This is a genomic window from Pseudomonas sp. NFR09 (assembly GCF_900111535.1).
Taxonomy (GTDB): domain Bacteria; phylum Pseudomonadota; class Gammaproteobacteria; order Pseudomonadales; family Pseudomonadaceae; genus Aquipseudomonas; species Aquipseudomonas extremorientalis.
The window spans coordinates 57,672-114,855 of sequence record NZ_FOIH01000018.1 but is presented as its reverse complement, the minus strand read 5'-3'; the positions used below and the strand labels follow the sequence as shown (position 1 = coordinate 114,855).

The window sequence follows — 57,184 nt, the reverse complement described above, 5'->3', positions numbered from 1 at the left end:
TGGCGCGTGATCGACGGCCAGGTCGAAGGCCTGGACCTCAAGGGCCTGATCGCCGATCACACCCAGGCCGCGCGGCAGCTGATCGCTGGCTGATTACAACCCCAACAGCGACAGCATGATAAAGGTCGCAAACAGCACGAAATGGGTCATCCCTTCGATGGCGTTGGTTTCGCCATCGTTGAGGTTGATCGCGCTGACGATCAGCGTGATAAACACCATCACGGTCTGCACCGGCGTCATCGCCATCTGGAACGGCTGCCCGGTGTAGAGCGCCATCGCCTCCATCACCGGCACCGTCAGGATCACCGTCGACAGCGAAGCACCCAGCGCGATATTCACCACCGACTGCATGCGGTTCGCCAACGCCGCCCGCAACGCGGTCAGAATCTCCGGTGCTGCCGAAATGGCCGCGACCACGATCGCCGTGATCACCGGCGGCGCGCCTGTGCCTTCCAGGCCCAGGTCCAAGGTCTTGGACATCACCTCGGCCAGTGCACCGATCACAATCACCCCAAACACCAGCGTGCCAATGGAAAACGCCAGGTTGACTGGCGGCGCTTCCTGTTCTTCCGGCAGTTTCTTGCGGCGCTTTTCCGGGTAGCTGTAGCTGAAGAAGTAACTGTGCGGCCCAACCTGCATGCGCAGGAACAGGGTGTACAACACCACCATCGCGCCAATGGTGAAGGCCGAATAGATTTTCCAGTCGGCTTCGGGGATAAATTCCGGCACCACCATCGACACACCCATGGCGGTGAGGATCATCACGCTGTAGGTGCGTGCCGAGTCATCGTTGTAGGACTGTTCACCATGCTTGATGCCGCCCATCAGCGCGGCCAGGCCGAGGATCCCGTTGATGTCGAGCATCACCGCAGAATAGATGGTGTCGCGCACCAGGGTGGGCGATGGCTCATTGCTCATCATGATCGCCAGGATCACCACTTCCACCAGCACGGCGGCGAGGGTGAGGATCATGGTGCCGTAGGGATCGCCGACTTTTTCCGCGAGCTGCTCGGCGTGATGGGCCACGCGCATCGACGCCACCACGATAAAGCCGATCAGCACCACACCGGCCAGCAGCGCCGTGATTTGGCCACTATGGAGCATCCAGTGCTCCAGCGGATAGGCAGCGATGGCGGCAATCAGCGCCAGCAGCATGAATTTTTCTTGCTTGAGGGATGTGAGCATTCCGGGCCTTTTAGTACGGCAAATCAGTCATTGATGGGGTACAGACTGCGCCAAGCCGCTAACGTTTCGTTACACCTTAGTTCACAACGCCCTTGCGTGAATGCAACGAAAGCAATCCTGCTGGTCAGGTTTTGCCGATTATTTCAGCCATGGCCTGTAGAATGCCTTCATTGCACCTGATGAGAATTTAGAAAATGTACGATTGGCTCAACGCCCTGCCCAAGGCTGAACTGCACCTGCATCTGGAAGGCTCGCTGGAGCCGGAGTTGCTGTTCGCCCTGGCCGAGCGCAACAAGATTGCGCTGCCGTGGAACGACGTCGAAACCCTGCGCAAGGCCTACGCCTTCAACAACCTGCAGGAATTCCTCGACCTGTATTACAAGGGCGCCGACGTGCTGCGCACTTCCCAGGATTTCTACGACCTGACCTGGGCCTATCTGCTGCGCTGCAAAGCGCAGAACGTGATCCACACTGAACCCTTCTTCGACCCGCAAACCCACACCGACCGTGGCATACCGTTCGAAGTGGTACTCAACGGCATCGCTGCGGCGCTGAAAGATGGCGAGCAGCAACTGGGGATCACCAGCGGCTTGATCCTCAGCTTCCTGCGCCACCTGAGCGAAGCCGAAGCCGAAAAAACCCTCGACCAGGCCCTGCCGTTCCGCGACGCGTTCGTAGCCGTGGGCCTGGACAGCTCTGAAATGGGTCACCCGCCAAGCAAATTCCAGCGTGTGTTCGACCGTGCCCGCCACGAAGGCTTCCTCACCGTCGCCCACGCCGGTGAAGAAGGCCCGCCGGAGTACATCTGGGAAGCCATCGACCTGCTGAAAATCCAGCGTATCGACCATGGCGTACGCGCCATCGAAGACGAGCGCCTGATGCAGCGCATCATCGACGAGCAGATCCCACTGACCGTGTGCCCGCTGTCCAACACCAAGCTGTGCGTGTTCGACGACATGGCCCAGCACAACATCCTCGACATGCTCGAGCGTGGGGTGAAGGTGACCGTGAACTCGGATGACCCGGCGTACTTCGGCGGTTATGTCACCGAGAACTTCCACGCGTTGTACAGTTCACTGGGCATGACCCAGGACCAGGCCAGACGCCTGGCGCAAAACAGCCTGGATGCGCGACTGGTCAAACCGTAATACCCGTGGGAGCCGGCTTGCCGGCTCCTGCACAGTCAATGCCTGGACCATCACTCAGGCACGGCCAACCGGCTGATCGCCCTGCGCCCGATGGCACTGACCTGCAAGGCCTGGGACTCATTGCTCACGCAGATCCAGTTCGACTGCAAAAACAATTGCAACAACCCCGCCCCCAACGCACCGCCCAGGTGCGGCTGCTGCTGGCTCCAGTCAAAGCAGTTACACACCAGCGGCGACGCCAATGCCTGGGTAAAAATCCCCAGTTTTGCCAAGTGCTGGGCGCCCTTCACCGTGACATCGGGACGCTGTTCGTAGCGCTCGATCCAGCCTGCGTCCAGCAGATGTTGATACAACTGCGCCCCCAACTCGCCACCAAGGTGCCCATGGCACAAACGGGCATGACGTAACGACGGCGGAGCAATCAGGGTCGGCGGCAAAGCATCCGGCGCGCTGCGCGCAGCGCAGGCCATGGTGGTCCTGGCCAGGGCATCGATGGCTGCACTGACATCCGGCGCCGCCACGCGAAACAGGCGCTTGCCACGCCTGGCTTCCACACGCAGCAAACCGCCTGCGGTCAGTCGCGCCAGGTGCGCATGGGCGGAGGTCGTGGACAAACCGGCGAACGTCGCCAACTCTATCGGTGACTTGGCTGAACCGTCCATCAAGGCCCACAGCATGGCGGTGCGCTTGGGCTCGGCGAGCAAGCTGGCGATCTGACTGATGCAAGGTGCTGCTTCCATCTTTTCACTCCCTGTTGGCTTATTTTTCTACTGATGTGGGAGCCAGAGTATAGGGGCGCAAACCACCGGTTCCACGGCGTCTGACAGCGCGGATAGGGACAGGACCTGAGTGAAATTTCCTGCTCTGATGGAAGGCGCTACGTCGCGCTCAATCGCTCCGGCCATTGAGCGGTCAACGTCGCACAGCGAGATACGAGCATTTCCCGCAACAGGTTGATGGGCTTGCTCAGTTGCGCACGATGGGCACACAGCAGATTGAGCGGCGTGCGCTCACCACGCAGCTCCGGCAGGATCAGGCGCAAGCGGCCCGCGAGCACATCGGTGCTGACATCCAGCCAGGATTTGTAGGCAATCCCCACACCCGCCACCGCCCAACGACGGACCACGTCGGCATCGTCACTGAAGCGGTCCCCCGTGACGGTCAAGCTCACTTCACGTTTGCCGTCGTGGAACGTCCAGTGGTCATGAACCCGGCTTCCGAGCATATAGAGCAGGCAATTGTGCTGGGCCAATTGCTCCAGGTGCCGAGGCTGACCATAACGGGCGAGGTAGCTGGGGGAGGCACACAGCACGCGAACATTCTCCGGCGCAACCGGCAGCGCGATAAGGCTCGAATCCTCGGGCTCACCATAGCGCAGGGCAATATCCACCGGCTGGCGAAACAGGTCGGCAATCCGATCACCCAACAGCAGACGCACGGTAAGTTGCGGATACTCACGCTGAAATTCATCCAGCCACGGCAGCAACTGGTTACGCCCGAAATCCGACGGGGCGGACAGCTGCAGCACGCCGCTGACATGGTCCTGGCCGCTGGCCAATAAACGGCGCCCCTCGTCCAGTGAACTCAACGCAGCACGGGCATACTCCAGGAAGCCCTCGCCTTCGGCCGTCAGGCGCAAGCTGCGGGTGGAACGCGCCAGCAAGCGCGCGTCCAGTTGCTGTTCGATACGCTTGAGCGCGGCGCTGGCTACGGCGGGCGACAGGTCCATCACCCGTGCCGCTGCGGACAGGCTGCCGAGGTCCGCCGCCCGTACAAACAACTGCAAATCATCAAAGCGCAGCATGTGTTCCCGCCCATTATCAAAATTTCATTGAAACAGACTGCTGTTTTAGCCGCTTTTATCTGCGCGGGAAATAGCCAATCATCTGTGCATCCCGTTCATCACGTGTCTGGAGTTGACTATGTCCACCGCCTTTAACGTCATTGCCACGCTGATCGCCAAACCCGGCCAACAAGCCACCCTGGAACCCTTGCTGCGCGGCCTGCTGGAACCCACGCGCCTGGAGGCCGGTTGCGAACAATACGACCTGCACCAAGACCTGCAACACCCCGAGACCTTCTACATGCTCGAACGCTGGAGCGACGAAGCGGCGCTCGCCGACCACGACCAGAGCGCGCATATCCAGAGCTTTCGCACCCAGGCCGCTGATGTAATCGAACACTTCGAACTCAAGCGCCTGAAATTTCTCGCCTGATCATCGCCCTTTTTCTGGAGCCATCATGAAAGCCATTGCCTACTACGCCTCACTGCCGATCAACGATCCAAACGCCTTGCAAGACATCGAGCTGCCAGCGCCCGTCGCCGGCCCGCGTGACCTGCTGGTGGAAGTCAAAGCCATCTCGGTCAACCCGGTGGACACCAAGGTGCGCCAGAACGTCGCCCCGGAAAACGGCGCCGCCAAGGTGCTGGGCTGGGACGTCGCCGGTGTGGTCAAGGCCGTCGGCAGCGACGTGACGCTGTTCAAGACCGGTGACAAGGTGTTCTACGCCGGTTCCCTGGTGCGCCCAGGCGGCAACAGCGAACTGCACACCGTGGACGAGCGCATCGTCGGCCATATGCCGAAAAGCCTGGGCTTTGCCGAAGCCGCCGCGCTGCCACTGACGGCGATCACCGCCTGGGAGCTGCTGTTCGAACGCCTGCAAGTGCGTGAGGGTAAACAGGATGAAGGCCAGAGCCTGCTGATCGTCGGTGCCGCCGGTGGTGTGGGCTCGATCCTGACCCAATTGGCCAGCCAGCTCACCGCCTTGAAAGTGATCGGCACCGCTTCGCGCCCGGAAACCCAGGCGTGGGCCAGGGACCTCGGCGCCGAGCTGGTGATCGACCACAGCCAACCCTTGAGCGAAGCGCTGAAAAGCGCCGGCCACCCGCACGTGACCCACGTCGCCAGCCTGACCCAGACCGATCATCACCTGGACCAGCTGGTCGAGGCTCTGCAACCCCAGGGCAAGCTGGCGCTGATCGACGATCCCAAGGCGCTGGACGTCAGCACGCTCAAGCGCAAAAGCCTGTCGTTGCACTGGGAGTTCATGTACACCCGCTCGATGTTCGAGACACCGGACATGATCGAGCAGCACAACCTGCTCAACCGCGTGGCCGAACTGATCGACGCCGGCACCCTGAAAACCACGGTGGGCGAACACTTCGGCGTGATCAATGCGGCCAACCTGCGCCGTGCCCATGCGCTGCTGGAAAGCGGCAAGGCCAAGGGCAAGATCGTGCTGGAAGGGTTCTGAAAAAACGGCTTTCAGCGTCGTCCATTATTCATGTGAGTAATGGACGACACCGCTAGTCAGAGAGTTGATCCTTGTCATATTTGTGAGCGTATTCGGGTTTATATTGGCCGCCTTTGCCACGATTCTTTTACGTGAGGAAGTCAGCAATGAAGATCCTGATAAAAGCGTTAGCAAAATCCGCAGGCAATAAATGGCAGGTGCGTCTCGACCAGGACGCCTTCACCTTCCGCACCGAGGCCGAGGCCCGCGCCTTTGCCGACACCCTGCAAGCCCGTATCCAGGCCCCCCACCGTTTCCCCATCAGCCAGCAACGTTCTGCCGCTGGCTGACCCGCTCTTCAGACCTGCGCCTGCAAGGCCCGTTTGCGTTGCAGGCGCTGGGTCGACATCGCAATCGTCACCGCCAGTACACCGCACAAGCTGATGACCATGGCCATCGGCATCGCCGTGCCGTCGTGCAACACGCCGACCAACGAAGCAGCGCCGGCGGCCACGCCAAACTGAATGCAGCCGAGCAACGCCGAAGCGCTACCGGCCCGTGCACCCTGCCCGCTCATGGCGCAGGCCGAAGTGTTAGGCAGAATGCAGCCCAGGCTGGCAATGCAGATAAACAGCGGCACCAGCAATGGCCACAATGCATCGGTGCGCAATGCCGCGATACCCAGCAACGTCAACGCCGCCAACAGGTAGACCCACACACTGCGCGACAGCAGGAACGCCGGGCCGCGCTTGGACAGCAGCCGCGCATTGACCTGCGCCACGAGGATAAAACCCGCCGCGTTGGAGCCGAACAGCCAGCCGTAATGCTCGGCCGGCACGCCATAGAGTTGGATAAACACGAACGGTGAACCGGCGATGTAGGCAAACATCCCGGCAATCGAAATGCCACCGGTGAGGGCATACCCGAGGTAGACGCGGTCCGACAACAAGGCCGCATAGCGACGCAACGAGCCGGACAACGGCTGGCGCGGCTGATGGGCCGGAAAGGTTTCCGGCAACCCGACGGCGACCGCGATGGCCGCCATTACGCTGAATATCGACAGCGCCAGGAAAATCGACTGCCAGCCCCACAGCCCCACCATCAACCCACCGGCCAGCGGCGCGAGGATCGGCGCCAGGCCAGTGACCAGCATCAGTTGGGAAAAGACTTTGGCCGACCCCACCGCGTCGCATTTGTCGCTGACCACGGCACGGGAAATCACCATGCCCGCGCAGCCGCCCAGGGCCTGCACGAAACGCGCGCCAATCAACCATTCCAGTGAAGGCGCAAAGGCGCAGGCGAAGGAGGCCAAGGTGAACAAGGTGACGCCGCTGAGCAGCGGACCGCGCCGACCAAAGCGGTCAGCCAATGGACCGTAGATCAACTGGCCGATGGCCAGGCCGCCGAAATACACCGCCAGGGTCAGCTGGATGTGTTTTTCATCGGTGGCAAAGGCCTTGGCCATGGCCGGGAAGCCCGGCAGGTAAAAATCGATCGCCAGCGGCGCGAAGGCGCTCAAGGCACCCAGGATCAGAATTATGCGGAGGTTCATCGGGCACCCAAGTGAGTCGACAGCCCGATAGTCTAGCCGCGCTTGGGTGCGTTGAACACGATAGCTCGCTAACTATTGGTCCGCGTCAGGCGAGCTTGGCGCTATAGCCCTCGTCTTTGATTGCCTCGATCACTTGCTCGGCAGACAAGCGGCTCTCGACGCCCACCTCTTTTGCAGCCAGGTCGACCTTCACGCTGGCCGCCGGGTCCTGGTTCTGCACCGCCTGGGTCACCGCTCGAACGCAATGGCCGCAGGTCATTCCTTCAACGCTGAATACTTGCATGACATGACTCCTTTGATGAGGTTGGACCCAGTCTCGACCTTGCCACGATGGCAAGGTCAAGTTCCGGAAGTTTCTGCCGGGCTGGTATTTGGCCGCTTCAAAGGCCAAGCTTCACTCATCTTCGATTCACACCACGGAGCATTCGCCATGCGCTGGTCGTTTTTTGCCCTTGCCGGCCTGATGAGCCTGTCGGCCGCCGCGCCCCAAGCATTCGCCGCAGAAGACTATGCGGTGCTGATCATTTCCCGGGAACGCCTGGAGGTGCCGACCAACTGCGAAATCGGTCTGTACCTGAATGACCAGTTGGCGGGTCGGCTGTTCCAGGAGCAGGCCACCTCGTTCAACCTGCCGGCGGGCAACCTGTCACTGCGCCTGAAGTTGCTGCCGGGCCAGTCCCCGGGTTGCCTGCCGGGCCTGCTGGCACCGCCTGCGCAGAACATCACGCTCAAGGTCGGTGATGTGCGCAAGTTGCGCATTGCCCAGGGCCCGGACGGCATGTACCTCAAGCCCGCCGCATTGGAATACTGAAGGCGCTTGACCTTCCCCACAGGTCAAGGTTGATGCTAGGGGCAACTTCTCCTGGAGGACTGCCCCATGAATGGATCCACCACCTTTGACCTGCCCATCGGCGGCATGACCTGCGCCAGCTGTGCCGGCCGGGTCGAGCGCGCGCTGAGCAAGGTGCCGGGGGTGCAAAGCGTCAGCGTCAACCTGGCCAATGAACGCGCCCATGTCGAAGTGCTCGGTGTGATGGACCCCGGCGTGCTGATTGCCGCCGTCGACAAAGCCGGCTACACCGCCAGCCTGCCCCAAAGCGAAACCACCACCGATGCCGATCAGGCCCGGCGCCTGCACCGCGAGCGTTGGTCGTTGCTGCTGGCGATCCTGCTGGCACTGCCGTTGGTATTGCCGATGCTGGTGGAGCCCTTCGGCCTGCACTGGATGCTGCCGGCCTGGGCGCAGTTCGCCCTGGCCACGCCGGTCCAATTCATCTTCGGCGCACGCTTTTATATTGCTGCCTGGAAAGCCGTGCGGGCCGGTGCCGGCAATATGGACCTGCTGGTCGCCATCGGCACCAGCGCCGGTTACGGCCTGAGTATCTACGAGTGGCTCACCGCTCACCCAGGCATGACGCCGCACCTGTACTTCGAAGCGTCGGCCGTGGTGATCGCCCTGGTGCTACTGGGTAAATACCTGGAGAGCCGCGCCAAACGCCAGACCGCCAGCGCCATCCGCGCCCTGGAAGCCCTGCGCCCGGAGCGAGCGATTCGGGTACTGGATGGCCGCGAAGAAGACGTCGCCATCAGCATCCTCAAGCTCAATGACCTGGTGCTGGTGAAACCCGGCGAACGCTTCCCGGTGGACGGTGAAGTGGTCGAGGGTCAGAGCCACGCCGACGAAGCGTTGATCAGCGGCGAAAGCCTGCCGGTGCCAAAGCAACCTGGCGACAAAGTCACCGGTGGCGCCATCAACGGCGAAGGCCGCCTGCTGGTACGCACCCTGGCCCTCGGCGCCGAAAGCGTGCTGGCGCGGATCATCCGTCTGGTGGAAGACGCCCAGGCCGCCAAGGCACCGATCCAGAAGCTGGTGGATAAAGTCAGCCAAGTGTTTGTCCCGGCCGTGCTGGTGCTGGCGTTGATCACCCTGTTGGGCTGGTGGCTGTACGGTGCTTCCCTGGAGACCGCGATCATCAATGCCGTGGCTGTGCTGGTGATCGCCTGCCCCTGTGCCTTGGGCCTGGCCACACCCACCGCAATCATGGCCGGCACCGGCGTTGCCGCCCGCCACGGCATCCTGATCAAGGACGCCGAGGCCCTGGAGCGAGCCCATGAAGTGAGCGCCGTGGTCTTCGACAAGACCGGCACCCTCACCTCAGGCGCCCCGAAAATCGCCCACCTGGTCGCCATGGATGGCAACGAAGCGCGGCTGCTGCAACACGCCGGCGCACTGCAACGCGGCAGTGAACACCCTTTGGCCAAAGCCGTATTGGATGCGTGCAAGGAACAAGGGTTGGCAGTTGCCGATGTGACGGCCAGCCAATCCCTGACCGGACGCGGCATCGCCGCAACCCTGGACGGCCAGTCGCTGGCCCTGGGCAATCGCCGCCTGCTCGAAGAAAACGGCTTGAACGCGGGGGGCCTGGCGGACTCGGCCAAGGCCTGGGAAGCCGAAGGCCGCACGTTGTCCTGGCTGATCGAGCAAGGCGCCCAACCGCGGGTGCTGGGGCTGTTCGCTTTTGGCGATACGCTCAAGCCCGGCGCGCTGGAAGCAGTACGGCAACTCAAGGCCCGGCACATCAGCAGCCATTTGCTCACCGGTGATAATCACGGCAGCGCGCGCGTGGTCGCCGAGGCTTTGGGTATCGACGATGTACACGCCGAAGTGCTGCCCGCCGATAAAGCCGCAACTGTCACTGAGCTGAAGACAACCGGCGTGGTGGCCATGGTGGGCGACGGCATCAACGACGCCCCGGCCCTGGCCGCCGCCGATATCGGCATTGCCATGGGCGGTGGCACCGACGTGGCCATGCACGCGGCCGGTATCACCCTGATGCGCGGCGACCCGGGCCTGGTGCCGGCAGCCCTGGAGATCAGCCGCAAGACCTACGCCAAGATCCGTCAGAACCTGTTCTGGGCCTTTGTGTATAACCTGATCGGCATTCCATTGGCCGCATTCGGCCTGCTCAACCCGGTATTGGCCGGCGCGGCAATGGCCTTGTCGAGTGTCAGCGTGGTCAGCAATGCCTTACTGTTGAAGACCTGGAAACCCAAGGACCTGGAGGATCGACGCCCATGAACATCGGCCAAGCCGCACGCCAGACCGGGCTCAGCGCCAAGATGATTCGCTACTACGAATCCATCGGCCTGCTGAAGCCAGCCCACCGCACCGACAGTGGCTATCGCGTATACGGCGCAGATGACCTGCACACCCTGGCGTTTATCAAACGCTCGCGCGACCTGGGATTTTCTCTGGAGGAAGTCGGCAGGCTACTGACCCTGTGGCAGGACCGGCAACGGGCCAGCGCCGATGTAAAAGCCTTGGCGCGCCAGCATATCGAGGCATTGAACCAGAAGATTCTTGAGCTGGGGCAACTGCGCGATACCTTGCAGGACCTGGTGGAGCACTGTCAGGGCGATCATCGGCCGGATTGTCCGATTCTCAAGGAGTTGGCGTCCGGAAGCTGCTGCGCCTGACCGAATGTGCACAAATCCAATGTGGGAGGGGGCTTGCCCCCGATTGCAGTGGATCAGCTACAGATAAGCCGGCTGATCCACCGCTATCGGGGGCAAGCCCCCTCCCACATTGTGATTTCCAGTTATCTGGAAATCACTGCATCCACGGCGGCGGCGGCGGTTCGTCCGGCACCTTGCTCGGCGGCGCATCGTCCGCCGCGCGAATCGCCTGGCGGCGCTCTTCATCCAACCGCGCCGCTTCGATCTCGCGGATCACACCGCCGACGTCTGCCAGTTCTTCCGGCTCGTCGAACTCACCGGTCAACACGCTGGCAGGGTGCAACGTGCCGGCTTCGTACAGCGCCCACATTTCCTTGGCGTACTTGGTCTTCTTCAACTCCGGGGCAAAGCGCCCGAAATAGGAAGCCATGTTGCCCACGTCCCGCTCCAGCATGCTGAACGCGTGGTTGTTGCCCGCCGCATCCACCGCCTGGGGCAGGTCGATGATCACAGGGCCGGTGGGCGTGAGCAGTACGTTGAACTCGGACAGGTCACCGTGCACCAGGCCGGTACACAGCATCAGCACGATCTGGGAAATCAGGAAGGCGTGGTATTCGCGCGCCTGGTCCGGTTCCAGCACCACGTCGTTCAGACGCGGCGCCGCATCGCCGTACTCGTCGGCCACCAGTTCCATCAGCAGCACGCCTTCAAGGAAGTCGAACGGCTGGGGCACGCGGACGCCCGCACCGGCCAGGCGGAACAATGCAGCCACTTCGGCGTTCTGCCAGGCATCCTCGGTTTCTTTCTTGCCGAACTTGGAGCCCTTGGCCATGGCCCGGGCCTGCCGGCTGTTACGGACCTTACGGCCTTCCTGGTATTCGGACGCTTGACGAAAACTTCGTTTGTTCGCCTCCTTGTAAACCTTGGCGCAACGCAATTCGTTGCCGCAGCGCACCACATAAACAGCTGCTTCTTTACCACTCATGAGTGGGCGCAGCACTTCGTCGACCAGACCGTCTTCGATCAGGGGTTCAATGCGTTTAGGAGTCTTCATCAGCTTTTATTGTGGGTCCTGTATTACCAAACACGCGTATGGCACTCGTTATACGGCAATCAGCTCGCCGGTGGGAGAGGCTAGCGACCGTTGATCACTTAAGAATGCATCCAATATGCCAGTTTCAGCGCTCGATGATCGCCGTAACACCCTGACCGCCCGCAGCGCAGATCGAAATCAGCCCACGCCCCTTGCCCGCCGCGTCCAGCAACTTGGCCAGATTGGCAACGATACGCCCACCGGTGGCGGCAAACGGATGGCCGGCGGCCAGGGAACTGCCTTTAACGTTCAAGCGGCTACGGTCGATGGAACCCAAGGGGGCGTCAAGTCCCAGGCGCGTCTTGCAGTAGTCCGCATCCTCCCAAGCCTTGAGCGTGCACAACACTTGGGCAGCGAAGGCTTCGTGGATCTCGTAGTAATCGAAGTCCTGCAGCGTCAGACCGTTCCTCGCCAGCAAGCGTGGTACCGCATACACCGGCGCCATCAGCAGGCCTTCGGCACCGTTGACGAAGTCCACCGCCGCCGCTTCGCCATCGCGCAGGTACGCGAGGATCGGCAGGCCGCGCTCCCTGGCCCACGCTTCACTGCCCAAGAGCACCAGCGATGCGCCATCGGTGAGCGGCGTGGAGTTGCCGGCAGTGAGCGTGCCCTTTGCGCTGCGTTCGAAGGCGGGTTTAAGGGCGGCGAGTTTTTTCAGGGTCAGGTCGGGACGCAGGTTGTTGTCGCGGGTCAGGCCCAGGAACGGCGTGAGCAGATCGTTGTGCCAGCCCTCGGCATAGGCGGCGGCCATTTTCTGGTGGCTTTCCAGGGCCAACTGGTCCTGCTCGGCGCGGGGGATCTGCCAGGTCTGCGCCATCAATTCGCAGTGCTGGCCCATGGACAAACCGGTACGCGGTTCGCCGTTGCGCGGCAGTTCCGGCTTGAGGTGATGGGGACGAAGTTGTAACAGGACTTTTAATTTATCCGCCATGGACTTACTGCGGTTGGCTTGCAGCAAAAGCCTGCGCAGTCCTTCGTTCACCCCGATCGGTGCGTCGGAGGTGGTGTCGACCCCACCGGCAATTCCGCATTCGATCTGGCCCAGGGCGATCTTGTTGGCCACCAGCAACGCCGCTTCCAGGCCGGTGCCGCAGGCCTGTTGAATGTCATAGGCCGGGGTTTGCGGGGACAGGCGCGAGCCAAGCACACATTCGCGGGTCAAGTTGAAATCCCTCGAGTGCTTGAGCACCGCGCCGGCAGCCACTTCACCCAGGCGCAGGCCGTGCAGGTTGTAGCGTTCGATCAGGCCTTCGAGGGCCGCGGTCAGCATTGCCTGGTTGCTCGCCGTGGCATAGGGGCCATTGGAACGGGCGAAGGGAATGCGGTTACCGCCAATGATCGCTACACGGCGCAATTGAGTCATGGAAAGCTCCCTCTGTCTGTTATGGGCTGGATTACTGAGCCTAGTCGAACGACTGCTACCCTGGGATGGTCAACCCTTTGAACCCCAGCCTTCGGAGAGCGTTCCATGTCTGACCGTTATATCGACTTCGCCAACTCTAGCCTCGGCCATCGTCTGGTCGCCGCCATTGGCCTGCCGTCGCCGGTACGCCTGGAACGCTGGCAGGCCGGGCGCCTGCGCCCGGTGGAAGGCGCATTGCTGCTGGGCGGCGGTGCACTGGTCAGCAAGGTGCAGGCGTTCGCCAACAAGCTCACCGACGCGATCTACACCTACGGCGCTGAGACGTCGACGTGGATCCCCGGCCACGGCCCCAAGCTCAAGGCCGTGGTGTTCGACGCCAGCGACTTGCAACACACCGACCAGCTCAAGCAACTGCGCGAGTTCTTCCAGCCGCTGCTGAAAAACCTGGATAACAGTGCGCACCTGGTGATCCTCGGCCGTGCGCCGGAAAACCTCAGCGATCCGTTCGCTGCCAGTGCCCAACGCGCCCTGGAAGGCTTCAGTCGCTCGCTGGCCAAGGAGTTGCGCAACGGTGGCGTGTTGCAATTGCTGTATGTCGGCGACGGTGCCGAAGACCAGTTGGAAGGCGCCCTGCGCTTCTTCCTCTCGCCGAAAAGCGCCTATATCTCCGGCCAGGTGATCCGCCTGGAGGCTTGCACTACACCGGTCGAAGATTGGACACGGCCGCTGGCCGGGCGCAAGGCGCTGGTCACCGGCGCCGCCCGGGGCATCGGGGCATCCATCGCCGAGACCCTGGCCCGCGATGGTGCCGAGGTGATCCTGCTCGACGTGCCCCAGGCCAAGGCCGACCTCGACGCCCTGGCCGCACGCCTGGGTGCACGCACCGTAGCGCTGGATATCTGCGCCGAAGACGCCGGCAACCAATTGATCGAACACTTGCCCGAAGGCCTCGACATCCTGGTGCATAACGCGGGTATCACCCGTGACAAAACCCTGGCAAACATGACCCCGGAATACTGGGACGCGGTGCTGGCGGTCAACCTCAATGCACCGCAGGTACTGACCCAGGCGCTGCTCGACAGCGGCACCCTGCACGACAACGCCCGTGTAGTGCTGCTGGCTTCGATCAGCGGCATCGCCGGCAACCGTGGGCAAACCAACTATGCGGCGAGCAAGGCCGGCTTGATCGGCCTCGCACAGGCCTGGGCGCCGCTGCTCAAGGAGCGTGGCATCAGTATCAACGCCGTGGCGCCGGGGTTTATCGAAACCCAGATGACCGCGCATATCCCGTTCGCCTTGCGTGAGGCCGGGCGACGCATGAGTTCGCTGGGCCAGGGCGGCCTGCCGCAGGACGTCGCCGAAGCGGTGGCCTGGCTGGGCCAACCGGGTTCCGGTGCGGTCAGCGGGCAAGCGCTGCGGGTGTGTGGGCAAAGTCTGCTGGGGGCGTAACCATGCAATGGAAGACGTTAGACAGTGCACCGTCTCTGCCGCCGCTGTATTGGCGTGCGGCCCTCAAGCGCAAGGTCACCGGCCGCACGCTGCCAGAGCACGGGTTGCGCTGCCGGGTCAGCATCGACCCCAAGCGGGTAGCGGCCTATCGCAAGGTCTGCGGCTTTGCCGACAGTCCGATCCTGCCGGCGACGTATCCGCATATCCTTGCGTTCGGTTTGCAGATGCAGTTGCTCACCGATAAGAGTTTTCCGTTCCCGCTGCTGGGGCTGATTCACCTGAGTAACCGCATCCGCATTCATCGCCCCCTGGGGGGTGTGAGCGACCTGTCTGTGGCTGTACACGCGCAGAACCTCAAGCCCCACGCCAAGGGCGCAACCTTCGACCTGATCACCACGGTTGAAGACTCCCTCGGCCTGCTGTGGGAAGCTGAAAGCCGCATGTTGTGCCGGGGCGTGAAGCTGGAAGGCGCGGCAGAAGATATCGCCCAATTGCCCCCCGACCAGGTCAGCGAGCTGACCCGCTGGAAAGCCCCCGCCGATATCGGCCGTCGTTATGCGCGAGTCTCCGGTGATTACAACCCGATCCACCTCAGCGCCCTGACCGCCAAGCTGTTCGGCTTCCCCCAGGCCATCGCCCATGGGTTATGGAACAAGGCACACACCGTTGCCGCGCTCGGCGAACACTTGCCCGCCGCCAATATCGAGATCGACGTCGAGTTCAGGAAACCCGTGCGCCTGCCCGGTGAAGTGACAATATTGTCCAGCGCCGCCGGTTCCAGCGGAGAGTTGCGGTTGAAAGGCGCGGGCGATATTGAACATATGGTAGGTAAGTGGCGACCGATCGCCTGAAACAAACAGATTAATTGTATATATACACCCTAAGTAATAGCGGACTTTATGAAGTCCTCTTTTTTATTTAACCAATTGATTTATAACCTATATATATCTTGATACATCCACCCTTTACACCCTTGGTATTAGTTGCTTAACCGGTACATCGCTGCTGTATATAAATCGTTAATACCAAGTAGAGCATTGAGAGAACGCACCGCCGGGGCTGTTATAGCCGCACGGACAAACGCATCGCTATCCCCAGAAGTAGCGAGCGCTTGAAGACAACCAAGGTTGTACAGGTGCAAGGAACTCAATCATGAAAACTCAAGTCGTGTTTTGGAAAGCAAGTACCGCGCTGGCCCTGGCAGTAGCACTGGCACTCGGCGGCTGCAGCAGCGGTGGTGGTGGGCACAAATCCAGCGTTGCAGCATCCTCTCCGGATGCAGGTGCAGGAACCGGGGGTGGCACGGGTGGCGGTGATGGCAGTGGCACAGGCGGCACGGGTGGTGGCACAGGCGGTGGCACGGGTGGCGGCACAGGCGGTGGTACGGGTGGCGGCACAGGCTCGACCAGCACACCTCTGGTCACCGGCCAGATTGCCGGTACCCTGGGTGGCACCGTGGGTAACGTAGGCGCTGCCGTCGGCGATCTGGGCGACACTTTGACCAGCGTCCCCATCGTCGGCACCACCGCAGGAGGCCTGGTCACCGCAACCGGCAATGCGGTCACCAGTATTGGAACCGGCGTCACTGCAGGCCTGGGCTCCCTGGGCACAAACAGCAATTCCTTAGGCATCACCGTGGCGGGTGTAGGTAATGGCGTCGCCGACTTGGGCGACGGCCTTTCGACCACTGGCAGATCGTTGTCCACTACGCTGGGCGGTGTTCCAGTCGTCGGCGGACTGACCGGCGGTGTAGGGGGCGCAGCAGGAGGCCTGGTCGACCAGGTTGGCCAGGCCGTCACCATGCTCGGCGATACCTTGAGTACCGCCAGCACCACCGGCCCGCTGGGCTCGATCACCGGCACTGTCGGCGCAAGAGTGCTGGTACCCGTGGTGTCGTTGGTGGAAAACACCACCGGCAACCTCGGCAACGCAACCGGTCTGGGAAACCCGGTAAACGGCCTGGTGGATAAGGTCGGTGCCGCAGTCACCGGCCTGGGTGGCCAGGTGGCCAGCGCAGGCGGTACCGGTAACTCCGTCACTGACATCGTGGGTGGCGCATTGACCGGCGTCGGTGGCGTGCTCGACAAATCAGGGGGTTATGTCGCTCCAGCGGGTGGAGCTTCCGCACCTGGCTTGCCTGAGTTGGTAGGTGGCCTGGTGGCAAATGTCGGTAACGGGCTGAATGCTGGCAACACCAACGGCGCGGTCAGCGCAGCAGGTGTCACCGGTGGCGCGCTGGGCGGCACCGTCGCCTCCCTCGGCACGGTCATCGGTGGTACCGGCGTGGCCAACACGGGGGCAACGGCACCCGTCGCAGGCCTGGCAACCAATGTCGGCGCAGCCCTCAATCCGGTGACCTCAGGCGTGGCCAGCCTCACGCAAAACATCGGCACAACCACAGGCGTCGGTGCTCCGGTCAACGGCCTGGTGACCAACGTGGGCGCCGCAGTCACCAACGTCGGGACCACGCTGACCGGTGCAAATGCCAACCCGATCACTAACGCGCTGGGCAATACCGTCAGTGCCGTAGGCGGCACGGTAGGCTCGGTCGGGGGCCTGGTCACTGGCGGTACCGGCAGCAGTGGCGGCCTGCTCGGTGGCTTGAGCGTCGGCGCCTCCGCCAATGGCAGTGCAGGCGCTACCACCAACACCGGTGTAGGCGGTTTGCTCACAGGCCTCACCGGTCAATAGAAATGCACCTGGCCGATTAGACGGCCTCACCTACAGCGCCTACGCTTGGTTGAGACGAGAGACCCCCAATAAGTCTCTCGTCTTTTTTATGCGGCTTGGCACCATGTTCCTCCCGAACCGAGTCCCAGAACCCGGTGGGCCCGAAACGCTGCTGCAGTTGACCATGGAGTGTCCTATGCGCGTGTTGACGCCGTTGTTATTGCTTTCTCTCAGCGCCTACGCCCAGGCCGAGACCCTTCCCAGCTTCCTCAACAGCAACGACACCATCCGCAACTTGCCAGTGCCCAACCTCCCTGCCGATGCTTATCGACCGGTCACGCCGCAAACCCAGGTGCCTGAAGCACCGCCTACCCAGGGCCAGCCGCTGATGATGGACACCAAGGTGACGATTCGCAAACTGCAGATCGAGGGCGGCACGGTCTACCCTCTCGCCGAGAGCGCCAAAGCCTACGAACCGTTAATCGGCCATGAGACCAACCTGGCGCAGTTGATCGAAGCTACCCGCGGTATCACACGTCGGTACCAACAGGACGGCTATCTGCTGTCCTATGCGTTCCTGCCCCAGCAGAACTTTGAAAACGGCCTGGTGCGCGTGGTGCTGGTGGAGGGCTATATCAAGGATTACCAGCAAAGTGGCGACATCGGCTCGGTCTCGACCTACGTCGACAAGTTGGCCGACAAGCTTCTGGTCGAACGCCCCCTGACCCGCAAGACCTTCGAGCGCTACACCACGCTCATGGGCCGCATCCCGGGCGTCACGTTGCAAGCCCAAGTGCCACCACCCGGTACCACTGACGGTGGCACGAGCATGCACATCACCGCAAGCCGCAAACCCTTCACCAGCAGCATGAGCATGACCGACGACAGCCGTGGTGGCCTGCAGGCCCTGCTTACCGGTGCCAGCAACGCGCAGACCAGCATGGGCGAGCAGCTCAACATCAGCGGTCTGCTCCCACCTGGCAAGGATAAAGAGCATTACTACCGCGTGGGCTACAGCCAGTTCGTGAATGCCGAGGGGACGCAACTGGCGCTCGGCGCTGAGCGCTATCGCGCCGATCCCAACACCAGCCTGCAACTGGGCGGCGGCTTCGCGCTCAAGCCGCACCAGGCCATCGATCGCTATTCCGTCGGCCTCAGCCATCCGTTGATTGCCTCACCCAACGAGTCGCTGACCCTGGGCACGCGCCTGTACGCAGTCGACCAGACCACGCGCTACCAACTGGTGGGCTACCCCCAGCGCTTCGACATCGAAACCAACCTGCGCGCCCTGGCCTTTGAAGGTGACTGGCGCAAGGCCGACACGCGCCAGTTACGCATTCTCAGTGCCGGCCTGTACCAGGGGATAGACGGCATGGGTGCCAAGACCCGTAGTGATTTCGAAGGACTCAAGCCGGACCTGGATTTCTTCCGCCTGCGCCTGTCCGGCGTCCAGAGCGACAAGTTCTTCGATAACTGGCAGGGCGTGCTGTCGGGAGCGTTTTACTGGAGTGATGACACCCTGCCCGACAGCGAGCGTGCCACCTTCGGCGGGCAGAACTTCGGGCGTGGCTACCCCGATGACCAAGGTTCCGGCGACAAGGGCTGGGGGTTGGCGTATGAGGTCAACTACAGCTACAACCGCGCCGGTGAGTGGGTGCGGATCCTGCAGCCCTATATCGTGTTCGACCGCGCCAAGTCCTGGTTCAACAACCTGCCGGTCAGGGCCAGCGATATGTCATCTGCGGCGATGGGCCTGCGCTTTGGTGACAACAAGTACTACAACATTGCATTGGAAGCCGCCAAACCCATGTCAGATATTGCGCTGGACAGCTTCAACCGCAGGCCGCGCTACTCACTGAGCTTCAGCTACCAACTGTAATCCCCTATAGAGGCCAGGCTCTAAGGTTTCGCTTTGGGCAGGGGGAAGAGGTTGTTCAACGTATCGATCAACCGCACCAGGTAGATCGGCTTGCGAAACAGGTCCAGCACCTGCAGGCGCAGCATGTCGCTCACATCATCCATTTCGGCATGACCCGACATCACAATCACCGGCAAGTGCGAGCGTGAGGTGTGTTCGCGCAGGCGCTTGATCAAGGAAATGCCACTTTCCTCAGGCATGCGCAGGTCGGTGATGACCAGGGCGATGTCGGGGTGAAGTGTCAATTCTTGCAGGGCGAAGGTGACGGAATTGGCGGTGAAACACACAAACCCTTCGTTTTCGAGGGATTCGGCGAGTTCGATCAGGGCGTCCTCTTCGTCATCCACCAAAAGAATTTGTTGGCGGGAAGTCGAAGAGGCGCTCATGGCTGTACCTGGACAGGAAGAACGTTGATAAGGCGTTTCCACATGGAAAAAGACGCTATCAAGTGGTCATCTTAGTGGCGACGCTGTCGAAGATCGATTTGATCTTAGTTCCCAGCCCAGAACCGGCACCGACGATCACCAATGCAACCATGGCCACAATGATCGCGTACTCAATCCCGGACGCACCGTCTTTGCGTTGAAAAAAAAGTTGGGTTTGGACATACAGCTTCAACATCATGTCAAGGAACATTGGACTTCTCCCTAAAACGCCACTGAAAGCCGGAAAGGCTCTACCACCAGATGATCGCGGCGTGCCATTAGAGCATTGTCAACAAACCCTGGCCTCACAACTGTAAGAACGGATTAATCACAAAGTATTAGTCGCAACGTTGACGCCACAACACCGCAGTTTAAAAGGCCAACTTTCTGCTTCAGATAATTTTTCCCCGCGGTAATGGCATTTCGTCCTAGCTGAGCTACCTTCAAATAGCCAAATCGTTAGATGTTCATCACAGCCAGGTTGCGGATTAACCCGTTTGGATTAACAGGGTGTGCAGTGCAACGGGAAAGGGAGAGCCGTCATGAACAGTCGCATCAGCATGGTCCTGGCCGGCTTGTTGCTGATCGGGGCATTGATTGCCGGGTACTGGGGGCTGGTGTTGAGTCGCGCACCTGAGCCCGTCGCAGCGCCTGCCGCACCTGTCGTTTCCGTTGAAAAAACCCTCGCCGCCGCTGAAGACCAAACCCGCCAGCCGGTGGTCGTCCTGCGGCATGAAGTGCCTGCTTTTACGCCACTGACCGCCGCGGACCTGTCCGTCGAGAAACTGCGCACCGCGCCCGCCGGCAGCCTGACCCAACTCGACCAGGCCATCGGGCGCATACCTCTGAGAACCCTCGGCGCCGGTACCTGGCTCAACGAGGACAGTTTCAACGCCGGCGGCCCCCTCTCGCGCATGATCCGACCCAACGAGCGCGCGCTGGCCGTGGCCGTGGACGAGGTGGTCGGCGCCGCAGGCCAATTGAGCCCCGGCGATTACGTGGATGTGTTGCTGTTCCTGCGCCAGGATGCCGGCAACGCCGAACAGTCGGCCCAGATCGTCCTTCCGGCGATGCGCCTGCTCAGCGTCGGCGACCAATTGGGCCTGGCCAACGATGGCCAACCGGCAGTGCCACCCCCGGCTACCGCCGAAGAACGCGCCCAGGCCCTACAACGTCGACTCACCGCACGCACCGTGGTGCTGGCCGTGCCGGAGCCTTTATTAAGCCGCATGATGCTCGCGGCACAAGCCGGGACCTTGCGCCTGGCCGTGCGCAGTGCCGAGGAACAACTGCTCAGCCGCTATTGGGCCGGTGAAGACGACACCGCGCAGAAGCTGGAAAGCGCTAACCGCGACCTTTACCAGTTCACTCAACTGGCGTTGACCGGCCCGCCCAAACCCGTCGTGCCGGCTGGCGGTGGGCCTGGTGTACGGCGTGGCATTGAAGTGATTCGCGGTGCCCAGGCGGCACCACAAACCCCGTGATCGAGCAAGGATGCCTTGAATGAGCCATCGCTACGCACCCATGTTCACGCAACTGGCCTGCGCCCTGATGCTGGCGAGCCTGCCGATCGGCATGGCCCTGGCAGCGCCGGGCAACTGCAGTGCCCTGGGCCAGCTGCCCGCCGTGGTCGAGGTGGGAGAAGGCCTGCAACAGGAACTGCAATCGCCCGTGGCAATTACGCGCCTGGCCATCGGCGATCCGAAAATCGCCGACGTGCGGGTCAACGGTGACCGTAACTTCCTGCTCACCGGTGTCAGCAGCGGCGCCACCAGCCTGCTGGTGTGGACCGCCTGCGCCAGCGCGCCGCGCCAGAGCATGGTGTTCGTCAAGGGCAAGGCCACCTCGGCGCTGACCAGCGTGTCGCTGTCGCCCTCGCAAGACCCGTTGCTGCCCAGCCAGGTGCAGACCGACATCCGCTTTGTGGAAGTCAGCCGTACCAAGCTCAAGGAAGCCAGTACGAAGTTTCTCGGCGTGGGTACCAACTTTTTCCTCGGTAGCCCCAGCCTTCTTTCGCCCTCTGAGGGGGTATTCAAGCTGCCGGTGAGCACGGACAGTTTCAACGTCGGATTTGGCGGCGGCCGGGTCAAGGCCATGATCAACGCCCTGGAGCGCAGCGGCTTTGCCTACACCCTGGCCCGCCCAAGCCTGGTGGCCATGAGCGGGCAGAGCGCATCCTTCCTCGCCGGCGGTGAAGTGCCCGTCCCGGTGCCCAGCTCCGGTAGCGATACCATCTCCATCGAATACAAAGAGTTCGGTATTCGCCTGACCCTGACCCCCACCGTGATCGACCGCAACCGCATCACTCTCAAGGTGGCACCGGAAGTCAGCGAACTGGACTACAGCAACGCCGTGCAGATTCAAGGCATCCAGGTGCCGGCCCTGACTGTACGCCGTACCGATACCAGCGTGTCCCTGGCCGATGGCGAAAGCTTCGTGATCAGCGGCCTGATCAGCACCAACAACCGCTCGACCATCGATAAATTTCCAGGGCTGGGCGATATCCCCATCCTCGGCGCATTTTTCCGCGATTCCACGATCAGCCGCGAAGAAAAAGAGCTGCTGATGATCGTCACGCCGCACCTGGTTCAACCGTTGGCCGCCAACGCCCAACTGCCCTCCTTGCCCGGCGAAAAACTGCGCAACTACGACCCGAACTGGTACCGGCTGTTCTTCCTGGAAAACGGCAACTTCGACCGTCGCAGTGGACTTTCCCAATGAGCGATAGCCTGAGCCAGACCTTCCTCGCCATCACCCGCAACACCACTGACCTTGAGTGGCTGCAGGGGGCCCTCGCACCGCTTGGCCAAGTGGTGAGTGCCGGCACCGGCAGCCTCGACGAACTGTTGGCGCTGGTCGATGTGACCTTCGCCAACCTGGTGTTCATCGGCCTTGACCGCGAAAACCTGGTGGCCCAGAGCGCACTGATCGAAGGGGCGCTGGAGGCCAAGCCCATGCTCGCCGTGGTTGCCCTCGGCGATGGCATGGACAACCAGCTTGTGCTGAATGCCATGCGTGCCGGCGCCCGCGATTTCGTGGCCTACGGCTCACGCTCCAGCGAAGTGGCCGGCCTGGTGCGGCGCCTGAGCAAGCGCCTGCCGACCGTGACCCCCAACGCACAACTGGGCGGCCTGACCGTGCTGTTCGGCACCCAGAGCAACGCCGACGGCGCGATGCTGGCCACCCACCTGGCGCTGGTGGTGCAAAAGAGCGGGCAGCAGACCCTGCTGCTCGACCTCGGCCTGCCACGCAGCGACAGCCTGGCGTTGCTGGGCCTGGAGAGCACGTTCAATTTCGGCGATGCGCTGCGGCATTTGCGCCGCCTCGACACCACCTTGATCAACAGCGCCTTCACCACCGCCCTGGATGGCCTGCGCATCCTGGCGTACGCCACCGGTGACGAACCGCTCAAACTCACCAGCGCCGCCGAGCTGTACATGTTGCTCAGCGCCTTGCGCCAACACTTCCAGCACATCGTCGTGAACATTACCGGACAGCCGGACAGCGAAGCCCTGCGCACCTTTGTCAGCCACTGCGACAAACTGCTGTGGTGCACCGACCAGAACGTGCTGGACTGCCGTCGCAACCTGGCGGTGATCAATCGCTGGCGTGAAAAAGGCATGAAGCTTGAGCATGCCAAACTGGTAGTGGACCGCTACATCAAGGCCTGCGCCCCAGACACCGAAGCCCTGGAAAAGAGCTTCGGCCTCGAATGCGTCGCCGTGCTGCCCCTGAGTGCCGAACTGCGCCTGAATGTGAAAAACCAGGGCCAGACGCTGTTCGCCCTGGCGCCGCGCGAACCCTTGACCCAGGCCGTGCGCGCCTTGGGCGAGCGCCTGGCAAAACGCTCCGAGGGTTTGGCAAAACCTTCGATGCGCTGGTTTGAACGCATCCTGGGGTCAGGACGATGAACGGAGAAAAGCTGTTTGGCGGCCCGGCCCGCGCTGCCGGTGGCAACACCGATCACGATGGCCTGAAACTGGTGCTGCATCGCTACATCATCGACGCCATCGAGGAGTCGGGCAAGAACCTGCTCGAAGGCACGCGCCAGTCCCTGGCGCAATTCGTCACCGACAAAGTCTCCGAGTACATCACGCGCATGCGCCTGGCGATTTCGCGCTACGAGACGGAGCGCCTGGCCGAAGAGATCGTTGACGAACTCACTGGTTTCGGCCCGCTGGAGGTGTTGCTGCGCGATCCATCGGTGACCGAAATCCTGGTCAACGGGCCACATCGAGTATTTATCGAACGTGATGGTTTGCTGCACCAGAGCGACCTGCGCTTCATCGACGACCACCACGTGGAGCGCGTGATGCAACGCATCCTCGCACCGCTGGGCCGGCGCCTGGATGAGTCTTCGCCCATGGTGGATGCGCGCCTGCCCGATGGCAGCCGGGTCAATGCGATCATCCCGCCGATCGCCCTGGACGGACCGTGCCTGTCGATTCGAAAATTCCGCAAGGACATGCTCAAGAGCAGCGACCTGGTCGCCATGCAGACCATCGACCAGAGCATTTTCGAGTTCTTCCAGGAGGCCGTGGGCAAGCGCTGCAATATCCTGATCAGCGGCGGCACCGGCACCGGCAAGACCACGCTGCTGAATATCCTCAGCCAGTTGATCAACCCCCACGAACGCCTGGTGACCATCGAGGACGTCGCCGAATTGCAATTGGGCCACCCCCACGTGGTACGCCTGGAAACCCGTCCACCCAACGCCGAGGGCCACGGCGAAGTCAAGTCCAGCGACCTGATTCGCAACGCCCTGCGGATGCGCCCGGACCGCATCATCCTTGGCGAGATCCGTGGTGTCGAAGTGCTCGACGTGATGACGGCGATGAACACCGGTCACGACGGCTCCATGAGCACCGTGCACGCCAACAACGCCCAGGATGCATTGCTGCGCCTGGAAACCCTGGTGGGCCTGACCGGGCGGGTAATCGCCGAAAAAACCCTGCGCCAGATGATCTGCGCCGCACTGGACGTGATCATCCAACTGACGCGCATGCCCGATGGGCGTCGCTGCGTGAGCGAAGTGGTGGAAGTGGTCGGTGTGCGTGATGACGTGTACGTCACCAATACCCTGTTCCGCCTGGACCGGCGTACCGGCTTTGGCTTCCTGCGCGAAGCCCTCAACCCGGCCGGCGACAAACTGCGCCGCGAATCGGCGTTGCAGTCCTAGGGAGCGCGTGATGACAGGACCGGTGTTGTTGCTTGTCTGCCTGCTGTTGATCGGCCTGTCGTTCTGGCAGTTTCAGCATGGCCTGCGCAAAGCCCAGACGGACCGCGTGCTGGAGCGCCTGGGTGACGGCCAGCCGCAGGCACAGGAAACGAACACCAAGTGGACCGCTCTTGAGCGCATGTTCCAGCGCGCCGGGCTGGGCAAACCCACTGACCGCCTGGGCCTTTGGCTGAGCGCCTGGGTGATCGGCGCGCTGTTCGGCTGGCTGCTGGCCGGCGGTCTGGGGCTGATCGCGATGGTCGTGGCGCCGCCCCTGGTACTGCGCTTGTACATCAGCTGGCGTTATCAACGGCGCGTGCAGCGCATGGTCGAGCAACTGCCGCAGTTGCTCGACCACAGTGTACGCAGCCTCAAGTCCGGCAGAACCCTGGCAGATGCGGTACTTGGAGGCGTCGAAGGCGTTGAAGACCCACTCAAGGACGCCATGGCCCGCGTGCAACGCAATGTGCGCATGGGGGTCAGCCTGCCGGACTCGGTGAGCGACTTTGCCGAGTTCTACGAGCAGGACGAATTCCGCCTGTTCGCCCTCGGCCTGAAGGTCAACCACCGCTACGGCGGCAACGCCAGCGAACTGCTGGAAAACCTGATCAAGATGATTCGCGAGCGCGAACAAGGTGCCCGGCAGCTCAAGGCCATGACCGGTGAAACGCGCATGACCGCCTATGTGCTGGGCGGACTGCCCATCCTGATCGTCGGCTACTTCATGATCGTCAACCCTGGCTACTTGATGACCATGTGGAACGACGACACCGGGCGCATCATGCTGTTCGCCGCGCTGGGGATGGACCTGACGGGTACCTTCGTCATGTGGCGCATGTTGAGGAGTGTCTGAGATGGTGCTGCTGGCCTGCGCCCTGTTGTTGCTATCCGCCGCGGTACTGGTGGGAGGCCAGGTGCTTGAACACCGCCGGCGCGATCGACGGGTCGCCGAGCGCTTGCAAGGGCGGACGGCCAGCGACCACAAACTCGGTAGCTTCATGCGTCAACTGGGGGGAAGCGCCCTGGCCCAGCGCTCGGTCAGCCTGGACAACGAGACTCAGGTTCTCCTCAACCGGGTCGGTTGGCGCAAGGCCAGCCAGCGCTCGCTGTTCGCCGCCTTCCAGGTCGGTACGCCAATTGTGCTGCTGGGCCTGACCCTGCTCGGCCAGCAGCTATTGTTTGCGCACGCGGACCCCGCATGGATTGCGCCGATGTTTGCCGTGGGCATCGGCTACCTGCTGCCCAAACGCGTGCTCGCCGCTGCGGCCAAGTATCGCCAGCAGACCATCGCCAAGGAAATTTCAACCTTCATTCCACTGCTGCGCATCCTGTTCGAATCCGGCATGGCGATTGAACAGTCGCTGCGGGTGGTGGGCAACGAAGCCCAACGCCTGCTCCCCGCGTTGACGCATGAACTGCGCCTGATCCTGGCAAGGGTCGATTCCGGGCTGGAGCTGAGCGAGGAACTGGGCAAGACCGCACGCCTGCTGGAGGTGGATGAGTTCACCGACACCTGCATCATCCTCCAGCAATTGATCCAGCAGGGCGGCGGCGCGATGAAGTCCCTGCTGGCCCTCAAGCAACTGCTCGACGACCGACGCCTGACCCGTTTGCAGGAATACATCTCGAAGATGTCGGCAAAAATGTCGGTGGTGATGATGGTGTTTCTGTTCCCCGCTTTGTTGATCGTGCTCGGCGGCCCGGCCTTTATCGGCATCGCCCGCGCGTTGAGCCACTTTTGAGGAGACCTTTATGAAAGCACTGATTGCCGGCCTGACGCTGTTGATGCTCGGCGGCTGCGCCACCAACGGCCAATCGCCCTGGGCGGCGCTGACCTCACCGGGCAGTTGCACCAAGCCGAGCGCGGACCAGGAGCTGGCGCTGAACCTGTCCGACGACCTGGCCAACGAAGGCAAGCTGCACGCCAGCCTGGCCAACCTGCAAAACCTGCCCGAGTCCCTGCCCCAGGTGCGCCAGCGCAAGGCCCGCACTTATCGCCTGCTCGGGCGCAGCGAAGCCGAGCCGCTATACCGCAGCCTGCTCGGCACCTGCATGACGGCCGAAGGCGAGCACGGCCTCGGGCAGTTGGCGGCCGCCAGAGGCGACAACGGCCTGGCCATGACCCACTTGCAACGGGCTGCGCAGCTGGCCCCCACTGACGAAAAGATCCGCAATGACTTGGGCGTGGTCTACCTCAACCAATTACGGGTGGAAGACGCCCGCTTTGAATTCATGACCGCCATCGAACTCAAGCAAGGCGACCCGCTGGCCGCCGTCAACCTGGTCACACTGTTGATCTACCAGAACGACTGGGGGCAAGCGGCCAAGGTCGTCAGCCAGTTGGGCCTGAGCCGCGAGCAGTTCACCGAGGCCCAGGCCCGCGCGGAGAAACTCAAGGCCACCGGCGTGGCGGCACGCAAAGTCGCGGCAGTCAGCCAGGCCCTGCCGGTGACCCTGAAGTAAGGAGAGCGAGATGACAGCACATTACTTCATCGCACTGGCGCTGCTACCGCTGAGCGCACTGGCCATCGAGCCGGGCCCGTCGTCCCCCTATCAGGCGGAGACGGAAAACTGGATGGCCTTGCAGGTCGATGGGCGCGCAGCTTCCGCCACGCCGCAACGAACCACGCCCGCAGAACGGGAACAGGCCATGCAGCGTTGGCTGGACAGCAACAAGCATCCGATTCCGGAGTTCTTCGAGTCGCAATCCGGCGGGGCTTCCAAGGGTGGGAAGAGTCAGTAACCGTCAGTGCGCCGTCACCCGTTGCCGCGGCGCCGAGATAGTCGGCGACAGGGCCAGTGCCAGCTGGGTACGGTTATGCATATGGGTGAGGCGCAGCACCTGGGACACGTACAGCTTGACGGTGTTCTCGGTGATCCCCAGTTCACAGGCGATCTGGTAGTTGGTCTGGCCCTTGCCCACCAGGCGCGCAACATCGAGCTGGCGCGGCGACAGCTGGTTGAAGATGGTCGGGATTTCGATCGGCCCGGCATCATCGACGACCGGCTCGCCCTCATCCGCCAAGCCGGCGCCAGGGCTGCGCCGCACTTTGTCGAGGTCACGGTACAAATCGTTGATGGATTCGGAAAGGTATTGCAGCTTCTGGTTCAGGTGCCCCAGGTGCAGCTCTTTTTGCCGCTCCTCCAGCGCCGCTTCCTGGCGTTGCAGGCCTTCGAGCAACTCATCGAGGTTGATCGGCTTCTGGTAGTAATCCGAGATCCCCGCGCGCAGGGCCTTGATCACGTCCTGTTTGTCGGCACGCCCGGTGAGCATGATGGCCTCGAACGCGCGCTGCTTGCCCGCGACCTTCTGCATGGCCTGCACCAGCTCGATGCCATCCATGTCCGGCATATGCAGGTCGCACAGCACCAGGCCGATCTCGGGGTCTTCACTGAAGCGCTGCAAGGCGTGTCGACTGGACTCACATGGGGCGCAGCGGTAGCCGCTGCCTTCAAGAAATTCGCAGAGCTCTTCCACGATCAACGGCTGATCGTCGACCACGAGCACTTTTACTGCCGAGGTAAGCTTGTTCACGCGCTACTCCATGCCTGGCAAGCAAATGGGCGACCCATCCATTTGGACAAAAAACAACTTACGGATACTTCATAAACGTAGACGTACTTTTCGACTATGTACATAGCGGTAGAGCGGTTGTTCGACTAATGGATCCAAAGCCAGTACAGCACAAATCCTGTCAGGACAAAGGGGGCAAATGGCTGTTTGGTCGACACCTGCGCATCTGCCCTCCCCCGACGCGCCCCAAGCCTTTGACTCACAAGCACCCAGCACGCCTGAAAGAGCGCCGCACCGATCAACGACCACAGCAAACAGTCCAGCGTACTGGCCAGGGCCAGGGCAGCCAGCAGCTTCACATCTCCCGCACCAAAGCGGTCCAGCGCATACCCGGGCAAGGTCAACAACAGGGCCAGGGCAAACGCCCAACCGCCCTCGCTGGCGGGCGCTCCGAGCCAGGTCGTGCCCGTCCACAGCAAGAAGATCAGTGCCAACAGCGCTGCCGTCAGGGTCAAGCCATTGGCGATCTGCCGCTGGCGGATATCCTGCCACGCACAGAGGACCAGCCAGAGCAGTATCACCACGCCGTGGATCACGTAAAAAACATCCCTTTTCGCTGATTGATTCTATGCTGATATCAAGTAGTAGCCGTCAGGGTAGACGCAGTCATGAAAACAGGCCTGCCTGGAAAGCAAAAAGGTGCGGCGGCGATTGAGTTCGCCCTGGTCTTCACGATCTTTTTTGCCGTGTTCTACGGGTTGATCAGCTATAGCCTGCCGTTGCTGTTGATGCAGTCGTTCAACCAGGCGGCGGCGGAGGCCGTGCGCCAGGCCCTGTCGGTGGACCCGATAGCCGCCGGCACCGCTTACGGCACGCAGGTGACCGACCGTGCCAAAACCACTGTGATAGAGCAGTTGAAATGGATCCCGAGCAGTTTCCAGTTCTCCCCCAGTTACATCAGCAGTTCCTATAACGGCGCCACGACCACGCTGACCGTGGCAATCAACTACCCGACTACCAACCTCTATTCCGTGTTCCCGGCGCTGGTGCTGCCGGGGATCGGCACCGTCCCGAGCCTGCCGGCCAACCTGTCCGCCAGTTCGAGTCTGCAGTTTTGACGTCGGGGGACAAACTCTTCGGCCGCCTGCTCGGCCGCGTCAGCGCGCCGCCCCTCGATATGCCGGGCATGCCCATGCCAGGCCTGCAGGTGCAATTGGATGCTCAAGGCCACGTGCTGGGTATCCGCGGCACCCTGCGCTCACAGCTGGCGACCCACGCCATCGGCGAACGTCGGCCGCCACTGCGTGAGCTGCTGTGCGCCGACAGTGCCCTGGATATCGAAGGCAGCCCTGCCGACTGGCAACACCAGAACCTGGACCTGGACTTCCAGGGCGCAACCGGCCAGGTGCTGCACACTCGCGGCTGGATCGAACCCGACGGTGATGAATGGAGCCTGCGCCTGCAGGACGTGGGTGATTTACTGGCCGGCCGGCAACTGGCCCAGCACCGCGAACAGAACCATCAACTCGCCTGCCAGATGAGCGAGCAGTTGCGGGTGTGCAGCCTGACCCGCCTGCCCGAGGTGTTCAACGAGCACCTGCGCAGCCTGGCCCAGCGCTGGCACATCCCCTGCGTTGCCCTGGCCCTGCTCGATGACGAAGACCGGGGTTGGCGGATCTACAGCCAGTACGCCGCCCACGACGCCCCCGCCTTGTGGCAGGCCGGCCAACACCTGGGCATCAGCCTGGACAGCGTCAATGGCAACGTACCGTTGAGCCTGGCCCGGGAGCGCAGCGATAACCCGCGTCTGCACAGTATATTCGGCGATGCCGACGGTTTTCTGGTGCCTTACCGTGACAGTCAGGGCGTCGCCGCCTGGTTGCTCTGTGGCCCATACAACGGCCAGCAGCACACCAACGACCGCGACTGGCTGAATCTCACCGCCGCCCTCGCCGCCCCCCTGCTGAGCCGGCTGCGCGAGCAGCGCTATCACCAGCAGCTCGACCGCATGGAGGCGTTGCAGGGCCTGCTCGGCACCGGCTGGTGGGAGCTGCTGCCGGCCACCCACGAAATCCAGCTGGCCCCGCAGTTGCTGCACAGCCTCAGCCTGGAAGACGGTCCGACCCTACAACCTTTGAGCCAATGGCTGGAATTGATTCACCCCGCCGATCGCCAGGCCCTCGACAGCCGTCTGCACGACCTGCTGGCCCTGGGCAAACCCTTGCTGACCAGCGTGCGCCTGCAACGCACCGACGCCGAGCACCACCCGCTCTGGTATCGCGTGCAGGGCCAGGTGCTTGGCGTGGGTGACAGCCGCCGCTGGATCGGTTTCATGCTCGACATCAGCGACATCAAGAACCAGCAACTGCAAGCCGCCGCCGCCCATGCACGCCTGGACAACCTGATCGCCAGCTCACCGGCCGTGATCTATGTGCAGCGCTATGTCGACGGCGCCCTGCATCCGGCTTTTTTCAGCGACAGCCTGCTACCGCTGCTGGGCTGGACCTTGGCCGAGTGCAACCACGACAGCCTGGCGTCCTTGATCCACCCCGAAGACCGCGACCGGTACTTCGAGCGCAGCCGCCAGTTGCTGCGCGAAGGCAGCGTACGCAGTCGCTACCGCCTGCGCGACAAACAGGGCCACTACCACTGGCTGCTGGACGAGGCCAAGTTGCTGCGCGATGACTTGGGCCTGCCGGTGGAAGCTGTCGGCCTGTGGCTGGATGTCACCGAGGCGACCCTGGCCGCCGAACAGATCAAGCAGAGCGAAGAACGCTATCGCATCCTGGTCGAAGACTCCCCGGCAATGATCTGCCGCTATCGCCCCGACCTGACCCTGACCTTCGGCAACACACCGCTGGCCAATTACCTGGAATGCCCGCCCGCAGAGCTGCCAGGGCTGAACCTGGGCCACTGGATGTCGCAGGAACAGCGCCAGGCGTTTGTGCAGCGTATCGGCCAATTGAGCGCGGAATTCCCGGTCAGCACCGCCGAAATCAGCCTTGAACTGCCGGGGCGCGAACACGCCTGGTGGGTCTGGTCGGACCGTGGCGTGTTCGATGAACAGGGTACGCTGGTGGAGGTGCAGGCGGTGGGCCGTGACAACACCGAAGTGCGCCGCTCCCAGCAGCAACTGACGCAAAGCGCCAAGATGGCCACCCTGGGCGAAATGGCCACCGGTCTGGCCCATGAAATCAACCAGCCGCTGAACGTGATGCGCATGGCCGTCGTCAATGTGCTCAAGCGCCTGGGCAACGGCGATGCGCAGATCGACTACCTCACCGAAAAACTCCAACGCATCGACACCCAGGTGCAGCGCGCCACGCGGGTGGTGGACCATATGCGGGTGTTCGGCCGCCGCTCGGAAATCGAACAGCAACCCTTCGACCCGTCACAGGCCGTGGAAGGCACGCTGTCACTGCTCGGCGAGAGCCTGCGCGGCAAGGGCGTTGAGCTGCGGATCACCCCGGCGGACGTCCAGGTCCAGGTCAAAGGCTATGTCGATCAGCTTGAACAGGTGTTGATCAACCTGATGGTCAATGCCCGTGACGCGCTGTTGAGCAAACGGGGAAAACACCCCGAATTTCGTCCCTGGATCGCAGTGCATTGCGAACAGGACAGCCGCCATGTGCGGATCTGGGTGGAAGACAACGGCGGCGGGATTGACCCACGGTTGCTGGAGCGGATTTTCGAGCCGTTCTTTACCACCAAGCCGATCGGCGTGGGCACGGGGCTCGGGTTGTCGGTGAGCTACGGCATTGTGGAAAACATGGGCGGACGCTTGAGCGTCGCCAATGGCGAGCACGGCGCGAAGTTTTGTGTGGAGCTGCCGATCAGCTAGATCACCAGATAGGCGCGGCCCATGTGGCAACTGAGGTTGGCGCCGACTTCGGCGTTGCCGAGGTTGACGCCCAGCGCTGCGAGCAACGTATTGACGATAGGGTCGAGGATCGGCGCCAGGACGTTCTGGACCAGGCTGACCACCGAGCTGACGATGGTCGCCAGTGCACCGGTGACTGTACTGTTCGGCGTAGCGGGCGTGCTCCCCGTAGGTGGGACATAGGTGACCTGCAGGCCGTTCAAGGTAGCGCCCAGGCTGTTAACGATATTGGCGGTGCCGGGTGGGCTTTTGTAGATCGTCGCCGCATTGACGTCATTCACCGGCGAAAACAACACCGTATTGGTTTGCGCCCCCACGGTGGACAACGCCCTCAGGTTCAAGCCACCGCCAACGCCGGCCGTGCGAGGCCCGCACACCAGAGTCAGCAGGCAAAAGCGTTGGCCAAAGTCGATCAGCCGCACCGGCTGCACATTGACAGGCGCAGACGATGAAAACGCCGACACAGGGTCAACATAGCCGACGCCCAGGGTAGCGAGTGACGTGGTGGCCTGCACCGTCAACGACTTGGTGGCCGGTGTGGCGCAACTGAAGTCTGTCACGTGGCTCTCCGCGCTGGCCGCCTCGATATAGATGGATAAGGTCGTGGTGATATCCACATCAGCCACATTGCACCCGACTATGCACACGACACCGGCCACCACATCGAGCAGGTTCAGGTTCAGCAAACCGCCGACCACCTTCGACACAGGCGTCGCCAGCCCGGTCAGTATCGATGAAACCCCCGAGACCACCTTGATGATCGGCGCATCGATGGTGACCAACGTGCGTACCTGGGCAGTTCGTACAAAAATCTGGTCCGTCGGCGGATTATTCAAAAGCCCAGCCTTGGCCTTGGCCGGATTGCCAAACGCAGACAGTTGCGGCGGCTCGATGACTTTGGTCTGGACCGAGACGGTGCCAACCAGAGGAATATTCACCTGCGCTGCCGCACCGACCGCACTTTTGCTACTGGATAGCTGCGCCACGGTCTCCAGCAACTGAAACAGCTGCACACTGGTATTCAAGGCAGCCGCTGGTGTACCGGTAGCGACCTTCAACAGATCGCCCACCTTCAAAAGCTGGGTATTCGGGGCAATGGCTTTCACTGAAATGACATCGTTGATCACCGCCGTGGCGACCGCGCCGTTTTTTTGCAGGACCTTCACCGCTGCGTCGAGCAACTGGCTGGCGGATACGGCGGTGCTCAGCAACGCGTCGTAGTCCCCCGCCTTGACGTTCAATTGAACCGCCAACTGGTCCAGGTAACCGAGCAGGTTCACGTTCGTCGTCAGCAAGCCATTCCAGCCCGCAGCAGTCAGGGACAGGCTGCCGCCCAGCAGATTGCCGATGACCATGTTCAATAGCGGGGAGTTGCCGGAGTTCACAGAGGACAGGCTGCTGCGAATCGTCAGTTGCGCCACCGGCGGTGCATAGGCGGCCACGGCGGTGGCACTCAGCGTCATCTGGGTGGAGACCGGCGCACCACTGAACATGCCCCACAGCCCACTGGCGATGCTGGTGATTACGCTGCGCGTGGCGACCACGCGCACGGCATCGCTTTTGGTGGCGTCGGCAGTGAATACACGGACATTGCCGGCATTGGTGGTCAAGGTGCCGCAGGTGACGGCCAGGCCACGGCTGCTGTCGCCAGCGACCACGCTGAAACCGTTGCGTGTGGCGTTCTGCACGGCGTAGTCATTGGCGGTGGTGGCGGGTGTGCACAGGCCGCCACGGCTGGCGGCTTCCAGCGCGGCGCTGTCGGCGACGGACTGCAGCTTGCGCTTTTCCAGATAGAGACGGCCGCTGTCTACCGCCAGCAGCATGAAGACCATGGCCAGGGCCAGGGTAGCTGCCGCCATCAGGCCAATCGCACCACGCTGCCTGTAACCAAGTCGGGGAGACATCAGGCACTCCTTAGCGCTTACTCTCCGTAGATGGTTTTGAGTGTAGACAAGGGCTGGCCCGTTGCCATAAATCGGTTTGAGGGGGGGGGTTGAGGGGGCTGCTTCGCAGCCCAACGCAGGGCAAGCCTGCTCTCCACAGCAAGCCCGCCTGCCACAGCGAGCCTGCGCCCGCAGAGGTTAGTGAGGGGGGTAGCTGGAGAGGACGCGGGTGACGGTGGTGCGGATGGCTTTGTCACGGTCCTGAGGGTTGGGCGAGGTGGCCATCATCTGTTCGTCGCTGCCGCGCCAGACCAGTTTGCCGTCCTTGCCATCGAGCAGGTCGATCTGGATGGTCGCCACTTTGTAGGTGATGTTCCGCGTTTCGTTGTACATCGGCGCGCCCCAATAGCCATTCCACGGGCCGCCCCAGGCGCCGCCGTAGTTGGTGGTGACCTGCTGCTGGCGGTCTTCGACGATCAGGTAGGCCTGCACGTTCAGGTCAGCCCTGGTGCCCGGCGCCGCAGGGCGCAGGCCGCGCTGGTCGAGTTGTTCACCCACGGCCTGGCGGATGCGTTGTTCAGTGAGGTCGCTCTTGATGCGCGGGTCATCCGGGCGGTATTGCAGGGCCGGGTCTTTCCAGGCCCAACTTCGGTAGGCACCGAAGTCCCGGCTGGCGTCAAAGTCGTGGTTGACCTGGCTGGTCTGGCAACCGCCTAGCAGCACAACAAAAGCGAGCGTAGCGATACGACGAAACATGGTTGTTCTCCAAAGAGCGACCCGCGCCAAAGATGAGAATAGCGGTTAACTGGGAGGATACGCCGTCATTGCCTTCTGCACCGCCTGGCGCAAGGCATCCGCCCGTTCACTGAGGCTTCCCTGGCTGCCCGTCTCTGCGCTGGCGCTCCACACCGGCTGACCGGTGCGGGCATCGAACAGGTTGACGCGCACCACCACGACCTGGACTTCATAAGTGCGCACGATCGGCACCGAGTTGTACATGCCATAACCGTTGCCGTAGCGGTTATAGCCGCCATAACCGTAGCCGTAGTCATCCTGGACTTGCTTGAGACGCTTCTCCAGGCGCACGTCGGCGCTGACGAAAAGGTCCGCCGGGCGGTTGTCATGCAAGGGACGCAGGCCGCGCTGGTCGAGGGCGCCGCTGACCGCTTCGGCGATCTGCGCCGAATCGGCCCAGGCAGTGCCCGCCGGCAGCTGGCCGTTGCGCCAGGCCCAATTGCGGTAGGCGCCGTAATCACGCACTGGCGCCGGGTAGGCACTGGTATCAAAGGTGTGGGCGGCCTGGGGCGGTGCCGGTGGGATCGGCGCCGACGCGGCAACATAAGGGTTGGGGCTTGAGCAGGCGCCCAACCCCAGGGACAACAGGATCAAACAGAGACGACGCATTTCGACCTCCCCAGACTGGCCCGCCTAAACCGGACGGCAGATCCAGTGCAAATAACGCCCAAGTCCGGCAAAGCTTGGGTGACGACGGTGAGCGAGTTCCATCTCTACAAGGTCCTGCAAATCCGCACGGGCCTGGAATTCCACCGGCATATAGTCGTGGAACACCCGCACGCCACTTTGGCTTTCGACCTGCCAAAAGCCTTCGAGTTGCGCCGCCAATTCTCGTGGGTCCAGCGGTTGTTGCGGCGTGAGGCTCTGCTTTTCGCCGGCCATGTCATTCTTGCGCATTTTGCGGAAGTGGCCTTTGAGCAGGTTGCGATAGATCAGCGCATCACGGTTGTAGAACGCCAGGGATAGCCACCCACCCGGCGCCGCGAGTTGGTGCAGTACCGGCAGGATTGCATGGGGCTCGGCCAGCCATTCCAGCACGGCATGGCACAGCACCAGGTCGTAGGGTTCGGTGAGCTGGCCGAGCAGGTCTTGCCAGGGCGCATGGATAAACGTCGCGGTCTGCCCCGCCTCGGCGAAACGTTGGCGGGCGCCTTCGAGCATCGGTTCGGCGGGTTCGGCCAGGGTCACCTGATGCCCTTGCTCAGCCAGCCACAACGACATATGGCCCAGGCCCGCGCCAATATCCAGCACACGCAGCGGGCGCCTTGGCAAGGCTTCGGTGAGGTCGGCCTGGAGCACCGCCAGGCGGATCGCGCCTTTGGCACCGCCGTAGATTTTCTCGGCGAAGCGCGTGGCCAACTGGTCGAAATGACGGTCACTCATGGGCAAACCGCCGTTCGCTGTCGGCCAGTTTGGCGCGCACCACTTCGTTCATGTCCAGGCCCAGCTCACTGCACAGCAACAGCAGGTACAGCACGATATCGCCGACTTCCTGCCCGGCATGGGCGAGTTTGTCGGCCGGCAGCTGGCGCGACTGGTCTTCGGTCAGCCATTGGAAGATCTCCACCAGCTCGGCCATTTCCACGCTGGCGGCCATGGCCAGGTTTTTGGGGCTGTGGAACTGCTTCCAGTCGTTGGTATCGCGGATGCGGTGCAGGCGTTCGGTGAGGTGTTCGAGGTTCATGTGGCAGGCTCCTGAAGGTGGATAGCTTCGGGGGGAATGGCCTTCAAGGCAAGTGAACCTTTGGGCTTGCCCTCGATAGCGATCTAATCAACGACGCTGAACTCGACGCGCGCGGTCTGCCCGGCTTCGTCGAGGACACTGAGTTGATAGCGCCCCAGTTGCTCAAAACTGGCATTGATAAAGTCCTGGTTGGCACTGTCGCCCAGGGGCGCGCCGTTAAGGAACCACCAACGCCGGCCGCTGCCGCCCAACGCAGAGAGTTTGAGGCGCAGCGCCTGTTGGCTGGCGGCGGGCAGGCGCAGTTGGTCACCTTCACGCACGCCAACGATGGATAAAGGTGAAGAGGCGGCCAGCGCCGGTGGCGGGCAATCGGGGTCGGCCGCGGGAATGCGCGCTTCGCGGCGTTCGGCCCTGGGCAGCCAAGGCTCCAGGGGCGCGGGCCACAGGGCGATGCTCCTGGGCTCGGCACCGGGGCAACGGGCGTCCACCCGCAAGCCCTTGGCATTGACCCACACACTTTCCATCAAACCCACGCTCAACGGTTGGTCCAACGCCTGCAAAGTGGGTGGCGTGGTGTTGTCCAGGGTCCAGGCAAAGCGCTGGCGGCGGCAGTTGGGATCGCTGCGGTTCATCGGCTGGCCCAGCGGCCAACAGATCGCGGCCACACCGACATTCGCCGGCACCGGCTTGACCGGTGCAGTGATACCGCGCTGGCTGTCGCGGTTGGTCAGCACATCGTGCACCTGCAACATCAGCGGTGCGGCCGAAGCCAGGCCGAACTGGCCCGGCACCGGCGTACCATCCGGGCGGCCGATCCACACGCCGATCAGGTAACGCGGCCCCACACCGATCGCCCAGGCATCGCGAAAGCCGTAGCTGGTGCCGGTCTTCCAGGCCAGCACCGGGCGCTGCACCAACTCGGCACGCGGGTCGCGGTCGGGTCGCGCCTGGCCGCTGAGGATGCGCCGCACAATCCAGGCGGCCCCTGGCGACAATAATGGCCGTTCCCTGAGCGTATCGTCCGGCTGCAAGCGAAGGGTGGCGCTTTTGCCGTCCCGGGCGAAGGCGCTGTAACCACTCACCAGGTCTTCCAGGCGGCTGCCCGCCCCCCCCAGGATCAGCGCCAGGTTCGGCTCGGCCAATGCCGGCAATGCCAGCGGCACGCCGCCGATGCGCATTTCGGCGGCGAACCGCTTCGGCCCATAGGCTTCCAGCAACTGTACCGCCGGGAGGTTGAGCGAGCTGGACAGCGCCGTACTCGCCGGCACTGCGCCGGTGAAGCCCATGGAGAAGTTGCCCGGTCGGTAATCGCCATATCGTCGGGGCACGTCCTGCAGCAGTGATTCGGAGTGGATCAGCCCATCGTCCAACGCCATGCCGTACAAAAACGGCTTTAACGTGGAGCCCGGCGAACGCAGGGCACTGATCATGTCCACATGGCCGAAGCGCTTGGCGTCGTTGATATCCACCGAACCGAGGTAGGCCCGCACGGCCATGGTTTCCTCCTCCACCACCAGGATCGCGGCGGAGGTGTGCTCCGGCAAACGCGCGCGCCAGCCCAACAGCAGGTCTTCGAGGCGACGTTGCAAGGTGGCGTCCAGGGTGGTGCGGATCAGCGACGGGCTGTCGGGGCGGTTCAGGCGCCGTGCGAGCAAGGGCGCCAGGCTCGGTTCCAGGCGCGGCGCGAGCAACAGCGGTTCTTCCAGGGCCTCATCGACGGCGGCTTGCGGCCACACCTGGAATTCGGCGAGGCGGCGCAGCACTTTGTCGCGGGCGTCCTGGGCGCGTTGGGGGTGGCGGTCCGGACGCAAGCGGCTGGGCGCCTGGGGCAGCACGGCGAGCAAGGCGGCTTCGGCGTGGGTCAGCTGTGACGGCGACTTGCCCAAGTACGCCCAACTGGCGGCGGCCACGCCCTGCAACGTACCGCCAAACGGGGCGCGATTCAGGTAGAGGTTGAGGATTTCTTCCTTGGACAGGTGCCATTCCAGCTGTGCCGTGCGCCACAACTGACGCAATTTGCCGTGGAAAGTGCGCGAATGCGGATCCAGCAAGCGCGCCACCTGCATCGACAAGGTGCTGCCGCCCGACACCACCCGCGCGCCGGTCAGGTTCTGCCAGGTCGCCCGCACCAGCGCCAGCGGATTCACGCCGGGGTGCTGGTAGAACCAACGGTCCTCATAGGTGAGCAGCGCATCCAGGTAATACGGCGACACCTCGCGGGTCTGCACGGGGTAGCGCCACACACCGTTGGCATCGGCAAACCGCCACAACGGCGTGCCATCCTCGGCCAGCACCACCCGCGCCAGGTCATCCTTGGGCAAGGGCAACGGCCAGATGCGGTCGGCCAGCCAGAGCAGGGCGATCACCAACAAAAGGCTGGCCAGGGTCCAGCGGGCAACTAAACGCAAACTCAAACGGGCAAACCTCTATGCTGGTAGGGAACTAGCCTGTTGCAATAACAACCAAAGGCACAGATACGCCCACCTTCTCATCAGGACACACACATGCAGGTAGAAAGCTTTTTCGAATGGTTGGGCCAGGCGCTCGGTTCGGTCATCCGTTTTATCGTCGACGGGCTCAGCGGCCTGTTTGGTGCGCTGACCCATGCCGGTGGCAACTTCATCGATGGCCTGTCCCGCACCTTGGGCATGGATACCTCGATCATCAGCATCCTCACCCTGATCATCGGCCTGATGCTGCTGTACTCGGCGGTGCGCGCCTTCATGCGGGCGTCGATCATCATGGGGATTATCTGGTTGCTGCTGGGCCTGTGGCTTCTGAGCTGGGTCGTCCACTGACCCCAAAACACCGCAAATCACCTGTGGGAGGGGGCTTGCCCCCGATAGCGGTGGGTCAGCTACAGATAAGCTGACTGATCCACCGCCATCGGGGGCAAGCCCCCTCCCACATTGAGGCCCCGTTTTACATTAACGCCCCTTGATCACCAGATCGGTCGGCGTCTCCCCCACCGCCTGCCAGTTCGGCCGGTACATCGACTCCACCTGCGGCGGCGGCACACGATAAGTCCCCGGCGTCACCGCCCGCGCCAGGTACAGCAGGTGCGTGGTACCGGAACCGTCCAGGTTGATCGCTGCCACATAGCGGTCGTCACGGAACTCCTGATGCTTGAGCGAGGCGTTCTGCATCGACTCACGCCATTCCTTCACCTGGCTGCTGGCGTTTTCCAGGCTGGCGGCGCTTTGCGCCAGGTTCTGGTTTTCCAGTTCCAGGCCGGCCGGCAGCAAATCTACCACCAGGGCATCCGGCACACGCTGCTTGGCGCTGACCGCCAGGTGCACCAGGACCAGCTCACCGCTGTTGAGGTTGCGCAGGTTCAGCGGCTGGCCGTTCATGCCCAGGTATTCGCGGCGGATGCTCAGGTTGTCGCCGCCGGCAGCCGGGGGCACCTGTGGATAACCCGAGATCGTCAATTGCTGGTACACCGGCGTCTCGCCCTGATTGCTCAAGGTCAGATCGCTGGACAGCAGCTTGCCTTCCAGCTCCAGCGTCGATTGCTGATTGTTCAACTCCTGCACGCCGCCACTGCCAGTGAGCGACACCTGCCAGTTCGCATCCGGCCTGGCAAACCCGAGGCGCCCCGCCAGGAACAGCGAGTTGCGCTCCTGGGTCGACAGATACGGGCTGGCCGCCAGTTGATCCGACAGCGTAAACAAACGCTCCTCACGCTTGCCCTTGGCCAGGTCGTTCTCTTCCAGCAAGGCCAGGATCATAGCCTGGTCGCGCAATGGGCTGCCGTAGTCGGCCAGCCACTCATTGGCGTTACGCTGCGTCGCCAGCCCAGCGAGCAAGGCCTGGTCCGCACGCGGCTGGTCGCCCATCTTCTGCAGCGCGATAGCCAACTGCACCAGCGGCAAACCGGAGCGCGCATCGCTGCGTCGATCGAAGATACTGCGCAGCGCCCCCAACGGCGCCTGCTGACTGCGCGCCAGCACCATGCCAGCGTAGGCCTGTACGGCAAAGCGCGTATGGTCGGCGTTATCGCTGTAGTCGACGTCGATCAGGTTGCGTTCCTGCACGTAGCGCAGCAGGCGCTCGCTGGCTTTCTTCAACGCTTCAGGCGGCACGGCAAAACCCTGGTCGCGGGCACGCAGCAGGAAGTCGGTGACGTAGGCCGTCAGCCAGTATTCTTCTTCGCCATCGGCGCCCCACAACCCGAAGCTGCCGTTGTAGCGCTGCATGCCCAGCAGGCGCTCGATGCCCAACTCGATCTTGCGTTTACGCTCACTGTCCGACTCACCCTTGATCGACAGGCGCTTGAGCAGCGCATCGTCGGCATACAGCGACGGGTACAGGCCGCTCGCGGTCTGTTCCAGGCAACCATAGGGGTAGGCCTTGAGTGCGCTGATCTGAGCACCCAGGTTCAGCGGCGGCCGGCTCGACAGGCTCAACAGTGCCTGGCGCCCCGATGAATCGAACTGATCGAGCGTGCCCGCCGGCAGGCTCCACGGCTGATCCTTGAGCACCGCGCGGTAATGCTTGAGCAGTGCCGGGTACGCCGGGCGCACGCCCAATGTCCATTCGCGAGTGAACGGCGGCAGGTTTTCACCCGGCAAGTCCAGCCCGTTCACGGTGACCTTGACCTTGCCCTGCCCCAAACCACCCCAGGCCTTCACCGGGATGCGCAGGGTGGTGCGCTGGCCTTGTTTCAACTCGACGGTCTGCGCGCCAGCGTTGACCAACTCCAACTGCCCTTCGGCGCTCAGTTGCACATCCAGCTTCTGGGCCTTGCCCGACAGGTTGGACAGGTCCAGCGCCAAGGTGGTCTGGTCACCACCGGCCAGGAAACGCGGCGCCGACAGCTCGGCAATCAAAGGCGCGGCGATCACCGTCTTGGCTTCGGCCATGCCGTAGCGGTCGTCGCTCCAGGCCTGGGCCATCAGGCGCAGTTCGCCGTTGAAGTCCGGGATATTGACGCTGACTTCGCCCTCGCCCTGCTCGTTCAGGGTCACCGGCGCACTTTGCAGGGCGACGATGGTCACGCTGGTGTCCGGGCGCTTGCCGCCCTTGGCCAGCGCGGCGTCACCGCCGAATGCCAGGCTGGCCAAGCGCCCCTGCCCGGCTTCGATCAACTGGCCGTAGATGTCGAACTGGTCCACGCCATAAGCCTTGCGGCCGAACAGGCTGGAGTAAGGGTCCGGCGTCGGGTATTCGGTAATGTTCAAGATGCCCACGTCCACCGCTGCCACCAGCACGTGCACCTGTTTCGGCACGCTGCCATCGGCGTTTTTCGCAGCGACTTTCACCGTCAGCGGCTGTTTGGGACGCATTTTTTCCGGCGCGGCCAGGGTCACGCCGAGTTTACGCTGGGTGCGATCCAACGGCAGGTGCAGCAGGCCCACGGCACGTTTGGGCGTGATGTTGGCTTTGCGCTCGCCAGGGCGAATCACCAGGGCACTGACGTACAGGTCATGGCGCGACCACTTCGGGTCGAGCTTCACGGCGAAGCTTTTGCCCTCGGCCGGTACATCGATTTCCTGCCACCACAGCGGCCCTTCGGCGGACTCCACCAGCAGGTAGCCTTTGCCGGCAGCGGGCGGGGTGACGGTGACGTTGGCGGTATCGCCGTCGCCATAGGCCGGTTTGTCCAGCGCCAGCTTGACCTGGTCGGGGCGTACGGCGCCGCCTTCGGTGTTGTCCTGGGCCTGGTAGCCGGCCCAGAAGCGCAAGCTGCTGACCAGGCCGGTCTGCGGGTCTTCCACTTCGACGCGGTACGGGCCCCACTCCACCTGGAAGCTGACCTTGGCCGTATCGCCGGCCTTGATGTTCAGGGTCTGCTCGTCGAGGTTGAGGAATTTCTCGTTGAAGTGGTAGCTCCAGCCGTCGTTCTCGGAGTAGTTCCAGTAGTAGTCACGGCGCTCGCGCACCAGGCGCACCTTGAGGTTCTGCGCGGCGAGCTTCTGCCCGTCCTGGTTGGCCAGCAGCACTTCGAATTCCGCCGGGCCATCGCCATTGGTTTCCTTGCCGTCAAACAAGCCGCGCAGGCCCGGCAGTTGCTCGGCCGGCCAGATCGGCTGTACCAGGCGCCGAGTGATCGGCCGCCCGCCCGACTCGTGCAGGCTGGCTTGCACGATCAGTTGCAGCGGCGACTTGGCCTCGGCCCACTTGCTTTCCAGGGTCAACGCTTCCTGGCCCTTGGCATCGAGCACGCTTTCGTCCAGTTCGAAATCCCGGCTCAGCTCTTCTTCGGTGACAGAGCCGAACTGATAGCCCGGCAGCGACTTGACCGCTTCGCGCAACGGCCGCACATAAACCTGCCCGCTGACCCGGTTGCCCGATGCCGGCGCACCGTAGAGATAGCGCCCGGTGACTTGAATCACCGGGTTATCCGCCGGGCTCAATGCGGTATCGCTGCCCTTGAGTTCCAGCGCCAGGCGCTCGGGCAGGAAGTCTTCGACGAGAAATTCATACAGCTGCGGCTTGCCGTCGCCCAGGTCGAACACCAGCTGCCAGCGCCCGGTTGGCGCTTCGCCAGCCAATTGCAGTTGATATTGATAGAGACCGGAGGCGTCGGCATCCCACACGAATTTGCGGCTCACCTGCTCATCCGGGCGACGCACTTCGACGCTCACCGGTTGCGGTTTGACGGCATTGCCATCCTTGTCGCGCAGCAGGGCGTTGAGCAGCACGGTTTCGCCGGGGCGATACAGGTCACGCGGGCCAAAGACGAAAAACTGCAAGGGGTGGGACGGTTGCCCGCCGATATCGAACTCGGCCAGGTCCAATGCGGCACTGTCCAGGCGCAGCATGCTGGTCTGCTCGCCCTGCTTGGCCAGCAACACCTGGGCCTTTTTCGGCAACGGCAACTCGGCGTGGCCGCCCTTCTCGGTCTTGCCCTGGCCGACCACACGCCCCTCGGCGTCGAGCACCTCGAGGTCTACACCGTCCAGCGCCTTGCCGCCATCCAACGCCTGGGTGAACACATCCAGGCGATTGGCATAGCGGTGCACCGACAGGCCGATATCGCTCAAGGTAAACAACGTGGCCGGTTGGGAATAGTTGTAGGTGCCGGAGGCGCGCATCACCGCCAGGTACACGCCCGGCTGCTGCAGTTGCTTGAGGCCGGCGATCGGCAGCAACAGGGTTTCGCGGGTGTTGCGCGCCGGGTTCAGGTCGAAACGGCCGCCGTAGACCAGGTCGGCCAGTGGCAGCAGTTCGCGGGACTCATAGCTCTGCAGGCTGGTGTTGCGCCCCCACTGCGCGAGAAAAGTCGGCAGGGATTCGGGCTTGATGCGGAAGAATTCGACGTCGATCTTGTCGACGTTCAGCGCGATCACCGGCAACCCTTCAGCCAGACGCGTCGGCAGCAAGGTGCCACGGCTGGCGAAGCCGACGGTGGCTTGCAGGTCGCGGGTTTCCAGGCGGGCGCTGTACTCGGCGGCGAGTGTATTGCCGTTGACCGCCTTCACCCCGGCATCCACCGTGAGCACCAGTTTGCGCTGTGGCTCCAGGTGACGCAGGCGCAATTCCATGAGGTTGTCGGAGATTTCCCAGGCGCCATCGACCTTGCCGGACTTGCTGTCCACCAGGTGGAGTTTGTCGGCGAACTTCTGATCGGGATCCAGCGGAATGGAAAAGCTCACGGACAGGGTGCTGGCCCCATCGAGCTGCACTTCGGACACATCCACCACACTCAACTCACGGCCGGCATAACGCTGCTTCAGCGCCGCCACGTCCACCGCCGCCTTGGCCGGTTTGGGTGCAACCGTCGCCGCTGCTGGAGCGGTCGGGGCAGCCGGTTTATCGGAGGAATCGCAGGCGCTCAGCAGGGCCAGCGCACAAGCAAGGAACAGTCCTTTGTTAAGCATGGGGCACTCGTTGTGAGAGGGGTCCGAGGGGTGAACTATATATCAGCCCGCAGGGGGCCGATGTGGTGCTGGTCACATTGACCGACGGAGGGTGGTTTGGTTCTTGAAGGAACGCGAACGGAGCCAAATCCCACAAACGCTGGAGATCCAAATGTGAGAGGGGGCTTGCCCCCGATGGCAGTATGTCAGCCGATACATTTCCAGCTGACAGACCGCTATCGGGGGCAAGCCACCTCCCACATTGGTTCTGCAGTGAGATTAAGGGCCCGTTACAATGCCGCTCCCCCAAGGAGCCCCCATGCCCACCCTACTCACCGACTGGCGCCACCGCCCTACCCACCGCCGCGTCTGGGCCCTGGCCGCGCCGATGATCCTGTCGAATATCTCGGTGCCCCTCGTGGCCCTGGTCGACAGCATGGTCATCGGCCACCTGCCCCACGCCCATCAACTGGGGGCGGTGGCGGTCGGCGCCAGTCTGTATACCTTCCTGGCCTGGGCCATGGGTTTCCTGCGCATGGGCTCAACCGGTTTTGCCGCACAGGCCGCCGGGCGCAACGATGGGGCCGCGCTGCGACAAATCCTCCTGCAGGGCCTGCTACTGGCGTTGGGGTTGGCCATGCTGCTGGGCACTGTGGGTATTCCGTTCAGCCATCTGGCATTGGAATGGATGCAACCCTCCGCCGAACTCAATCAACTGACCCAGGACTTTTTCCACACGCGCCTGTTCGGCCTGCCTGCCGCCCTCGCCAGCTACGCACTGGTCGGCTGGTTCCTCGGCACGCAGAACGCACGCGCGCCCTTGGCGATCCTGCTGACCACCAACCTGGTCAACATCGCGCTGAACCTGTGGTTTGTGCTGGGCCTGGATTGGGGGGTGGTCGGTTCGGCGCGGGCGTCCGTGATTGCCGAATGGACCGGCGCCTTGCTGGGCCTGGCGATGACGCAAAAAGCCCTGCGCGCCTACCCCGGCCATATCGCGTGGGCGGCGCTGAAACAGTGGGAAAGCTGGCGCCCGCTGCTGGCGGTGAACCGCGACATCTTCATCCGCAGCCTTGCGCTGCAATCGGTGTTTTTCATGATCACGGTGCAAGGTGCACGCCTGGGCGATGCCACCGTGGCGGCCAATGCACTGCTGCTCAACGGCCTGTTGTTGACAGCCCATGCGCTGGACGGCTTGGCCCATGCGGTGGAAGCCTTGTGCGGCCACGCCATCGGCGCCCACGACCGCCAGGCCATGCGACGTTCACTGGTCGTCGCTGGCGGTTGGTCGCTGATTGCCAGCGTCGGCTTTGCCCTGCTGTTCACGGTCTGCGGCCACCTGTTTATCGCCATGCAAACCGATATCCCCAGCGTGCGCGAAACGGCAGATATCTACCTGCCCTACCTGGCCGTATTGCCCTTGATTGCGGTGTGGAGCTATTTGCTCGACGGCTTGTTTATTGGTGCGACACGGGCGCGGGAAATGCGCAATGGGATGCTGTTGACCGTGGTTTCAGTGCTACCGGTTGCCTGGGCATTGCAGGGCCTGGGCAACCACGGGCTGTGGATTACCTTCCTGGTGTTCATGTCGGTGCGCAGTCTGTTGCTTTGGGTCATCGCCAGGCGAATCAATCGGGCGAATGGATGGTTCGACCCTCGTTTGGCACCGCGGTCATATTGGCCGTAACGCAACGAACTCAGATACGCAATCTGGCGCCGGGACAAGCTATTGACCTGTCCCATCCGGCGAGGTGACATAGCTCAAATGAAGACCCGTACTCGGCGCTCAAGCCCCACAGCAGGGTAGGGGCGAATGTGCTCGCTCCTACCCTCTCATAGCTTACGACGAAAGATACGACGACCGCGTCAGCCCTAACCGTAGTGCATCCAGGAACTGCGTGCGCTCACTGGCGCTGATCTTCGCGCTCGCACACTTGTCACGGTAGTGCGTCATCAACTCCTCCGGCGACAAGTGCACATAGCGCAGCATGTCTTCGATGGTGTCGTGGGTCTCGATACCGGCGCTGTACACCGAACCGTCTTCACGCTGGTAGATGTTCACCGAATCGGTGTCACCGAACAGGTTGTGCATGTCGCCGAGAATTTCCTGGTAAGCGCCTACCAGGAAGATCCCCAGCAAGTAGTCCTCACCTTCGTTCAAGCCATGAACCGGCAGGCTGGTCTCGATGCTCTGCTCATCGACGTACTGCTTGATCTTGCCGTCGGAGTCGCAGGTCAGGTCTTGCAGTACGGCGCGACGCAGCGGCTCTTCGTCAAGGCGGTGCAGCGGCAGGATCGGCAATACCTGGCCGATGGCCCAGGTGTCCGGCAGGCTCTGGAACACCGAGAAGTTGCAGATGTACTTGTCGGCCAATTTGTCGTTGAGCTCATCCAGCACCTGGCGGTGCGAGCGCTGGCGGGCCTTGAGCGAGTTGTGCAGGCGGCGGCACACGGCGAAGTAGCACTGCTCGGCCAGGGCTTTTTCGGCCAGGGTCAGCTTGCCGTCGGCGTACTGCGTGGCCACGTCGCTCATGTAGTGGGTGGCGCGCCAGTAGGTTTCGGTGACCATCTCGATGTCGGTCGGACCGAGCAGGTCCACCAGCCATTGCACGGTTTCCGGCAGGGCTTCCTTGTTTTCGATGGTCGGGATTTCGTCGTTGTGTTTCTCGACGTCAGTGACCTGCACCACCAGCATGGCGTGGTGGGCGGTCAGGGAACGGCCGCTTTCGGAGAAAATATTCGGGTGCGGCAGGCTCTGCGCGTCGCAGAATTCCTTGAGCATGCCCACGACCACGCCGGCATAGTCATCCATGTCGTAGTTGATCGAACTGGCGTTACGCGAGTGCGTGCCGTCGTAGTCCACGCCCAGGCCGCCGCCCACGTCGATGTGGTCCACCGGCAGGCCGAGGTTGCGCAGCTCGCCGTAGTAACGGATGGCTTCCTTGAAACCGTGCTGGTAGTCGGCCAGGTTGGCGATCTGCGAGCCCATATGGAAGTGCAACAGGCGGATGCCCTGGTCCAGGCCGGCCGCACGGAAGCGCTCGACCACGGACAGCAGTTGCGCCGCCGACAGACCGAATTTGGATTTCTCGCCACCGGTGTCCGCCCACTTGCTCGACGCCAGGGAAGACAAACGCACACGCAGGCCAACCTGTGGCTTGACCTTGAGGCTGGCGGCTTCTTCGATCACCAGCTCAACTTCGGATTCTTTCTCGATCACGATGAACACGTTGTGGCCGAGCTTCTGGCCCATCAGCGCGAGGCGGATGAATTCGCGGTCCTTGTAACCGTTGCAGACGATGGTGCCGCCCTTCGGCGCCAGGGCCAGCACGGCCAGCAGCTCGGGCTTGGAGCCGGCTTCCAGGCCGATGGACACGTTCTGGGTGGCGATGATGTTCTCGATCACCGCTTCCTGCTGGTTCACCTTGATCGGGTACAGCGCGGTGTACTTGCTCTGGTATTCCAGGCGTTCGATGTTCGAATCGAAAGCGCCGGTCAGTTGGCGTACACGGTCTTGCAGGATGTCGGGGAAGCGCACCAGCAACGGCAACGACAGGCCGCTCTTGCGCAGCTCGTCGACTTGCTCGTACAGGTCGACGGGCGTGCTGTTCGGGCCGTTCGGACGAACTTCAACGCGACCGGCTTCATTGATCGCGAAATACCCGGCCCCCCAATGGCGGATCCCGTAAACGCTGCGGCTGTCCGCAACTGTCCATTGGCTGCCATCGTCTTTGCGTGTGCGTCGTACGGACATCGAAGTCCCCTATAAATGAAGGCGAAAGCGCCGCCTCTGGTTGAGGCTGGCGCAGTCTAAAGAATGAAAATGACGATTTGCCTGCGTGCAAGGTAGGACCCCGCGCGCAGGACAGAGTTTAGACACAGGTCGGGAAGAGGCTTTCAGCCGCCGGACTTCTTGGCCTTGTACCCGAGCTTGATCAGCTCGGCCAACAGCAACTCGACGTGATCGCCCTGGATCTCGATAACGCCGTCTTTCAACGCGCCACCGGTGCCACAGCGCTTTTTCAGCGTGGTGGCGAGCTCCTTCAGCGCGTCTTCGGCCAGCGGCACGCCGGTGATGGTGGTCACCGTCTTGCCGCCACGGCCTTTGCTCTCGCGTCGCACGCGGGCAATGCCGTCGCCTTCGGGAATCAGGGTCTGTTTGCAGGTGCAAGCGTCCACGGGCTGACGACAGTCCGGGCAGTGTCGACCTGCGTCGGTGGAAAATACCAGGCCACCAAGGGCGGCGAAGGATGCGGCTTTTTTGGCCACCGGCAATCCTCTTGGGAGGATGAAGACTGATCGATCAGACTGACCGACCGCGAAGCCCCACTCAGGCAGGGGCAGCGCTACCGAGCCGCCAAGGCGGTTCGGGTGAAAAGTCGCGCAGTGTAACCACAAAAAGCCGACTTGCTAAGAGCCAAATGGCGCCAATTTATGCAACTTTAGCGACGTGAGGCCAGATAGCGGCGCAAGCCTTCCTGGGCGTCCGGGCAGTACGGCTTTTGCTCAGCCTCCTGCAGGACGGTGTCGATAGGTAAAAAGCGCGCTTCCATGACCTCTTCCGGCTGCAGGCGCAGCGGCCCGTCCCACACGGCTGAGTAGGATTTGCACCAGAGCCGGCTATCGCCATCTTCGAAGTAGAAGTGGTCATGTTCGACCAACGCCACCCCACTGACCCCAAGCTCTTCTTCCAGCTCACGGGCTGCCGACGCGGCATAGGACTCACCCGCCGCCACCATCCCGCCTGCCGCCGTGTCCCAGTAACCGGGATACAGGGCTTTGCTCAAGGTGCGCCGATGCACACACAACTCACCGGCGCTATTGAAAAGAAAGATAAAGGTGCAACGGCCGATCAGGCCGCGCTGGCGCAGGTCGGACCTGACAAGGTCGCCGAGCAGGTTGTCATGCTCATCGACCCAGCAGATCAGTTCAGCGTCGGAAGCCGCACGGTGGGCGGCCTCCTTTTGAGTAGCGTCCATCATCAACCCTGGTTGAGGAGCTGACGCAAGTCGATCACTGCAGCGTTTGCCCGGGAAATGTAATTGGCCATCACCAGCGAATGGTTCGCCAGTACGCCGAAGCCACTGCCATTAAGAATCATAGGACTCCACACCGGTTCCTGCGAGGCTTCCAGCTCACGAATGATCTGGCGCACGCTGACGGTGGCGTTTTTCTTGGCCAGTACGTCGGCAAAGTCCACTTCGATGGCGCGCAACAGGTGGGACAAGGCCCAGGCCTGGCCACGGGCTTCGTAGAACACGTTGTCGATCTGCATCCATGGAGTTTCCACCACTTCTTCATCGACCTGCGGCACTTCACCCGGCGCCAACGCTTCGGTTTTCAGCGCAGTGTTCAGCTTCACGCGGCCCACACTGGCCGACAGGCGCTGCGACAGCGAGCCCAGGCGGGTGGCGACATCGCCCAGCCAGTTGTTCAGGTTGTCGGCCCGCGCATAGAACAACGCGCCTTTCTGGTTAGGGTCGGACAGGCGCGCTTCATAGCGGCTCAGGGAGTTGATGCCTTCCTGGTATTCGGACTCGCTGGATGGCAGCACCCAGCTCTTGTTATCGAAGTTGAAGCGCGGCTCGGCCTTGGCCAAGTCGGCGTCTTCGGCCGACTGCGACTGCGAGCGGGCGAAATCCTTACGCAGGGCGCGGGTCAGGTCGCGCACCTGCACCAGCACGCCGTATTCCCAGCTCGGCATGTTGTCCATCCACAGGCCTGGCGGGAAGCGGTCGTTGGAAATGTAGCCACCCGGCTTGTTCAGCAAGGTGCCAACCACCGTCTTGAGGGTTTCGACGGTGGTAAAGCCCACCACCATCTGCTTGCCGTCTTTTTCGGCGGCAATCTGCGCGTTCTGCTGGACCGGGAACAGCGCCGGCTCTTCGCTCCAGTACCAGCCCAAGGCGCCTGTGACCAACAGGTACAGGCCGAGCACACTGAGCACGGCACGGCTCATCAGCAGGGTACGAAAATAGCTGCGGTTGGCCGACTTGGGCTCAGGGGCGGGGCCTTTGGCGCTGCCTGCACGGTTTTTCCAGTCCAGCATGGCGATATCCTTTCAATCACTTGAGTTCATGCACTTGAATTGATGGCGTGCGTTCAAACACTCCGACCACAACCCTACCCCATCGTGCCCGCCCGTGCGGGGCTTTTCGCCAAACTGGCGCACAGAGGGTGTTCGACTATAAAGAATGCACGCTTTTTACGCCGCGCGACCAGCGGGTCAGCAACTGAATACTCCGCACGCACAGTTTATTGACGTATGACACTCATCCCACGGGAAAGAGGTGCTAGCATAGAGCCATCAGTCGACCTCAGCATGCACCCTCACTAGTAGTCAGGATATGACCGAGCCAGAAGACCCCAGCCGTGAGCGCCTCAAGCAGCATTTTGCCCAGCGGGTAATTCATCAGGCACGTCAAATTCTTGAGATCTGGCAGCGCCTGCAACGCAGCGAGTGGTCCGGCACCGACCTTTCCGAACTCAGCGAGGCCAATCTGCGCCTGCTGCGCTTTGCCGAACGCTTCGAACAGCCGGAACACAGCCAGTTGGCGCAGCACATCGGCGAATCCCTCAAGGCCGTGGACGAAAACCGCGGGCGCCTGAGCAGCCAACTGATCACCGAACTCAACCGCCTGATGCAACGCCTGTCCCGCACCGGGCTGCGCCAGGGCGACCAGCTTGAGCAAACCTTCCTGCCGCCGATGCGCAAGCCGATCTACGTGATGCTGGCTGATCACGACCGTGCCGAGCGCCTGGCCAAGCAGTTGGAGTTCTTTGGCATGAGCGCCCAGTCCCTGGACAGTGTCGCGGCGTTTCGCGCGTCGATGGCCGAGCGCCTGCCGTCGGCGATTGTGATGGACGTGGACTTCTGCGGTGCCGGCCTTGGCCTCAAGCTCGCCGCCGAAGCCCAGGAAGGCCTGGAGCAGAAGCTGCCACTGCTGTTTTTCAGCCTGCACGAAACCGACACCCCGACCCGCCTCGCCGCCGTGCGCGCCGGAGGCCAGGAATTCCTCACCGGTACGCTGGAAGCCTCCAGCTTGCTGGAAAAGATCGAAGTGCTGACCTGCGTCGCCCAGTACGAGCCGTATAAAGTGCTGATCATCGACGACTCGCGGGCCCAGGCGCTGCACACCGAACGGCTGCTCAACAGCGCCGGTATCGTCACCCGTACCTTGATCGAGCCGATCCAGGCAATGGCCGAGTTGGCGGACTTCCAGCCCGACCTGATCATCCTCGACATGTATATGCCCGCCTGTACCGGCACCGAACTGGCCAAGGTCATCCGCCATAACGACCGTTACGTCAGCGTGCCAATCATTTACCTGTCGGCCGAAGACGACCTGGACAAGCAACTGGACGCCATGAGCGAAGGCGGCGATGACTTCCTCACCAAGCCGATCAAGCCGCGCCACCTGATCACCACCGTGCGCAACCGTGCGGCGCGGGCGCGCAACCTCAAGGCGCGGATGGTGCGCGACAGCCTGACCGGCCTGTACAACCACACCCATATCCTGCAACTGCTCGAAGACTGCAGCTTCCGCGCACGCCGCGAGAACAAGCCGCTGAGCTTCGCCATGCTCGACATCGACCACTTCAAGCGGGTCAACGACAGCCACGGCCACCCCATGGGCGACCGCGTGATCAAGAGCCTGGCGCTGTTTCTCAAGCAGCGCCTGCGCAAGACCGACTACATCGGGCGCTACGGCGGTGAAGAATTCGCCATTGTGATGCCTGACACCGATTTGGAAGCCGCCTGCAAAGTATTGGATGAAATCCGTGGGCGCTTTGCCGAAATCCATTACCCGGCCCAACCCCAGGATTTGTGGTGCACCTTCAGCGCCGGGGTGGTGGAGCTGTGCGACGGCTCCGACAGCCTGATGATGGCCGCCCAGGCCGACGAGGCGCTGTACCGCGCCAAAGACGCCGGACGCAATCGCGTACAACCCGCACGCGCATCAAAGCAAAGTGCCATCTTTTCACCGGAATCCACTGAATCCGTCATAACGCTGTAATGGAAACGCAATAACTTCAGGCACTTATCTTTTGCTGTCGGTTGAAACCCCGCATGCGCCTGAAGCTGCTGACCAATCTCAATACCCTTCTTCTGGTGGCCGTGTGCCTGGCGCTGGGGGCGACGTTGTGGTGGTCGCAACGGGCGCTGGAGCGACCCTATTTGCTGATGGAGCGCTACCTGGGCCTGTCGCAGACGTTCCAGAATGAAGCCGCACGCAATATCGACGATTACCTGGCCAGCGGCGACGCCCTGCGCTTGAGCAGCGCGGGCCAGAGCCTGGACAGCCTGTTGCAGCATCTGGACGAGTTGCCTGCGGACCTTGCGCAGAACCTGCGCCCGAGCCTGGTGGACCTGGATGCGTTCAGCAAGACCGAATTGCTGGCGGCCGGTAAGCTGGCAGGCGACCCGCAAGCCTTGCTGCTACAGGCCGAACGTGAATTGGGCGCGAACCTGGAACAACTGAGCCAGTACGCCATCGGCGTGAACTCTCCCGAAGCCGCGCGCTATCTGCCGCCGTTGCTGGCCGCCTCCCAGCACCTGGGCAAGTTATCCCTGGCCCGCGACAAACTGGTGAGCAGCGGGCGTGCGGAACTGGCCGACGATGTGGAACGCGAAGTCGGCGCTATCCGCAGCCAGGCCGACCTGTTGGAGCAACTGCCGTTGCTCGGCGTCAAGGCCAGCGCCGAATCCAGCGCCGATGACTTTTCCGCGCTGATGGGGCTGCAGAACAGCGAAAAAACCGAAGCCCAGGACACCGGCGTCGACCTCAAGCGTGAACTCAATAGCCTGCTGACCCGCTACCCCGCCGAACTCAAGCGCACCCGCGACCAGATCCAGCAACGCACCGAACTGGCCGCCAAGACCCACCAGAAAATCAACTCCGTTCAGCAAGCCATCGCCGCACTGGAACCGGTGGTGCGCGCGCAACATGGCCAAATCCAGGGTGAAGTGCGCCTGATGCAAGGGCTGATGATTGGCCTGATCCTGTTGATCGCGCTGCTGATCGACACCTTGCAACGCAAGCTGGCGCGGGTGCTGACCAATCTGGCGCCGGCCCTGTCGACTTGGGCCGAGGGTGACTTCAGCCAGCCGATTGCCCTGGGCAAGACCAATCGCGAACTGCACGATATCGAAGCGTCTCTGAACCGCCTGCGCACCTACCTGGTGGACTTGGTCGGCACCATTCGCGGCAACGCCGAGGAAGTTGCCAGCAGCAGCCGTACCCTCGCCGAACTGAGCAGCGGCCTGCACGACGGCGCCGAACGCCAGGCCGGGGATACTGCGCAAATCCGAGATTCATTGGGTGAACTGGAGGCGACGATCCAGCAAGTCGCCGGTGATGCCAGCCAGGCTGCCGGCGCCAGTCGCAGTGCCGGCCAGGCCGTGGAACAAGGCCAGCGCGTGATCGGCCTGAGCCTCACCGGGCTGCGTGCCCTGGTGGGCGAAGTGCAGCAAAACGCGCAGATGATCGAAAAACTGGCTGAGGAATCCGCCACCATCGGCGGCGTGCTCACGGTGATCCGCTCGATTGCCGACCAGACCAACCTGCTGGCCCTCAACGCTGCCATCGAGGCCGCCCGTGCCGGTGAAGCCGGACGCGGTTTTGCCGTGGTGGCCGACGAGGTGCGCTCGCTGGCCCAACGCACCGCTGGCGCCACCGCAGAAATCCAGACCTTGATCGCCGGGCTGCAGAGCGCCGCCCACCAATCGGTGCAAGGCATGCGGGCCCAGGTCGAACACGCCGAAGCCACCGCCCAGCAAGCCCAGGCGGCGGACGGTGCGCTGGATGAGATTGTCGAGGCGATCCAGACCATTTCCGACACCGCCGTGCGCATTGCCGATGTGACCGCGCAGCAGAGTGGTGCCGTCAGCGAGATTCGCGACAACAGTGAGCGGATTCATCAGTTGGGTGAGGACAACTTGCTGCGAATCGGCCAGGGCCGCAGCCAGGGTGAGCACTTGCTGGTGCTAGGTGGGCAGCTCAACACTGCCGTTCAAGCCTTCCGCGTCTGACACGATCTTCAACCTTATAGAGATCAAATGTGAGAGGGGGCTTGCCCCCGATTGCAGTGTGTCAGCCTCAGTGTCTGTAACTGACCCAGCGCTATCGGGGGCAGGCCCCCTCCCACATTTGACCTTCATGGCATTCAGGAGCGTATTACCCATGACCGGATCACCGGCCACAGTCACAAATTTCGCGCTATCCTCGCTAATCGTGCCGCCTACTGCATAGAACTGGACAGTCACAAAGGCTTTGCGGCATAGTCGCCGGGTTCTGCCGTACCCTCATCAATAACAAGGAACAGCCGATGGCGACCTTACTGGTTCTTCACGGACCCAACCTGAACCTGCTCGGCACCCGTGAACCGGGCGTCTACGGGGCAGTCACCCTGGACCAGATCAACCTTGATCTCGAACGCAGGGCGCGTGAAGCCGGCCACCATCTGCTCTACCTGCAAAGCAATGCCGAGTACGAATTGATTGATCGCATCCATGCCGCGCGCGGCGAAGGCGTGGATTTTATCCTGATCAATCCCGCCGCTTTTACGCATACAAGTGTTGCATTACGTGACGCGCTGCTGGCGGTGAGCATCCCATTCATCGAAGTGCATTTGTCGAACGTGCACAAACGCGAAGCTTTCCGCCATCACTCCTACTTCTCCGATGTAGCGGTAGGTGTGATCTGCGGCCTTGGCGCCAGCGGTTACCGACTGGCCCTGGAGGCCGCCCTGGAACAACTTGAACAACCGGCCAAGCGCCCCTGACCGACCCTTGGGAGTTGATGATTCATGGATATCCGTAAAGTTAAGAAACTGATCGAACTGCTGGAAGAATCCGGTATCGACGAGCTGGAAATCAAGGAAGGCGAAGAGTCCGTACGGATCAGCCGCCACAGCAAGACCCCGGCCCAGCAGTTCTATGCACCACAGATGCAAGCGCCGGCTCCGGCCGCTGCTGCTCCGGCCGCCGCGCCTGCTGCCGCCGCTGCACCTGCCGCCCCAGCCGCTCCGGCGCTGAACGGCTTCGTGGTCAAGTCGCCAATGGTCGGTACGTTCTACCGCACCCCGGCACCGACTTCGCCAGCCTTCGTTGAAGTCGGCGCTACCGTGAAAGTGGGCGACACCATCTGCATCGTTGAAGCGATGAAGATGATGAACCACATCACCGCTGAAAAAGCCGGCGTCATCGAATCCATCCTGGTAGAAAACGGTCAGCCGGTTGAGTACGACCAGCCGCTGTTCACCATCGTTTGAACCGCGGAGCGCCTTCGATGTTGAAACCTGCGAAGAAACTGCAAAAAGTCCTGATCGCCAACCGCGGCGAGATCGCGCTGCGTATCCTGCGCGCCTGTAAGGAAGAGGGCATCAAGACCGTCGCTGTTTACTCGACGGCCGATACCGAATTGATGCACGTGAAACTGGCGGACGAAAGCATCTGCATCGGCCCGCCACTGGCCACGAACTCGTACTTGAAAGTCTCGAACATCATCGCGGCCGCGGAAGTGACCGGCGCTGATGGCATCCACCCTGGCTACGGCTTCCTCGCGGAAAACGCCGATTTCGCCGAACAGGTGGAAAAGTCCGGGTTTGCCTTCATCGGCCCGAAAGCCGAAACCATTCGCCTGATGGGTGACAAGGTGTCGGCCAAGGACGCCATGATCGCGGCCGGCGTGCCAACCGTTCCAGGCTCCGACGGCCCGCTGCCGGAAGACGAGGAAACCGCGCTGCGCATTGGTCGCGAAGTCGGCTACCCGGTGATCATCAAGGCCGCCGGTGGCGGTGGTGGTCGCGGCATGCGCGTGGTGCATAAGGAAGAAGACCTGATCGAAGCTGCCAAGCAGACTCGCTCCGAAGCGGGCGCCTGGTTCGGCAACCCGATGGTCTACCTGGAGAAGTACCTGACCAACCCACGTCACGTGGAAGTGCAAGTATTGTCCGACGGCCAAGGCCACGCCATCCACCTGGGCGACCGCGACTGCTCGCTGCAACGTCGTCACCAGAAGGTCCTGGAAGAAGCGCCAGCACCGGGCCTGGATGAAAAAGCGCGCCAGGAAGTACTGGCTCGTTGCGTCAAGGCGTGCATCGACATCAACTACCGTGGCGCGGGTACTTTCGAGTTCCTGTACGAGAACGGTCGTTTCTACTTCATCGAGATGAACACTCGTGTGCAGGTAGAGCATCCGGTGTCGGAGATGGTCACCGGTATCGACATCGTCAAGGAGATGCTCAGCATCGCCGCCGGCAACCCGCTGTCCTTCACCCAGGACGACGTGAAGATGCACGGCCACTCCCTGGAGTGCCGCATCAACGCCGAAGACCCGAAAACCTTTATCCCAAGCCCTGGCCTGGTCAAGCATTTCCACGCGCCCGGCGGCAACGGCGTACGTGTGGATTCGCACCTGTACAGCGGCTACAAGGTGCCGTCCAACTACGACTCGCTGATCGGCAAGCTGATCACCTGGGGCGCTACCCGCGACGAGGCCATGGCCCGTATGCGCAACGCCCTGGACGAAATCGTGGTCGACGGCATCAAGACCAACATCCCGCTGCATCGGGACCTGGTCCGTGATGAAGGCTTCTGCGAAGGTGGTGTGAACATCCACTACCTGGAACACAAGCTGGCCAACCAGTAAGTGCGCCAAACGACACAGCCGCCTCCGGGCGGCTTTGTTGTTTACGGGCCCCGGATTTCCTGGATGTACAGGGTCCAATGTGGCAAAGAGCTTGCCCCCTCCCACAGTTGTCCTGTGTATATTTTGAATACTGCAAATCGCCAGCACAGTCGTCTTCTGACCGCTGCTCGCGTAAACTTGCGCCCTTTCGCAGCCCCACCCCGCTGCACACTCATTTTTTCAAAGGTGCCCGCCATGCCTTGGCTGCAAGTCCGTCTCG

The 57,184-nt window shown here is 62.5% G+C and carries 52 protein-coding genes (2 of these 52 only partly in view); 30 read left to right on the top strand and 22 right to left on the bottom strand.

Translation table 11 applies throughout. From position 1 onward, the window contains the following. Positions 1-93, top strand: partial view of an 8-oxoguanine deaminase gene (locus tag BMX59_RS29830; RefSeq protein ID WP_093128551.1) — the 3' portion only. The gene continues 1,263 nt to the left of window position 1, outside the view; the window shows 93 of its 1,356 coding nt (coding positions 1,264-1,356); its start codon lies beyond the left edge, outside the window; the stop codon is at positions 91-93. Here the strand turns inward: BMX59_RS29830 and BMX59_RS29825 are convergent, their stop codons facing one another. Continuing rightward, positions 94-1,185 (bottom strand): calcium:cation antiporter, encoded by a 1,092-nt coding sequence (locus BMX59_RS29825; RefSeq protein ID WP_071491557.1) that lies wholly within the window; start codon positions 1,183-1,185, stop codon positions 94-96. A 194-nt stretch (positions 1,186-1,379) separates the two neighbouring features. On the opposite strand from BMX59_RS29825, the gene BMX59_RS29820 reads away from it, so the two are divergent. Then, entirely contained in the window at positions 1,380-2,333 is a 954-nt protein-coding gene (locus BMX59_RS29820; RefSeq protein ID WP_092250047.1) for an adenosine deaminase, read from the top strand. Between the two features lie 50 nt (positions 2,334-2,383). Here the strand turns inward: BMX59_RS29820 and BMX59_RS29815 are convergent, their stop codons facing one another. Both BMX59_RS29815 and BMX59_RS29810 read right to left on the bottom strand, forming a co-directional pair. Beyond that, positions 2,384-3,073 (bottom strand): ArsR/SmtB family transcription factor, encoded by a 690-nt coding sequence (locus tag BMX59_RS29815; protein ID WP_092250044.1) that lies wholly within the window; start codon positions 3,071-3,073, stop codon positions 2,384-2,386. Between the two features lie 137 nt (positions 3,074-3,210). After that, a complete protein-coding gene (locus BMX59_RS29810) occupies positions 3,211-4,137 on the bottom strand; it encodes a LysR family transcriptional regulator (RefSeq protein ID WP_071491560.1) in 927 nt (308 codons plus the stop codon). A gap of 118 nt (positions 4,138-4,255) precedes the next feature. Between BMX59_RS29810 and BMX59_RS29805 the strand changes: the two genes are divergently transcribed. The 3 genes from BMX59_RS29805 to BMX59_RS29795 all read left to right on the top strand — a co-directional run bounded on the left by BMX59_RS29805 (position 4,256) and on the right by BMX59_RS29795 (position 5,917). Further along, complete coding sequence (locus BMX59_RS29805) at positions 4,256-4,549, top strand: putative quinol monooxygenase (protein ID WP_092250040.1); 294 nt, start codon at positions 4,256-4,258, stop codon at positions 4,547-4,549. Positions 4,550-4,574: 25 nt separating this feature from the next. Further along, positions 4,575-5,588 (top strand): zinc-binding alcohol dehydrogenase family protein, encoded by a 1,014-nt coding sequence (locus BMX59_RS29800; RefSeq protein WP_093128544.1) that lies wholly within the window; start codon positions 4,575-4,577, stop codon positions 5,586-5,588. A 146-nt stretch (positions 5,589-5,734) separates the two neighbouring features. Further along, positions 5,735-5,917 carry a hypothetical protein gene (locus BMX59_RS29795; RefSeq protein ID WP_071491563.1) on the top strand — a complete coding sequence of 61 codons (183 nt, stop codon included), beginning with the start codon at positions 5,735-5,737 and terminating at the stop codon, positions 5,915-5,917. An 8-nt stretch (positions 5,918-5,925) separates the two neighbouring features. Here the strand turns inward: BMX59_RS29795 and BMX59_RS29790 are convergent, their stop codons facing one another. Next, positions 5,926-7,119 carry a Bcr/CflA family multidrug efflux MFS transporter gene (locus tag BMX59_RS29790; protein WP_058423620.1) on the bottom strand — a complete coding sequence of 398 codons (1,194 nt, stop codon included), beginning with the start codon at positions 7,117-7,119 and terminating at the stop codon, positions 5,926-5,928. 85 nt (positions 7,120-7,204) lie between these two features. Continuing rightward, complete coding sequence (locus BMX59_RS29785; RefSeq protein WP_092250031.1) at positions 7,205-7,402, bottom strand: heavy-metal-associated domain-containing protein; 198 nt, start codon at positions 7,400-7,402, stop codon at positions 7,205-7,207. Between the two features lie 147 nt (positions 7,403-7,549). Between BMX59_RS29785 and BMX59_RS29780 the strand changes: the two genes are divergently transcribed. The 3 genes from BMX59_RS29780 (at position 7,550) to cueR (ending at position 10,596) form a co-directional block, all read left to right on the top strand. After that, positions 7,550-7,930, top strand: a complete 381-nt coding sequence (locus BMX59_RS29780) for a hypothetical protein (RefSeq protein WP_071491565.1) — start codon at positions 7,550-7,552, stop codon at positions 7,928-7,930. A gap of 66 nt (positions 7,931-7,996) precedes the next feature. Beyond that, positions 7,997-10,198: a heavy metal translocating P-type ATPase gene (locus BMX59_RS29775; protein WP_093128540.1), complete on the top strand. Its 2,202-nt coding sequence runs from the start codon at positions 7,997-7,999 to the stop codon at positions 10,196-10,198. After that, positions 10,195-10,596: a Cu(I)-responsive transcriptional regulator gene (gene cueR / locus BMX59_RS29770; RefSeq protein WP_092250025.1), complete on the top strand. Its 402-nt coding sequence runs from the start codon at positions 10,195-10,197 to the stop codon at positions 10,594-10,596. Before BMX59_RS29775 ends, cueR begins: the two co-directional genes overlap by 4 nt. A 133-nt stretch (positions 10,597-10,729) precedes the next feature. On the opposite strand, the gene BMX59_RS29765 is transcribed toward cueR, so the two are convergent. Together BMX59_RS29765 and BMX59_RS29760 are read right to left on the bottom strand one after the other, a co-directional pair. Beyond that, positions 10,730-11,629: a PA4780 family RIO1-like protein kinase gene (locus BMX59_RS29765; protein ID WP_014716761.1), complete on the bottom strand. Its 900-nt coding sequence runs from the start codon at positions 11,627-11,629 to the stop codon at positions 10,730-10,732. Positions 11,630-11,753: 124 nt separating this feature from the next. Next, positions 11,754-13,031 carry an acetyl-CoA C-acetyltransferase gene (locus BMX59_RS29760; RefSeq protein WP_093128536.1) on the bottom strand — a complete coding sequence of 426 codons (1,278 nt, stop codon included), beginning with the start codon at positions 13,029-13,031 and terminating at the stop codon, positions 11,754-11,756. 105 nt (positions 13,032-13,136) lie between these two features. Here BMX59_RS29760 and BMX59_RS29755 point away from each other — a divergent pair, with 105 nt between their 5' ends. The 4 genes from BMX59_RS29755 to BMX59_RS29740 all read left to right on the top strand — a co-directional run bounded on the left by BMX59_RS29755 (position 13,137) and on the right by BMX59_RS29740 (position 19,029). Continuing rightward, positions 13,137-14,480 carry a 3-oxoacyl-ACP reductase gene (locus BMX59_RS29755; protein WP_092250019.1) on the top strand — a complete coding sequence of 448 codons (1,344 nt, stop codon included), beginning with the start codon at positions 13,137-13,139 and terminating at the stop codon, positions 14,478-14,480. Positions 14,481-14,482: 2 nt separating this feature from the next. Further along, positions 14,483-15,331 (top strand): MaoC family dehydratase, encoded by an 849-nt coding sequence (locus tag BMX59_RS29750; RefSeq protein WP_093128532.1) that lies wholly within the window; start codon positions 14,483-14,485, stop codon positions 15,329-15,331. A 301-nt stretch (positions 15,332-15,632) separates the two neighbouring features. Beyond that, positions 15,633-17,171, top strand: coding sequence for a collagen-like triple helix repeat-containing protein (locus tag BMX59_RS29745; RefSeq protein WP_175486727.1), 1,539 nt, complete (start codon positions 15,633-15,635; stop codon positions 17,169-17,171). 175 nt (positions 17,172-17,346) lie between these two features. After that, positions 17,347-19,029, top strand: coding sequence for a ShlB/FhaC/HecB family hemolysin secretion/activation protein (locus tag BMX59_RS29740; protein WP_093128529.1), 1,683 nt, complete (start codon positions 17,347-17,349; stop codon positions 19,027-19,029). Positions 19,030-19,049: 20 nt separating this feature from the next. Here BMX59_RS29740 and BMX59_RS29735 read toward each other — a convergent pair whose 3' ends face one another. Continuing rightward, entirely contained in the window at positions 19,050-19,454 is a 405-nt protein-coding gene (locus BMX59_RS29735) for a response regulator (protein WP_071491573.1), read from the bottom strand. A 58-nt stretch (positions 19,455-19,512) separates the two neighbouring features. Beyond that, positions 19,513-19,704 carry a Flp family type IVb pilin gene (locus BMX59_RS29730; protein ID WP_058423609.1) on the bottom strand — a complete coding sequence of 64 codons (192 nt, stop codon included), beginning with the start codon at positions 19,702-19,704 and terminating at the stop codon, positions 19,513-19,515. 331 nt (positions 19,705-20,035) lie between these two features. Here BMX59_RS29730 and cpaB point away from each other — a divergent pair, with 331 nt between their 5' ends. The 8 genes from cpaB to BMX59_RS29690 are packed head-to-tail and all read left to right on the top strand — an operon-like array spanning position 20,036 to position 27,454. Further along, positions 20,036-20,977 carry a Flp pilus assembly protein CpaB gene (gene cpaB, locus BMX59_RS29725; protein ID WP_093128527.1) on the top strand — a complete coding sequence of 314 codons (942 nt, stop codon included), beginning with the start codon at positions 20,036-20,038 and terminating at the stop codon, positions 20,975-20,977. Positions 20,978-20,996: 19 nt separating this feature from the next. Beyond that, entirely contained in the window at positions 20,997-22,214 is a 1,218-nt protein-coding gene (locus tag BMX59_RS29720; protein WP_092250008.1) for a type II and III secretion system protein family protein, read from the top strand. After that, complete coding sequence (locus BMX59_RS29715) at positions 22,211-23,404, top strand: CpaE/TadZ family protein (protein WP_071491576.1); 1,194 nt, start codon at positions 22,211-22,213, stop codon at positions 23,402-23,404. The genes BMX59_RS29720 and BMX59_RS29715 overlap by 4 nt, the downstream gene beginning before the upstream one ends. Then, positions 23,401-24,672, top strand: a complete 1,272-nt coding sequence (locus tag BMX59_RS29710; protein WP_092250005.1) for a TadA family conjugal transfer-associated ATPase — start codon at positions 23,401-23,403, stop codon at positions 24,670-24,672. Before BMX59_RS29715 ends, BMX59_RS29710 begins: the two co-directional genes overlap by 4 nt. Positions 24,673-24,682: 10 nt before the next feature. Continuing rightward, complete coding sequence (locus tag BMX59_RS29705; RefSeq protein WP_092250002.1) at positions 24,683-25,564, top strand: type II secretion system F family protein; 882 nt, start codon at positions 24,683-24,685, stop codon at positions 25,562-25,564. Position 25,565: 1 nt separating this feature from the next. After that, positions 25,566-26,453, top strand: coding sequence for a type II secretion system F family protein (locus tag BMX59_RS29700; protein ID WP_093128521.1), 888 nt, complete (start codon positions 25,566-25,568; stop codon positions 26,451-26,453). A gap of 10 nt (positions 26,454-26,463) precedes the next feature. Continuing rightward, entirely contained in the window at positions 26,464-27,174 is a 711-nt protein-coding gene (locus tag BMX59_RS29695; protein ID WP_093128516.1) for a tetratricopeptide repeat protein, read from the top strand. A gap of 10 nt (positions 27,175-27,184) precedes the next feature. Further along, positions 27,185-27,454 carry a DUF3613 domain-containing protein gene (locus BMX59_RS29690; protein ID WP_093128511.1) on the top strand — a complete coding sequence of 90 codons (270 nt, stop codon included), beginning with the start codon at positions 27,185-27,187 and terminating at the stop codon, positions 27,452-27,454. Positions 27,455-27,457: 3 nt separating this feature from the next. On the opposite strand, the gene BMX59_RS29685 is transcribed toward BMX59_RS29690, so the two are convergent. Both BMX59_RS29685 and BMX59_RS29680 read right to left on the bottom strand, forming a co-directional pair. Further along, positions 27,458-28,246, bottom strand: coding sequence for a response regulator transcription factor (locus BMX59_RS29685; RefSeq protein ID WP_093128508.1), 789 nt, complete (start codon positions 28,244-28,246; stop codon positions 27,458-27,460). 125 nt (positions 28,247-28,371) lie between these two features. After that, a complete protein-coding gene (locus tag BMX59_RS29680) occupies positions 28,372-28,821 on the bottom strand; it encodes a prepilin peptidase (protein WP_093128505.1) in 450 nt (149 codons plus the stop codon). A 72-nt stretch (positions 28,822-28,893) separates the two neighbouring features. Between BMX59_RS29680 and BMX59_RS29675 the strand changes: the two genes are divergently transcribed. Further along, a complete protein-coding gene (locus BMX59_RS29675; protein ID WP_092249984.1) occupies positions 28,894-29,343 on the top strand; it encodes a TadE/TadG family type IV pilus assembly protein in 450 nt (149 codons plus the stop codon). Further along, entirely contained in the window at positions 29,340-32,066 is a 2,727-nt protein-coding gene (locus BMX59_RS29670) for a PAS domain-containing protein (protein WP_093128501.1), read from the top strand. The genes BMX59_RS29675 and BMX59_RS29670 overlap by 4 nt, the downstream gene beginning before the upstream one ends. Here the strand turns inward: BMX59_RS29670 and BMX59_RS29665 are convergent. The 6 genes from BMX59_RS29665 to pbpC all read right to left on the bottom strand — a co-directional run bounded on the left by BMX59_RS29665 (position 32,063) and on the right by pbpC (position 38,881). Further along, the gene (locus tag BMX59_RS29665; RefSeq protein ID WP_093128498.1) at positions 32,063-34,009 is read right to left on the bottom strand and encodes a pilus assembly protein TadG-related protein; all 1,947 of its coding nucleotides are present in this window, start codon (positions 34,007-34,009) and stop codon (positions 32,063-32,065) included. The two genes, BMX59_RS29670 and BMX59_RS29665, sit on opposite strands and share 4 nt — an antisense overlap. A 177-nt stretch (positions 34,010-34,186) precedes the next feature. After that, positions 34,187-34,744, bottom strand: coding sequence for a DUF4136 domain-containing protein (locus BMX59_RS29660; protein WP_071493017.1), 558 nt, complete (start codon positions 34,742-34,744; stop codon positions 34,187-34,189). Positions 34,745-34,789: 45 nt separating this feature from the next. Further along, positions 34,790-35,392, bottom strand: coding sequence for a DUF4136 domain-containing protein (locus tag BMX59_RS29655; RefSeq protein WP_093128495.1), 603 nt, complete (start codon positions 35,390-35,392; stop codon positions 34,790-34,792). Positions 35,393-35,416: 24 nt separating this feature from the next. Beyond that, a complete protein-coding gene (locus BMX59_RS29650; RefSeq protein WP_093128492.1) occupies positions 35,417-36,166 on the bottom strand; it encodes a methyltransferase in 750 nt (249 codons plus the stop codon). Further along, positions 36,159-36,467 (bottom strand): MazG-like family protein, encoded by a 309-nt coding sequence (locus BMX59_RS29645; protein ID WP_003188211.1) that lies wholly within the window; start codon positions 36,465-36,467, stop codon positions 36,159-36,161. Before BMX59_RS29645 ends, BMX59_RS29650 begins: the two co-directional genes overlap by 8 nt. An 83-nt stretch (positions 36,468-36,550) precedes the next feature. Then, the gene (gene pbpC / locus BMX59_RS29640; protein WP_092249969.1) at positions 36,551-38,881 is read right to left on the bottom strand and encodes a peptidoglycan glycosyltransferase PbpC; all 2,331 of its coding nucleotides are present in this window, start codon (positions 38,879-38,881) and stop codon (positions 36,551-36,553) included. 90 nt (positions 38,882-38,971) lie between these two features. On the opposite strand from pbpC, the gene BMX59_RS29635 reads away from it, so the two are divergent. Next, positions 38,972-39,265 carry a hypothetical protein gene (locus BMX59_RS29635; protein ID WP_071491590.1) on the top strand — a complete coding sequence of 98 codons (294 nt, stop codon included), beginning with the start codon at positions 38,972-38,974 and terminating at the stop codon, positions 39,263-39,265. Positions 39,266-39,394: 129 nt separating this feature from the next. On the opposite strand, the gene BMX59_RS29630 is transcribed toward BMX59_RS29635, so the two are convergent. After that, a complete protein-coding gene (locus tag BMX59_RS29630; protein WP_093128488.1) occupies positions 39,395-44,293 on the bottom strand; it encodes an alpha-2-macroglobulin family protein in 4,899 nt (1,632 codons plus the stop codon). Between the two features lie 298 nt (positions 44,294-44,591). Between BMX59_RS29630 and BMX59_RS29625 the strand changes: the two genes are divergently transcribed. After that, positions 44,592-45,959, top strand: a complete 1,368-nt coding sequence (locus tag BMX59_RS29625; protein WP_093128486.1) for an MATE family efflux transporter — start codon at positions 44,592-44,594, stop codon at positions 45,957-45,959. A gap of 153 nt (positions 45,960-46,112) precedes the next feature. On the opposite strand, the gene speA is transcribed toward BMX59_RS29625, so the two are convergent. The 4 genes from speA to BMX59_RS29605 form a co-directional block, all read right to left on the bottom strand. After that, positions 46,113-48,026, bottom strand: coding sequence for an arginine decarboxylase (gene speA, locus BMX59_RS29620; RefSeq protein ID WP_071491593.1), 1,914 nt, complete (start codon positions 48,024-48,026; stop codon positions 46,113-46,115). A 143-nt stretch (positions 48,027-48,169) separates the two neighbouring features. After that, positions 48,170-48,541: a translation initiation factor Sui1 gene (locus tag BMX59_RS29615; protein WP_017849660.1), complete on the bottom strand. Its 372-nt coding sequence runs from the start codon at positions 48,539-48,541 to the stop codon at positions 48,170-48,172. A 173-nt stretch (positions 48,542-48,714) separates the two neighbouring features. Then, positions 48,715-49,251 carry an NUDIX hydrolase gene (locus BMX59_RS29610; protein ID WP_093128483.1) on the bottom strand — a complete coding sequence of 179 codons (537 nt, stop codon included), beginning with the start codon at positions 49,249-49,251 and terminating at the stop codon, positions 48,715-48,717. Between the two features lie 2 nt (positions 49,252-49,253). Continuing rightward, entirely contained in the window at positions 49,254-50,231 is a 978-nt protein-coding gene (locus BMX59_RS29605) for a DUF2333 family protein (protein WP_371322043.1), read from the bottom strand. A gap of 388 nt (positions 50,232-50,619) precedes the next feature. On the opposite strand from BMX59_RS29605, the gene BMX59_RS29600 reads away from it, so the two are divergent. The 6 genes from BMX59_RS29600 to prmA form a co-directional block, all read left to right on the top strand. Continuing rightward, positions 50,620-52,290 carry a response regulator gene (locus BMX59_RS29600; protein WP_093128480.1) on the top strand — a complete coding sequence of 557 codons (1,671 nt, stop codon included), beginning with the start codon at positions 50,620-50,622 and terminating at the stop codon, positions 52,288-52,290. 53 nt (positions 52,291-52,343) lie between these two features. After that, entirely contained in the window at positions 52,344-54,305 is a 1,962-nt protein-coding gene (locus tag BMX59_RS29595) for a methyl-accepting chemotaxis protein (protein WP_093128478.1), read from the top strand. 296 nt (positions 54,306-54,601) lie between these two features. Further along, a complete protein-coding gene (gene aroQ / locus BMX59_RS29590; RefSeq protein WP_010213488.1) occupies positions 54,602-55,057 on the top strand; it encodes a type II 3-dehydroquinate dehydratase in 456 nt (151 codons plus the stop codon). 24 nt (positions 55,058-55,081) lie between these two features. After that, positions 55,082-55,546 (top strand): acetyl-CoA carboxylase biotin carboxyl carrier protein, encoded by a 465-nt coding sequence (gene accB, locus BMX59_RS29585; RefSeq protein WP_010213489.1) that lies wholly within the window; start codon positions 55,082-55,084, stop codon positions 55,544-55,546. 17 nt (positions 55,547-55,563) lie between these two features. Then, entirely contained in the window at positions 55,564-56,925 is a 1,362-nt protein-coding gene (gene accC, locus BMX59_RS29580) for an acetyl-CoA carboxylase biotin carboxylase subunit (protein WP_010213490.1), read from the top strand. Positions 56,926-57,159: 234 nt separating this feature from the next. Next, on the top strand, positions 57,160-57,184 hold the beginning of the coding sequence (prmA, locus tag BMX59_RS29575; protein WP_071491599.1) for a 50S ribosomal protein L11 methyltransferase. The gene runs 854 nt beyond the window's last position; only the first 25 of its 879 coding nucleotides appear in the window; its start codon is at positions 57,160-57,162; the stop codon falls past the right edge of the window.

Coding starts and splice junctions, on each gene's coding strand:
- BMX59_RS29765 (WP_014716761.1), bottom strand. CDS start 11,629: ATGAAGACTCCTAAACGCATTGAACCCCTGATCGAAGACGGTCTGGTC.
- accB (WP_010213489.1), top strand. CDS start 55,082: ATGGATATCCGTAAAGTTAAGAAACTGATCGAACTGCTGGAAGAATCC.
- cpaB (WP_093128527.1), top strand. CDS start 20,036: ATGAACAGTCGCATCAGCATGGTCCTGGCCGGCTTGTTGCTGATCGGG.
- BMX59_RS29780 (WP_071491565.1), top strand. CDS start 7,550: ATGCGCTGGTCGTTTTTTGCCCTTGCCGGCCTGATGAGCCTGTCGGCC.
- BMX59_RS29740 (WP_093128529.1), top strand. CDS start 17,347: ATGCGCGTGTTGACGCCGTTGTTATTGCTTTCTCTCAGCGCCTACGCC.
- BMX59_RS29730 (WP_058423609.1), bottom strand. CDS start 19,704: ATGTTCCTTGACATGATGTTGAAGCTGTATGTCCAAACCCAACTTTTT.
- BMX59_RS29705 (WP_092250002.1), top strand. CDS start 24,683: ATGACAGGACCGGTGTTGTTGCTTGTCTGCCTGCTGTTGATCGGCCTG.
- BMX59_RS29625 (WP_093128486.1), top strand. CDS start 44,592: ATGCCCACCCTACTCACCGACTGGCGCCACCGCCCTACCCACCGCCGC.
- BMX59_RS29800 (WP_093128544.1), top strand. CDS start 4,575: ATGAAAGCCATTGCCTACTACGCCTCACTGCCGATCAACGATCCAAAC.
- BMX59_RS29720 (WP_092250008.1), top strand. CDS start 20,997: ATGAGCCATCGCTACGCACCCATGTTCACGCAACTGGCCTGCGCCCTG.
- cueR (WP_092250025.1), top strand. CDS start 10,195: ATGAACATCGGCCAAGCCGCACGCCAGACCGGGCTCAGCGCCAAGATG.
- BMX59_RS29715 (WP_071491576.1), top strand. CDS start 22,211: ATGAGCGATAGCCTGAGCCAGACCTTCCTCGCCATCACCCGCAACACC.
- aroQ (WP_010213488.1), top strand. CDS start 54,602: ATGGCGACCTTACTGGTTCTTCACGGACCCAACCTGAACCTGCTCGGC.
- BMX59_RS29755 (WP_092250019.1), top strand. CDS start 13,137: ATGTCTGACCGTTATATCGACTTCGCCAACTCTAGCCTCGGCCATCGT.
- BMX59_RS29635 (WP_071491590.1), top strand. CDS start 38,972: ATGCAGGTAGAAAGCTTTTTCGAATGGTTGGGCCAGGCGCTCGGTTCG.
- BMX59_RS29745 (WP_175486727.1), top strand. CDS start 15,633: ATGAAAACTCAAGTCGTGTTTTGGAAAGCAAGTACCGCGCTGGCCCTG.
- BMX59_RS29820 (WP_092250047.1), top strand. CDS start 1,380: ATGTACGATTGGCTCAACGCCCTGCCCAAGGCTGAACTGCACCTGCAT.
- BMX59_RS29775 (WP_093128540.1), top strand. CDS start 7,997: ATGAATGGATCCACCACCTTTGACCTGCCCATCGGCGGCATGACCTGC.
- BMX59_RS29610 (WP_093128483.1), bottom strand. CDS start 49,251: ATGGACGCTACTCAAAAGGAGGCCGCCCACCGTGCGGCTTCCGACGCT.
- BMX59_RS29735 (WP_071491573.1), bottom strand. CDS start 19,454: ATGAGCGCCTCTTCGACTTCCCGCCAACAAATTCTTTTGGTGGATGAC.
- speA (WP_071491593.1), bottom strand. CDS start 48,026: ATGTCCGTACGACGCACACGCAAAGACGATGGCAGCCAATGGACAGTT.
- BMX59_RS29695 (WP_093128516.1), top strand. CDS start 26,464: ATGAAAGCACTGATTGCCGGCCTGACGCTGTTGATGCTCGGCGGCTGC.
- BMX59_RS29760 (WP_093128536.1), bottom strand. CDS start 13,031: ATGACTCAATTGCGCCGTGTAGCGATCATTGGCGGTAACCGCATTCCC.
- BMX59_RS29700 (WP_093128521.1), top strand. CDS start 25,566: ATGGTGCTGCTGGCCTGCGCCCTGTTGTTGCTATCCGCCGCGGTACTG.
- BMX59_RS29595 (WP_093128478.1), top strand. CDS start 52,344: ATGCGCCTGAAGCTGCTGACCAATCTCAATACCCTTCTTCTGGTGGCC.
- BMX59_RS29750 (WP_093128532.1), top strand. CDS start 14,483: ATGCAATGGAAGACGTTAGACAGTGCACCGTCTCTGCCGCCGCTGTAT.
- BMX59_RS29655 (WP_093128495.1), bottom strand. CDS start 35,392: ATGCGTCGTCTCTGTTTGATCCTGTTGTCCCTGGGGTTGGGCGCCTGC.
- BMX59_RS29805 (WP_092250040.1), top strand. CDS start 4,256: ATGTCCACCGCCTTTAACGTCATTGCCACGCTGATCGCCAAACCCGGC.
- BMX59_RS29795 (WP_071491563.1), top strand. CDS start 5,735: ATGAAGATCCTGATAAAAGCGTTAGCAAAATCCGCAGGCAATAAATGG.
- BMX59_RS29815 (WP_092250044.1), bottom strand. CDS start 3,073: ATGGAAGCAGCACCTTGCATCAGTCAGATCGCCAGCTTGCTCGCCGAG.
- accC (WP_010213490.1), top strand. CDS start 55,564: ATGTTGAAACCTGCGAAGAAACTGCAAAAAGTCCTGATCGCCAACCGC.
- BMX59_RS29785 (WP_092250031.1), bottom strand. CDS start 7,402: ATGCAAGTATTCAGCGTTGAAGGAATGACCTGCGGCCATTGCGTTCGA.
- BMX59_RS29665 (WP_093128498.1), bottom strand. CDS start 34,009: ATGTCTCCCCGACTTGGTTACAGGCAGCGTGGTGCGATTGGCCTGATG.
- BMX59_RS29660 (WP_071493017.1), bottom strand. CDS start 34,744: ATGTTTCGTCGTATCGCTACGCTCGCTTTTGTTGTGCTGCTAGGCGGT.
- BMX59_RS29790 (WP_058423620.1), bottom strand. CDS start 7,119: ATGAACCTCCGCATAATTCTGATCCTGGGTGCCTTGAGCGCCTTCGCG.
- BMX59_RS29650 (WP_093128492.1), bottom strand. CDS start 36,166: ATGAGTGACCGTCATTTCGACCAGTTGGCCACGCGCTTCGCCGAGAAA.
- BMX59_RS29600 (WP_093128480.1), top strand. CDS start 50,620: ATGACCGAGCCAGAAGACCCCAGCCGTGAGCGCCTCAAGCAGCATTTT.
- BMX59_RS29605 (WP_371322043.1), bottom strand. CDS start 50,231: ATGAGCCGTGCCGTGCTCAGTGTGCTCGGCCTGTACCTGTTGGTCACA.
- BMX59_RS29690 (WP_093128511.1), top strand. CDS start 27,185: ATGACAGCACATTACTTCATCGCACTGGCGCTGCTACCGCTGAGCGCA.
- BMX59_RS29810 (WP_071491560.1), bottom strand. CDS start 4,137: ATGCTGCGCTTTGATGATTTGCAGTTGTTTGTACGGGCGGCGGACCTC.
- BMX59_RS29630 (WP_093128488.1), bottom strand. CDS start 44,293: ATGCTTAACAAAGGACTGTTCCTTGCTTGTGCGCTGGCCCTGCTGAGC.
- BMX59_RS29675 (WP_092249984.1), top strand. CDS start 28,894: ATGAAAACAGGCCTGCCTGGAAAGCAAAAAGGTGCGGCGGCGATTGAG.
- BMX59_RS29825 (WP_071491557.1), bottom strand. CDS start 1,185: ATGCTCACATCCCTCAAGCAAGAAAAATTCATGCTGCTGGCGCTGATT.
- BMX59_RS29710 (WP_092250005.1), top strand. CDS start 23,401: ATGAACGGAGAAAAGCTGTTTGGCGGCCCGGCCCGCGCTGCCGGTGGC.
- BMX59_RS29645 (WP_003188211.1), bottom strand. CDS start 36,467: ATGAACCTCGAACACCTCACCGAACGCCTGCACCGCATCCGCGATACC.